General features: G+C 72.6%; 50 protein-coding genes, 4 tRNA genes and 1 riboswitch (2 of these 55 only partly in view). Of the genes, 24 read left to right on the top strand and 30 right to left on the bottom strand.

The window, feature by feature from the left end; translation table 11 throughout:
• On the top strand, positions 1-1673 hold the 3' portion of the coding sequence (locus ACBR40_RS18785; protein WP_371249547.1) for an acyl-CoA dehydrogenase family protein. 25 nt of this gene lie to the left of the window's left edge; the window shows 1673 of its 1698 coding nt (coding positions 26-1698); its start codon lies off the left edge, out of view; its stop codon occupies positions 1671-1673.
• A 92-nt stretch (positions 1674-1765) separates the two neighbouring features.
• Here the strand turns inward: ACBR40_RS18785 and ACBR40_RS18790 are convergent, their stop codons facing one another.
• Complete coding sequence (locus ACBR40_RS18790; protein WP_371249548.1) at positions 1766-2650, bottom strand: hypothetical protein; 885 nt, start codon at positions 2648-2650, stop codon at positions 1766-1768.
• Between the two features lie 93 nt (positions 2651-2743).
• On the opposite strand from ACBR40_RS18790, the gene ACBR40_RS18795 reads away from it, so the two are divergent.
• Positions 2744-3484, top strand: a complete 741-nt coding sequence (locus tag ACBR40_RS18795; RefSeq protein WP_371249549.1) for a crotonase/enoyl-CoA hydratase family protein — start codon at positions 2744-2746, stop codon at positions 3482-3484.
• Between the two features lie 107 nt (positions 3485-3591).
• Positions 3592-4791 (top strand): non-homologous end-joining DNA ligase, encoded by a 1200-nt coding sequence (ligD, locus tag ACBR40_RS18800; RefSeq protein ID WP_344211789.1) that lies wholly within the window; start codon positions 3592-3594, stop codon positions 4789-4791.
• A gap of 176 nt (positions 4792-4967) precedes the next feature.
• On the opposite strand, the gene ACBR40_RS18805 is transcribed toward ligD, so the two are convergent.
• From ACBR40_RS18805 to ACBR40_RS18815, 3 genes are all read right to left on the bottom strand, one after another.
• On the bottom strand, positions 4968-6416 hold the full coding sequence (locus ACBR40_RS18805) for a cellulase family glycosylhydrolase (protein WP_371249550.1): 1449 nt from the start codon (positions 6414-6416) through the stop codon (positions 4968-4970).
• 104 nt (positions 6417-6520) lie between these two features.
• On the bottom strand, positions 6521-7450 hold the full coding sequence (locus ACBR40_RS18810) for an NAD(P)H-binding protein (protein WP_344211785.1): 930 nt from the start codon (positions 7448-7450) through the stop codon (positions 6521-6523).
• Between the two features lie 76 nt (positions 7451-7526).
• Positions 7527-8306 carry an IclR family transcriptional regulator gene (locus tag ACBR40_RS18815; RefSeq protein WP_371249551.1) on the bottom strand — a complete coding sequence of 260 codons (780 nt, stop codon included), beginning with the start codon at positions 8304-8306 and terminating at the stop codon, positions 7527-7529.
• An 80-nt stretch (positions 8307-8386) separates the two neighbouring features.
• Between ACBR40_RS18815 and pobA the strand changes: the two genes are divergently transcribed.
• Both pobA and ACBR40_RS18825 read left to right on the top strand, forming a co-directional pair.
• Positions 8387-9574 (top strand): 4-hydroxybenzoate 3-monooxygenase, encoded by a 1188-nt coding sequence (gene pobA, locus ACBR40_RS18820; protein ID WP_371249552.1) that lies wholly within the window; start codon positions 8387-8389, stop codon positions 9572-9574.
• A 54-nt stretch (positions 9575-9628) separates the two neighbouring features.
• A complete protein-coding gene (locus tag ACBR40_RS18825; protein ID WP_344211779.1) occupies positions 9629-9895 on the top strand; it encodes a DUF6401 family natural product biosynthesis protein in 267 nt (88 codons plus the stop codon).
• A gap of 124 nt (positions 9896-10019) precedes the next feature.
• Here ACBR40_RS18825 and ACBR40_RS18830 read toward each other — a convergent pair whose 3' ends face one another.
• From ACBR40_RS18830 to ACBR40_RS18855, 6 genes are all read right to left on the bottom strand, one after another.
• On the bottom strand, positions 10020-10967 hold the full coding sequence (locus ACBR40_RS18830) for a hypothetical protein (protein WP_371249553.1): 948 nt from the start codon (positions 10965-10967) through the stop codon (positions 10020-10022).
• A 173-nt stretch (positions 10968-11140) separates the two neighbouring features.
• A tRNA-Val gene (locus tag ACBR40_RS18835) sits at positions 11141-11212 on the bottom strand.
• Between the two features lie 19 nt (positions 11213-11231).
• Positions 11232-11303 (bottom strand) — tRNA-Gly (locus ACBR40_RS18840).
• 49 nt (positions 11304-11352) lie between these two features.
• Positions 11353-11423: transfer RNA gene (locus ACBR40_RS18845), tRNA-Cys, on the bottom strand.
• 15 nt (positions 11424-11438) lie between these two features.
• Positions 11439-11510 (bottom strand) — tRNA-Gly (locus ACBR40_RS18850).
• A 92-nt stretch (positions 11511-11602) separates the two neighbouring features.
• Positions 11603-13597, bottom strand: coding sequence for an N-acetylmuramoyl-L-alanine amidase (locus ACBR40_RS18855; RefSeq protein WP_371249554.1), 1995 nt, complete (start codon positions 13595-13597; stop codon positions 11603-11605).
• 172 nt (positions 13598-13769) lie between these two features.
• Here ACBR40_RS18855 and ACBR40_RS18860 point away from each other — a divergent pair, with 172 nt between their 5' ends.
• From ACBR40_RS18860 to ACBR40_RS18890, 7 genes are all read left to right on the top strand, one after another.
• Positions 13770-14045 (top strand): hypothetical protein, encoded by a 276-nt coding sequence (locus ACBR40_RS18860; protein WP_091082922.1) that lies wholly within the window; start codon positions 13770-13772, stop codon positions 14043-14045.
• Between the two features lie 23 nt (positions 14046-14068).
• Positions 14069-15889, top strand: coding sequence for a glutamine--fructose-6-phosphate transaminase (isomerizing) (gene glmS, locus ACBR40_RS18865; RefSeq protein ID WP_344211774.1), 1821 nt, complete (start codon positions 14069-14071; stop codon positions 15887-15889).
• Positions 15890-15958: 69 nt separating this feature from the next.
• Entirely contained in the window at positions 15959-16744 is a 786-nt protein-coding gene (locus ACBR40_RS18870) for an SAM-dependent methyltransferase (protein WP_371249555.1), read from the top strand.
• A gap of 117 nt (positions 16745-16861) precedes the next feature.
• The gene (locus ACBR40_RS18875; protein ID WP_371249556.1) at positions 16862-17821 is read left to right on the top strand and encodes a Bug family tripartite tricarboxylate transporter substrate binding protein; all 960 of its coding nucleotides are present in this window, start codon (positions 16862-16864) and stop codon (positions 17819-17821) included.
• 4 nt (positions 17822-17825) lie between these two features.
• Positions 17826-18021, top strand: a riboswitch (cobalamin riboswitch).
• A gap of 89 nt (positions 18022-18110) precedes the next feature.
• A complete protein-coding gene (locus tag ACBR40_RS18880; RefSeq protein WP_344211768.1) occupies positions 18111-20294 on the top strand; it encodes a ribonucleoside-diphosphate reductase subunit alpha in 2184 nt (727 codons plus the stop codon).
• A gap of 34 nt (positions 20295-20328) precedes the next feature.
• On the top strand, positions 20329-21324 hold the full coding sequence (locus ACBR40_RS18885) for a ribonucleotide-diphosphate reductase subunit beta (RefSeq protein WP_364444774.1): 996 nt from the start codon (positions 20329-20331) through the stop codon (positions 21322-21324).
• Positions 21325-21344: 20 nt separating this feature from the next.
• The gene (locus ACBR40_RS18890; protein WP_344211764.1) at positions 21345-22394 is read left to right on the top strand and encodes a mechanosensitive ion channel domain-containing protein; all 1050 of its coding nucleotides are present in this window, start codon (positions 21345-21347) and stop codon (positions 22392-22394) included.
• Positions 22395-22600: 206 nt separating this feature from the next.
• Here ACBR40_RS18890 and ACBR40_RS18895 read toward each other — a convergent pair whose 3' ends face one another.
• From ACBR40_RS18895 to ACBR40_RS18960, 14 genes are all read right to left on the bottom strand, one after another.
• Positions 22601-24106, bottom strand: coding sequence for a CoA-acylating methylmalonate-semialdehyde dehydrogenase (locus tag ACBR40_RS18895; RefSeq protein WP_371249557.1), 1506 nt, complete (start codon positions 24104-24106; stop codon positions 22601-22603).
• Positions 24103-24906 (bottom strand): HAD-IIB family hydrolase, encoded by an 804-nt coding sequence (locus tag ACBR40_RS18900; protein WP_364444779.1) that lies wholly within the window; start codon positions 24904-24906, stop codon positions 24103-24105. Before ACBR40_RS18900 ends, ACBR40_RS18895 begins: the two co-directional genes overlap by 4 nt.
• Complete coding sequence (locus ACBR40_RS18905) at positions 24903-25754, bottom strand: inositol monophosphatase (RefSeq protein WP_371249558.1); 852 nt, start codon at positions 25752-25754, stop codon at positions 24903-24905. Before ACBR40_RS18905 ends, ACBR40_RS18900 begins: the two co-directional genes overlap by 4 nt.
• Complete coding sequence (locus ACBR40_RS18910) at positions 25745-26509, bottom strand: HAD family hydrolase (protein ID WP_371249559.1); 765 nt, start codon at positions 26507-26509, stop codon at positions 25745-25747. Before ACBR40_RS18910 ends, ACBR40_RS18905 begins: the two co-directional genes overlap by 10 nt.
• Positions 26506-27603: an ABC transporter ATP-binding protein gene (locus ACBR40_RS18915; RefSeq protein WP_344211754.1), complete on the bottom strand. Its 1098-nt coding sequence runs from the start codon at positions 27601-27603 to the stop codon at positions 26506-26508. Before ACBR40_RS18915 ends, ACBR40_RS18910 begins: the two co-directional genes overlap by 4 nt.
• Positions 27604-29430, bottom strand: coding sequence for an ABC transporter permease (locus ACBR40_RS18920; protein WP_371249560.1), 1827 nt, complete (start codon positions 29428-29430; stop codon positions 27604-27606). It lies immediately after the preceding gene.
• A 44-nt stretch (positions 29431-29474) separates the two neighbouring features.
• Positions 29475-30134: a DUF47 family protein gene (locus ACBR40_RS18925; RefSeq protein WP_364444785.1), complete on the bottom strand. Its 660-nt coding sequence runs from the start codon at positions 30132-30134 to the stop codon at positions 29475-29477.
• On the bottom strand, positions 30131-31111 hold the full coding sequence (locus ACBR40_RS18930; RefSeq protein ID WP_344211748.1) for an inorganic phosphate transporter: 981 nt from the start codon (positions 31109-31111) through the stop codon (positions 30131-30133). The genes ACBR40_RS18925 and ACBR40_RS18930 overlap by 4 nt, the downstream gene beginning before the upstream one ends.
• On the bottom strand, positions 31111-32949 hold the full coding sequence (gene iolD / locus ACBR40_RS18935) for a 3D-(3,5/4)-trihydroxycyclohexane-1,2-dione acylhydrolase (decyclizing) (RefSeq protein ID WP_371249561.1): 1839 nt from the start codon (positions 32947-32949) through the stop codon (positions 31111-31113). Before iolD ends, ACBR40_RS18930 begins: the two co-directional genes overlap by 1 nt.
• Positions 32946-33860 carry a deoxyribose-phosphate aldolase gene (locus ACBR40_RS18940; protein ID WP_344211744.1) on the bottom strand — a complete coding sequence of 305 codons (915 nt, stop codon included), beginning with the start codon at positions 33858-33860 and terminating at the stop codon, positions 32946-32948. Before ACBR40_RS18940 ends, iolD begins: the two co-directional genes overlap by 4 nt.
• A complete protein-coding gene (gene iolC / locus ACBR40_RS18945; protein ID WP_371249625.1) occupies positions 33853-34791 on the bottom strand; it encodes a 5-dehydro-2-deoxygluconokinase in 939 nt (312 codons plus the stop codon). Before iolC ends, ACBR40_RS18940 begins: the two co-directional genes overlap by 8 nt.
• A 20-nt stretch (positions 34792-34811) precedes the next feature.
• Complete coding sequence (locus ACBR40_RS18950) at positions 34812-35654, bottom strand: TIM barrel protein (protein ID WP_371249562.1); 843 nt, start codon at positions 35652-35654, stop codon at positions 34812-34814.
• Positions 35651-36622 carry a Gfo/Idh/MocA family oxidoreductase gene (locus tag ACBR40_RS18955; protein WP_371249563.1) on the bottom strand — a complete coding sequence of 324 codons (972 nt, stop codon included), beginning with the start codon at positions 36620-36622 and terminating at the stop codon, positions 35651-35653. Before ACBR40_RS18955 ends, ACBR40_RS18950 begins: the two co-directional genes overlap by 4 nt.
• A gap of 86 nt (positions 36623-36708) precedes the next feature.
• Positions 36709-37461, bottom strand: a complete 753-nt coding sequence (locus tag ACBR40_RS18960; protein ID WP_371249564.1) for a GntR family transcriptional regulator — start codon at positions 37459-37461, stop codon at positions 36709-36711.
• A gap of 196 nt (positions 37462-37657) precedes the next feature.
• Here ACBR40_RS18960 and ACBR40_RS18965 point away from each other — a divergent pair, with 196 nt between their 5' ends.
• Complete coding sequence (locus ACBR40_RS18965) at positions 37658-38824, top strand: ABC transporter substrate-binding protein (protein WP_344211736.1); 1167 nt, start codon at positions 37658-37660, stop codon at positions 38822-38824.
• Between the two features lie 167 nt (positions 38825-38991).
• Entirely contained in the window at positions 38992-40266 is a 1275-nt protein-coding gene (locus ACBR40_RS18970; RefSeq protein ID WP_371249565.1) for a phytase, read from the top strand.
• A 79-nt stretch (positions 40267-40345) separates the two neighbouring features.
• Here the strand turns inward: ACBR40_RS18970 and ACBR40_RS18975 are convergent, their stop codons facing one another.
• Complete coding sequence (locus ACBR40_RS18975) at positions 40346-40906, bottom strand: dihydrofolate reductase family protein (protein ID WP_371249566.1); 561 nt, start codon at positions 40904-40906, stop codon at positions 40346-40348.
• Between the two features lie 196 nt (positions 40907-41102).
• On the opposite strand from ACBR40_RS18975, the gene ACBR40_RS18980 reads away from it, so the two are divergent.
• Together ACBR40_RS18980 and ACBR40_RS18985 are read left to right on the top strand one after the other, a co-directional pair.
• Entirely contained in the window at positions 41103-42077 is a 975-nt protein-coding gene (locus ACBR40_RS18980) for an alpha/beta hydrolase (protein ID WP_371249567.1), read from the top strand.
• A 46-nt stretch (positions 42078-42123) separates the two neighbouring features.
• The gene (locus ACBR40_RS18985) at positions 42124-43131 is read left to right on the top strand and encodes a helix-turn-helix domain-containing protein (protein ID WP_371249568.1); all 1008 of its coding nucleotides are present in this window, start codon (positions 42124-42126) and stop codon (positions 43129-43131) included.
• 9 nt (positions 43132-43140) lie between these two features.
• Here the strand turns inward: ACBR40_RS18985 and ACBR40_RS18990 are convergent, their stop codons facing one another.
• Entirely contained in the window at positions 43141-43641 is a 501-nt protein-coding gene (locus ACBR40_RS18990; RefSeq protein ID WP_344211726.1) for a GNAT family N-acetyltransferase, read from the bottom strand.
• Positions 43642-43758: 117 nt separating this feature from the next.
• Between ACBR40_RS18990 and ACBR40_RS18995 the strand changes: the two genes are divergently transcribed.
• The 5 genes from ACBR40_RS18995 (at position 43759) to ACBR40_RS19015 (ending at position 48939) form a co-directional block, all read left to right on the top strand.
• Complete coding sequence (locus ACBR40_RS18995; RefSeq protein ID WP_344211724.1) at positions 43759-44169, top strand: hypothetical protein; 411 nt, start codon at positions 43759-43761, stop codon at positions 44167-44169.
• A gap of 2 nt (positions 44170-44171) precedes the next feature.
• Positions 44172-45677, top strand: coding sequence for an FAD-dependent oxidoreductase (locus ACBR40_RS19000; protein ID WP_371249626.1), 1506 nt, complete (start codon positions 44172-44174; stop codon positions 45675-45677).
• Positions 45678-45772: 95 nt separating this feature from the next.
• The gene (locus ACBR40_RS19005; protein ID WP_371249569.1) at positions 45773-46465 is read left to right on the top strand and encodes a TetR/AcrR family transcriptional regulator; all 693 of its coding nucleotides are present in this window, start codon (positions 45773-45775) and stop codon (positions 46463-46465) included.
• The gene (locus ACBR40_RS19010) at positions 46462-47664 is read left to right on the top strand and encodes a cytochrome P450 (RefSeq protein ID WP_344211718.1); all 1203 of its coding nucleotides are present in this window, start codon (positions 46462-46464) and stop codon (positions 47662-47664) included. Before ACBR40_RS19005 ends, ACBR40_RS19010 begins: the two co-directional genes overlap by 4 nt.
• Positions 47665-47742: 78 nt before the next feature.
• On the top strand, positions 47743-48939 hold the full coding sequence (locus ACBR40_RS19015) for a cytochrome P450 (protein WP_344211716.1): 1197 nt from the start codon (positions 47743-47745) through the stop codon (positions 48937-48939).
• Between the two features lies 1 nt (position 48940).
• On the opposite strand, the gene ACBR40_RS19020 is transcribed toward ACBR40_RS19015, so the two are convergent.
• Positions 48941-50416, bottom strand: coding sequence for an FAD-dependent oxidoreductase (locus ACBR40_RS19020; RefSeq protein WP_371249570.1), 1476 nt, complete (start codon positions 50414-50416; stop codon positions 48941-48943).
• Between the two features lie 171 nt (positions 50417-50587).
• On the opposite strand from ACBR40_RS19020, the gene ACBR40_RS19025 reads away from it, so the two are divergent.
• The gene (locus ACBR40_RS19025; protein WP_344211712.1) at positions 50588-51070 is read left to right on the top strand and encodes a MarR family transcriptional regulator; all 483 of its coding nucleotides are present in this window, start codon (positions 50588-50590) and stop codon (positions 51068-51070) included.
• A gap of 21 nt (positions 51071-51091) precedes the next feature.
• Positions 51092-52057, top strand: a complete 966-nt coding sequence (locus ACBR40_RS19030) for an ornithine cyclodeaminase family protein (protein ID WP_371249571.1) — start codon at positions 51092-51094, stop codon at positions 52055-52057.
• A 10-nt stretch (positions 52058-52067) separates the two neighbouring features.
• Here the strand turns inward: ACBR40_RS19030 and ACBR40_RS19035 are convergent, their stop codons facing one another.
• Complete coding sequence (locus ACBR40_RS19035; protein WP_371249572.1) at positions 52068-53024, bottom strand: AraC family transcriptional regulator; 957 nt, start codon at positions 53022-53024, stop codon at positions 52068-52070.
• Between the two features lie 83 nt (positions 53025-53107).
• Here ACBR40_RS19035 and ACBR40_RS19040 point away from each other — a divergent pair, with 83 nt between their 5' ends.
• Positions 53108-54844, top strand: a complete 1737-nt coding sequence (locus ACBR40_RS19040) for an NAD(P)H-binding protein (protein ID WP_371249573.1) — start codon at positions 53108-53110, stop codon at positions 54842-54844.
• A 13-nt stretch (positions 54845-54857) separates the two neighbouring features.
• On the opposite strand, the gene ACBR40_RS19045 is transcribed toward ACBR40_RS19040, so the two are convergent.
• Both ACBR40_RS19045 and ACBR40_RS19050 read right to left on the bottom strand, forming a co-directional pair.
• A complete protein-coding gene (locus ACBR40_RS19045; protein ID WP_371249574.1) occupies positions 54858-55697 on the bottom strand; it encodes a carbohydrate deacetylase in 840 nt (279 codons plus the stop codon).
• A protein-coding gene (locus ACBR40_RS19050; protein ID WP_371249575.1) for an MFS transporter crosses the window boundary here: on the bottom strand, positions 55694-56637 show its 3' portion. The gene runs 448 nt beyond the window's last position; only the last 944 of its 1392 coding nucleotides appear in the window; its start codon lies off the right edge, out of view; it ends in the stop codon at positions 55694-55696. The genes ACBR40_RS19045 and ACBR40_RS19050 overlap by 4 nt, the downstream gene beginning before the upstream one ends.

Genomic DNA, 56637 nt, shown 5'->3' on the forward strand with positions numbered 1-56637 from the left:
TCGACCGCAGCGACCGTTACGCGACCGAGCGCTACCAGGGCGCGGCCGGGCGCAACTGGTGGGCCTGCGATCCCACGCTGCACCTGCTCATGCGACGCCACCTGGGCGACGGCTACGCCTGGGCCGAGCCGCACCTCGACCGGCTCGGCGCGCTCATGGGCGGCCCTGTCGCCGCCTGGGCGGAGGAGACCGACCGCAACCCGCCGCGCCTGGAGAAGTACGACAAGTGGGGCAGGGACGTCAGCGAGGTCGTCATGCCGCCGTCGTTCCACGCCGCCCGGCAGGCGCTCATGGCCGACAACTTCACCTCCCCCGCCTTCGCCCAGCAGGCCAGGGCCAACGGGGCGAACCCGTCCGCGCTCGCCGCCGCGTGGACGTACCTGCTCGACCAGGCCGACATCGGGATGGGCTGCGCGCTCGGCACGGGCGGCGACATGGTGGTGCAACTCGCCGAGAAGCACGCCCCCGAGGACGTCCGCGACCGCGTACGGGAGATCTTCGCCAACGGCTACTACTCCGGCGAGGCCGCCCAGATGCTCACCGAGCGGACCGGCGGCTCCGACCTCGCCGCCCTGGAGGCCGCGGCCGTCCCCGCCGGCGACGCCTGGCTGCTGACCGGCTTCAAGTGGTTCGCCTCCAACGCCAACGGCTCGGCGTTCGTGGTGCTCGCCCGGCTGCCCGAAGGAACGGTGGCGCCGTTCCTCGTGCTGTGGGAGCGGCGGGACGGGAGCCGCAACGGCGTACGCATCCGGCGGCTCAAGGACAAGCTCGGCACCCGGTCGGTGGCGTCGGGCGAGGTCGAGTTCGCGGACGCGGAGGCGTTCCTGCTCATGGACCGCCCGGACGGCGACGGCCGCGCACAGGACGCGGCCACGTCGGGCGGCTCGGGCTCCGGGCTCGGCACCATGATGAAGCTCACCAACGGCTCACGGCTCGGCGTCGCCATGATGGGCCTCGGCGTGGCCCGCCGGGCGCTGGTCGAGTCGATCTGCTACGCCCGCGCCCGCGAGGCGTTCGGCCGCCCGCTCGCCGAGCAGCCGCTGATGCGCCGCAAGCTGGCCGAACTCGTCGTCGAGGTGGAAGCCGCGCAGGCACTCGTCTTCGACGGCCACCTCGGACCCCGCCTGCGGCTCGCCCCGGCACTGGTCAAGCTGCGCGCCTCCCGCCTGGGCCTCACCGCCGCGAGCGACGCCGTCGAGGTGCACGGCGGCAACGGCTACATCGAGCAGTGGCCGGTCGCCCGCCTGCTGCGCGACGCCCAGGTCAACCCGATCTGGGAAGGCGGCGACCACATCCTCTGCCTGGACGTACGCCGCGCCATGGCCAAGGAACAGGCCCACCTGCCCTTCCTCGACCGCCTGCGAGCCGCCGCCACCTCCGACCTGGTGCACACCCGCATCGACGACCTCACCAAGGCGATCACCGCCTGGGCCGCCCTGGAGCCCGCCGTGGCCGAGGCCCGGCTGTACCCGCTGGCGCAGTTCATGGCCGACGTCTACGCCGCCGCCCTGCTGGAGGAACAGGCCGGCTGGGGCCTGGACGACGGCCGCAAGTCGCTGGTCGCCCGCCTGTACGCCGACGCCCACCTGGCCGACCACGGCCCCCTGCGCGGCCTCGACGCCCCCGCCGAGGACCCCTATGACGCACTGGTCGCGGGAGCCTTCACTTGCTGACGGGCGAATGTGCCGGTCCCGGCCGAAACACTCCGGGACCGCACCGCCTCTGGGCCGGCCCGAGGACGAGCCGACCCTTCTGACGGAGGAAGCTACTGGCCGGACTCGTCGAACAACTCGTCGGCCGTCTGCACGGTCGCCGCACGCGCGGCCCAGGCTTCGAGCGTCTCGACGTCCGTGCAGTCGGTGATGCGGGCCCGGACGTCCTCGGTGATGTCGAGCCCCCGCGCGGAGAGGAACAACAGCACCAGCTTCGCCGCCTCCCGAGCCTTGCCCTCGGCCTGGCCTTCCGCCCGGCCTTCCGCCTTGCCCTCTGCCTTGCCTTCTTCGAGGCCGCGGCCGTAGTGCTCGCGGGCGAAGGGGCTGTACACCGGCCAGGACGTGGACGCCATGAGTTCCTCCAGCAGGCATCGGATCTCGAACGAGGACATGCTGTACGCGTATTCAGTGTACTTCGAAGCGTAATCAGTGGCCGTGTCGTTCAGCGCGGTCGTGAACGCCTCCACCACCTTCCGCTGCTTGCCGTGCACCATCACCGACATGACCGCCAGTGCCATGTTGGCGGCGGCCTGCGTGGCGTCGGTGATGACCGGAATGTCGTCAGGTCCCAGAACCTGGGCCTGGAGTCGGTAGCCGGTCAGCCCGCTGTCGATCGGCTGCGCGTAATACTTGGCAGCGGCGCGGTCGGGGCAGACGATCAGGACCGTCACGTCGCACTTCATGAGCAACCACAGTGCGGCGGCGTACCGGGAGAGCTGTTTCGGTTCCTTGGATTTGTCCTGCTGGACTTCGATGATGACGGCGTGCAGGGGAGAGGTGTGCGGCCCCAGACTGAGGACCACATCGGCGTCGAAGTCGTCCGAGGACCGGGTGTTGAAGGTGCGCTCCTCCTGGCGGACCAAGGGCGTGTCGGGGAGGGGAACGCCCATGTGGTCGCGCAGGATCCGCACCGCCAACTCTGGCTGTTCGGTGAACATCTGGGTGAGTGCGTCGTGTGGGGGGGATGGCATGGACTCATTGTGACATGACCAACACGGTGGGTGACCACAACCAATCTTGAGGAGGGCCTGATGACCGTACGTGTGGAGCGCCAGGGGTCGGTCACCACGGTGGTGATCAGTCGGCCGGAGGCGCGTAACGCCGTCGATCGCGAGACCGCCGGCGCGCTCGCGGACGCCTTTCGCGGGTTCGAGGAGTCCGATGCCGACGTGGCGGTGTTGTGGGGCGAGGGAGGGACGTTCTGCGCGGGTGCGGACCTCAAGGCGCTGGACAACCGCGTCGGTGAGGAGGGCGACGGGCCCATGGGGCCGACCAGGATGCGGCTGGGCAAGCCGGTCATCGCCGCTGTCGCCGGTCACGCGGTGGCGGGCGGGCTTGAGCTGGCCCTGTGGTGCGATCTGCGGGTGGCCGAGGAGGACGCGGTGTTCGGGGTGTTCTGCCGCAGGTGGGGTGTGCCGCTCGTCGACGGTGGCACGGTGCGGCTGCCGAGGCTCGTCGGTACGTCCCGCGCCATGGACATGATCCTCACCGGGCGGCCGGTGGGGGCGCGGGAGGCGTACGAGATGGGGCTGGCCAATCGGGTCGTCCCGCGTGGTGAGAGCCGGTCGTGTGCCGAGGAGCTGGCTCGTGAGATCGCCCGTTTTCCGCAGGCGTGCCTGCGCGGTGACCGACTTTCGGTGCTGGAGCAGGAGGGGCTCGGTGAGGCGGAGGCCATGCGTAACGAGTTGCGGCATGGGCTGAGATCGCTGCCCGGTGCCAGGGACGGTGCGGCGCGCTTCGCCGGGGGCGCGGGCCGTCACGGCCGCTTCTGAGAACGGCGCTTCTAGGAACGGCTATGAGAACGGCGCTTCTGAGACGGGCGCTGCTGACACGGCAGGCGGGGCCGCTGATTGTCGGAGGCGGAACGTATCGTGAGGTCATGCCTGAGATCGAGGTTGCCGGCCGCGAAGTGCGCATCACCAGCCCCGACAAGGTGGTCTTCCCGCGGAGCGGGCACACCAAGCTCGACCTGATCCGCTACTACCAGGCCGTCGGCGAGGCGGCGCTGCGGGGCGTGCACGGGCGGCCGATGGTGCTCAAGCGGTTCGTGCACGGCATCGAGGAGGAGGCGTTCTTCCAGAAACGGGCGCCGGCCAAGCGGCCCGACTGGATCGAGGTGGCCGCGCTGAAGTACCGCTCGGGGCTGAGCGCGGAGGAGGTCGTCTGCACCGACCTGGCGCAGGTGCTGTGGGTGGTCAACCTCGGCTGTGTCGATCTCAACCCCCATCCCGTACGCGCCGACGACCTGTCCCGCCCCGACGAGCTGCGCATCGACCTCGACCCCGTGCCCGGCGTGCCGTGGTCGGACGTGTTGCGGACCGCCGAGGTGGCGCGTGAGGTGCTGGCCGACCACGGGCTCGTGGCCTGGCCGAAGACGTCCGGATCGCGTGGCTTCCACGTCTACGCCAGGATCGAGCGGCGCTGGCCGTTCGCGAAGGTCCGCAAGGCGGCCGAGACGGTGGCCCGGGAGGTCGAGCGGCGCGCCCCCGACCTGGCCACGAGCCGCTGGTGGAAGGAGGAGCGGCACGGCGTGTTCGTCGACTTCAACCAGAACGCCTACGACCGCACCGTGGCCTCCGCCTACTCGGTGCGTGCCGTGGCCGACGCACGCGTGTCCACGCCCCTGACCTGGGACGAGGTGCCGGACTGCCGGCCGGAGCTGTTCACGATCGAGACCGTGCCCAGGCGGCTGGTCGAGCGCGGCGACCCCTGGGAGGACCTCGACCTGCACCCGGGCACCCTCGACGGGCTGCTGGAGCTGGCCGAGGAGCTGGGGCCCGCGCCCAAGCCGCCCAAGGGCGAGGGGCGCAGGCAGCAGACGAAGCCGGTCATCGAGATCGCGCGGGCCGAGCACAAGGACGAGGCCCTGGCCGGTCTCGAACGCTGGAAGGCCAGGCATCCGGAGGCGGCGGCCCGGCTGGAGCCCGCCGATGTGCTGGTCGACGGCATGCGCGGGCGCAGCAGCGTCTGGTATCGGATCCGGGTCAACCTGCACAACGTGCCCGAGGGGGAGCGGCCGGAGCAGGAGCCCCTGGAGGTCGACTACGACCCTTGGGGCCGCACGAGCGGGGGCGGTTGAGGCCGTCGCCCGTGCGGTTGAGGGCGTCCCGAGTACGGTCGGGGGCGTCCCTCGCGTGGCTGAAGGCGTCCCGAGTACGGTCGCGGGCGTCCCGGGTGTGGCTGCGGGCGTCCCTCGCGTGGCTGAGGGCGTCCCGCGTGCGGGTGCGGGACGCCCTCGCCGCGCACTCCTGGGCGTCAGAAGTCGTCGGCGGTGCGGATCCGGTCGCGGATCCAGACGCCGGCCTCCTTCAGCCGGCCCGTGCCGGCGAACGAGCCGTTCGGGCAGGTCCCGGGGGTGAAGACGGCGCCCGTGCGGAAGTCGTCGGAGAAGTTCCAGTTCACCCAGCTGATCTTCTTCTGGGCCAGCAGGTCGAGATACTGCTGCGACCTGGTGAAGTTGTTGGCCCCGTCGCCGGACGCGCTCTGGGTGCCGAACTCGGTCACGAAGATCGGCAGCCGGTCGGCGGCCCTCGACAGGGTGTTCAGGTAGGCGGTGCCGTGCGAGGCCGCGTAGAAGTGGAACGTGTACATGATGTTCGCGGCGTTGACCGGGTTGTTCACGATCTCGGTCTCGTCGGCGCCGGCGGAGACGCCGAGCGACGACCACGCGCGGGTGCCGACCAGGATCGGGGCGTCGGGGTCGTGCTGCCGGATCACCGGGATGAGCTGGTGCGCGTAGTCGCGGATGACGGACCAGGTGACGGCGTCGCCGTTGGGCTCGTTGGCGATCTCGTACAGGATGTTCTTCTTGTTGTCGTGCCGCTGGGCGATCTCGGTGAAGAACGTCTTGGCCCGGCCGAGGTTGTACATCGGGTCACCGGGGTCGAGCATGTGCCAGTCGACGATGGCGTACATGCCGCGGGCGGTGGCCATCTCGATCAGGGAGTGGACGCGGTCGGTGAACAGCCGGGGGTTGGTCTCGTAGCCGTCCTCCTGGATGTACATCGAGATGCGCAGGACGTCGGCCTTCCAGTCGGTGGCCAGCGCGTCGAGTGAGGCGGTGTTGAGGCACTGGCTGTACCACTGGATGCCGTGGCTGCTCATGCCGCGGAGCTGGATCTGCTTGCCGTTCTGGTTGCAGAGCTTGACGCCGCACACGCGTAGCTGGCCGTTGGCCTGTACGGGGGTGCCGCCGCCGCTGCTCGCAGGGGTTCCGTAGACCTCCAGCTCCCACAGGGAGTAGCCGTAGGGGGTGCCGCGCTGGGTGCCGTACACCCGGACGTAGCGGCCGGCGCCGCTGACCGTGAGGTCGTCGACCGCGCCGTCGCCGCTGGTGGTGGAGTAGACGTCGCTCCAGGTGGAGCCGTCGGGGGAGGTCTGCACCCGGTACGCGGTGGCGTGGGCGGCCTCCCAGGTCAGCCGGACCCGGGAGAGGTTGTGCGCGGAGCCGAGGTCCACCCGGATCCACTGCGGGTCCACCCCTTCGGCGCTGGCCCAGCGAGTGGCCGGGTTGCCGTCGACCGCCTTGCCCGGCTCCAGGCCGGCGGCCTCGGTCGAGGAGGCCGTCACGGCCTTACCCTGCGACACCAGGGGGTCGGCCGCCGCCTGCCGCGCCGTGGCCGCGCCCGCGCCGGACGGTGCAACCAGCGGTAACGCCATCGCGGCCACGACGGTCAGGATGCTCGCCCATGCACTTCGCCTCACGTACGACTCCTAATCTTCGAGGTTAGGAAAGTTTCCTAATTTGCGGCGCAGCATAAGTTGACGCCGCCCCTGACGCAAGGCCCAAAGTGTCAGAAAAGATCGCGTCAGCCGCGAGTGGGACGTTCGTAGCCGTCGTCGCCGCCGTACACGTGCACGTCCGGGTCCTGCTCCGGCTGCGTGGCCGGGCTGGTGGGGGAGGCGGTGTGCTCGGAGGCGAAGTCGTCGGAGTCGGGGAAGGCGGCCGAGCCGCCCCAGCGGGCGGCGCGGGCCGTCGCGGGCGGCGACAGGTAGTCGTCCCAGGTGATCGTGCCGCTGGGCGTCGCGTCCGTGGTCAGCTCGCCGGCGCGCTGGGCCGCGTACAGCCGGCCGGGGAAGCGCATCGGCAGGCAGAGCCGGCGCAGCCCGCGCAGACGGCACCAGGTACGGGCCAGCAGGGCATGGTCGAGCACTTCCGGCCCGCCGAACTCGACCGCCGTCCCGAGCGGTTCGCCGCCGATGAGCTCGGCCGCCCGTGCCGCGACCTCGCCCGTGTGCACCGGCTGCATGAGCACGGTCGGATCCACGGGCAGCACCGGCAGCGCGGCGTAGTCGCGCAACCGCCGGTGCAGCCACTGCTGGAACGGGGTGCTGCGGAGCACGGTCCAGCCGAGGCCGCCGGCGGCGACCAGGCGTTCGGCCTCCAGTTTGTACCCGAGATAGCCGACCGGAGCCCGATCGGCGCCGACCATCGAGGTGAGCAGCAGATGCCCGACCCCGGCCTCGCGGGCGGCTGCGACGAGCCGGCGGGTGCCCGGGATGTCGGCAGCGCCGCGTCCCCTGCGGCCGCTGGTGGCCAGGTGCGCGACCGCGTCCACGCCGGCCAGGGCCTCCGGGACGCCGTGCCCGGAGAACAGGTCGCCCCACACCCACTCGACGTTGCCGCGGCTCTCCCTCCTGGTACGGCTCAGCGCCCGCACCTGGTGACCCGCCTTCACCAGCGCGGGCACCAGGGCCCTGCCCAGCATGCCCGTCGCTCCCGTGACCAGAATCCGCATGCGGCCCCCACTACCCCCGATTGCCCTGGTCTGACATGTCTTCGCATGTCAGGGGTAGAAAACACCGCCACCACGCTCAGGGGCCCGGCCGTTCGCCGGCGGCCGGAGGGTCGGCGAAGGCGCGGCCGATCCGTCCCGCGACGCGCAGCAGCGGCTCGACCAGCCGGGGCAGCTCGCGGGCGCGGCGCGAGGACAGCACGATGCCGAGCGCGGCCATGGCCCGCCCGTCCACCAGGACGGGCGCGGCGGCCGAGCAGGAGCCGAGCGTCATCTCCTCGTAGGTGAGCGCGTACCCCTGTGCCCGCACCGCGGCGAGCTCCCTGGCCAGCCGGCCCGGCTCGGTGATCGTGTGCGGGGTCGGCCGTTCGAGCGTGCGGGCCAGGTACGACGTGACGAACCAGTCGGGCTCGTGGGCCAGCAGCGCCCGGCCGACGCCGGTCGGGTGCATGGGCAGCCGGCCGCCGGTCCTGGAGACGATGGGGACGGCGCGGCGGCCGTACACCTTGTCCACGTACAGCACCTCCATGCCGTCGCGGACGGCGAGGTGCACGTTCTCGCCGGTGGTGCCGAACAGCTCCTGCAACCACGGATGCGCGAGCGCCACCAGCCGGCCGGGGGCGAGCTGGCCGAGCTCCCACAGCCGCAGTCCCACGCGCAGCCGTCCGTCGGGGTCGCGGGCCAGCGCCTGCCACTCCTCCAGCTCGGCGACCAGCCGGTGCGCGGTGCTCAGCGGGACGCCGGCGCGCCGGGCCAGCTCCGTGAGTGTGAGCTGGGGGTGCGCGGCGTCGAACGCCCCGAGCAGGGCCAGCACCTTGGACGTCACGGTCCGGCCCGGCTCCTTGGATCCTCCTGCCATGGGGTAAAGCCTGCATCAGGATTCCACTGGACGGAAGCCGACCCTCCCGCCGAAGGGGGACGAGGCAGCATGCTTCGGTCATGCGAACTCAGGTCGGGATCATCGGCGCGGGCCCGGCGGGCCTGCTGCTGTCTCATCTGCTCCACCTGCGGGGCATCTCCTCCGTGGTGCTGGAGCGGCGCAGCCGCGACTACGTCGAGCGGCGGGTACGGGCCGGCGTCCTGGAGCAGGGCACCGTGGACACCCTCATCGAGGCCGGCGTCGGGGAGCGGATGCAGCGCGAGGGCCTGCCGCACCACGGCATCGAGCTGCGGTACGGCGGCGCCGGCCACCGCATCGCCTTCGAGAAGCTGGTGCCCGGCCGCGCGATCACCGTCTACGGGCAGCAGGAGGTCGTCAAGGACCTCATCGCGGCGCGGCTGGCGGCCGGGGGAGACGTGCGCTTCGAGGTCGACAACGTGGTGCCGCACTCGCTGGAGTCGGAGCCGTACATCACCTTCGGCGACGGGGAGCGGCTGGACTGCGACGTCATCGCGGGCTGCGACGGCTTCCACGGCGTGTCCCGGCAGTCGGTCCCCGAGGGCGTCCTGACCGTCTTCGAGCGGGAGTATCCGTTCGCCTGGCTGGGCATCCTGGCCGACGTCGCGCCCTCGTCCGAGGAGCTGATCTACGCCAGGACCGACCGCGGCTTCGCGCTGCACAGCATGCGCTCGCCTGCCGTCAGCCGCTTCTACCTCCAGGTCCCCGCCGACACGCGGGTGGAGGACTGGCCGGACGAGCGGATCTGGGACGAACTGCGGGTCCGGCTGGAGAGCGTGCCGGGCTTCACGCTCACCACCGGCCGCATCACGGAGAAGGGCGTCACGCCGATGCGCTCGTTCGTGACCGAGCCCATGCAGTACGGCCGGCTCTACCTGGCCGGGGACGCCGCCCACATTGTGCCGCCGACCGGGGCCAAGGGGCTCAACCTGGCGGTGGCCGACGTGCGGGTGCTGACCGAGGCGCTGGCCGCGTACTTCGCCGACGGCTCGACCGCCCTGCTGGACGGCTACTCGGAGGCGTGCCTGAAGCGGGTGTGGCGGGCGCAGCACTTCTCGTGGTGGATGACGACGCTGCTGCACACGTTCGAGGACGAGGACGCCTACGGGCGGCGGCTCCAGCTCTCCTACCTGGACTACGTCACCTCGTCCGAGGCGGCGGCGACGACGCTCGCGGAGAACTACGTCGGGCTGCCGTTCCCCGATGACTCACGCCTAAACGTGCTTTAAGGTGTTTTGGTGGTCTTTGGGGATAATTGGGCGTCTTCGCCCCTTCGTTGGCTGATGAACGCGCTGGGCGACTCCCAGCTCGCCCGCCTGGGCACCGAGCCCGGACTGGTCGCCGCCGTGGACCAGCACGCAGCCGAGCTGCGGGAGGCGATCCCCATCGACCGTGAGACGCTGGGCGACTACCTGCTCGGCTTCGTCGACGAGCTGCGCCATCGCGGCTGGGTGTTCACCGGAGAGCTGGACGAGCCGTCGCTCCGGCTGACGGCGGTCTGCTGGCTCGCCCGCGAGCACGGCTTCCTGGGCGACGAGCTCCCCGCCTGAACGTCCTGCCCGGGGTTCCCGCCGGCCGGCCGCGTGCTGGTCCACAGCGGCGGCCGGCCGGCGGGATGCGCCCGTCGCTCCGGGCGGGTGGGCGGTGCCGGGCGGCGGGCCGTTCTCGGAGAGGTCAGTCCGGAGGCATGTCGGAGCGGTGCGGCCCCGGAGGCCGGGACCTGCCGCCAGGAGGCGGGGACATCCCGCCCGGAGGCGGAGACATCCCGCTCGGAGGCGCGGACGTCCCGCCCGGAGGCTGAGACATCCCGCCCTGAGACGCGGACGTCCCGCCCTGGGGCGTGCCCGGCCGGCCGGCGGCCGTCGCGCCCGGTGCCGCGCCGATGGGCGCGGTCTCCTCGCCGCTCATGGCGGCGGCGTCCCGCCGCCCGCGCTGGTAGGCCTCGGCGTGCGCCCTGGCCTGCGGAGCCTCGGACTCCATCCGGCTCAGCCAGCGCTCCCAGCGCTGCTGCATCGGCCGGATCAGGCCGCCGCCGATGCCGATGGCGAGAATGGCGCCGATCGTCCCGAGCACGGTGATCAGCACCGGGGTGGTGACCGTGGTGGCCACGCCGATCTGGTTGAGCGCGGCGATGATGCCGAGCGCCCAGATGAACACGGCGGCCGCGGTGGCGATCCAGCCGCCGTACGACAGCCCGCCGAGCGCCCCGTTGAGTATGTCCCGTACGGCCTTGGCGATCGCGCCCGCCACCACGATGATCACGATGGCGACCAGTGCCCTGGGCAGCCACGCGACCACGCCGGTGAGCAGCGCCGAGATCGGGTTCGGCCCGAAGACGCTGAAGGCTATCTGCAGGGTGACCAGCACGATAGCGTAGAAGACGATCCTGCCCAGCAGGCTGCTGGCGTCGTACTTGCTGCGTTCCAGCCAGCGGCGCACGCCGCTGCGCTCCACCGCGCGGTCGAAGCCGACCCGTTGCAGGATCTTGTCGACCACCTTCTCCAAGGCCTTGGCGATGAGGTATCCGATGATGAGGATCACCACGAACGCGACCAGCCTCGGCACGAACGTCGCAATTGATCGCCAGGCGTCGGTGAGGCCCTGGCCTATGTTGATGTCCACGTTTTCCTCCTCCGGGGAGTGCCACGGCGCTACCCGGAGAGCGACGGCGCATGCGCAAAGAGACATCAAAACTTCTCATGACCCGACAAATCGCCCAGATGGTACGGCGAAAATCGGCACTGAGGCGCGGAACGCCGAAAGGCCCCGCGGTCGGCGGGGCCTTTCGATGAGGGTGGACGATACTGGGATTGAACCAGTGACCTCTTCCGTGTCAGGGAAGCGCTCTCCCGCTGAGCTAATCGTCCGTATTGAGTTGGAACTCAGAGCGGAAGACGGGATTCGAACCCGCGACCCTCACCTTGGCAAGGTGATGCTCTACCACTGAGCCACTTCCGCATGGCGTTGCCTTTACTTTAGCGGATCCTGGCGGGTCCGCCGTTCAGCGAGGTGGAGACGGGATTTGAACCCGTGTAGACGGCTTTGCAGGCCGCTGCCTCGCCTCTCGGCCACTCCACCAGGAGTCACACTCCGAGCGGAAGACGGGATTCGAACCCGCGACCCTCACCTTGGCAAGGTGATGCTCTACCACTGAGCCACTTCCGCGTGAACCCCAGGCTACGTGCTCCGGGCCACGGGAAAACCATATCGTCTCCGCGGAGTGCCCGTGCGCACTCGGCGGCCCGTGCGGCGAAAATTCACGGGATCAACCGCACGTCCTTCGCCATGACGAACGCGATCCGGTGCCCGAGCTGGATCTGGTGGTAGCGGATGGTGCCGGTCGTCGTGACGTGCCGCGACGGGCTGAAGGCCCCGGCCGAGTAGTGGGAGCCGGTGATCGTGTCGCCCACCGTGTACGTCTGCCCCGGCGCGATCCGGTACTGCAGCGGCGTCAGCGGCTGCGCGGCCGCCCTCGTGTACGCCGACCGCTCCGGATAGGCCCGCCCGTACACCCTGGTGCCCGCCCGCAGCGGCGTGACCAGCGGTCCCTTGGCGGGCACGGCGACCGGCCGCGCGGCCGGGTTGTGGAACCACGCCTTCTGCCCGAGGTACCAGATCGCCGTCCAGTCCCCCTGCCGCTCCGCGACCGCGTAGCGCTGGCCGGTCGAGGCGCGGGCGGCGTGGTCGTACACGCTGTACGTGCTGGCCTTGCCGCCGTGCTTGCCGACGTCGGTGACCAGGGAGGCGTTCTCACGCGGCGCCGTGCGCAGCCAGACCGTGGACGCGCCGTGCGGCGGGCAGTCCTTGCCCGCCTTCGTGGTGACGCAGCCGGTGAAGCGCGGGCGGTTGTCGTCGTACGACGGCCGGATCAGCACCGAGTCGCCGTTCTTGGCGGCCCGCAGCGGTCGGCCCATCAGCTCGAAGTAGTGGGCCCAGTCCCAGTAGGGTCCCGGGTCGTCGTGCATGCCGGCGACGGTCTGGGGAGTGGTGCCGGGAACGTTGTCGTGGCCCAGGATGTGCGCCCGGTCGAGCGGCACGCCGTACTTGTTCGCGAGATAGCGCACCAGCCTGGCCGAGGACCGGTACATCGCCTCGGTGTACCACGCCCCGCCCTTGGCCAGGTAGCCCTCGTGCTCGATGCCGATCGAGCGGGTGTTGACGTCCCAGTTGCCGGCGTGCCAGGCCAGGTCGTTGGTCCTGACGTGCTGGGCCACGTGGCCGTCGCGGGAGCGGATCGTGTAGTGCCAGCTCACGTACTTGGGGTCGCGGACCATGGTCGGGATGCCCCCGTAGCCGCCCTCGGTGTCGTGGATGACGATGTAGTCGACGTGCCGGGTCTTGAACAGGCGGTCGTGGTTGCCGTAGTCCTTGCCGCCCTTCTTGCCGAAGCGCTTGTGCGCGGCCGGCATCCACTCGCAGGCCAGGCTGGCGGGGCACTCCACCGAGGAGGAGCGGCCCGAGGCGGCGGTCACCTTGTCCGGGTCGTACGGCTCGGCGACGTCGTCATCCTGAGAGGGCTCGGCGGCGTCGTCGTACTGGTCAGGGAAGAGCTCGGCGTAGGCCTCGTCGTACGGAGGGTCGGACCGCCGCACGCGCAGGCCGGGCACCGGGTCGAGACGCACCACGTGCCCGTCGTCGGTGCTCCGCACCATGCCCTCCCTCATCACCGCGAACACCTCGTCGGCGAACTGCCGCGCCGCGGCCGGGTCGTCGGCGCCGGAGAAGCGGGCGACGGCGTCGTACCAGCCGGCGAGCCCGGCGTCCACATCGGTGCTCGGGTTGTCGTGGTAGGAGGCGAGCAGGGCCGCGCCGGCGCGGATGTTGTCGGCCGGGTCGTCGCGCAGCCGGGCGGGCGTGACGCCGATGAGCCGCCCGGCCTCGGGCAGCGTCGTGCGCGCCGGCCTCGCGGCGGCGCTCAGCGGGGACAGCATGTGCACCGGCCGGGGCGGCATCGGCCGGGTCTCGTCGCCGCGGGCGTCCCCGAGCGCGTCGCCGACGGCGAGGGCGCCGGCGGGGAGGGCGTCCACGAGGTGCATCGGCCCGTAGCCGCCGGCGGTGCTGGGCCGCCCCTCGTGCGCGTCCCACCGCGAGCCCAGGTACGCCACCCCCAGCAGCACGCTCTGCGGCACCCCGAACTCGCGTGCCGCCGCGGCGAACTCGCCCTGCCGCCCGGCCGGCGCCTCCCGTGGGGGCCCGGCCGCGGGCGTGAGGGCGGCGAGCAGCGAGAGCGGCCAGGCCAGCCAGAAGTGCATGTCCATCCCCCTGAAGCGCGTCACGACGTGACTACGCTCCGTAGCTTTCCCCAGAAAGCGCTGGGTCAGACGGGGCCAGTGTTACTGATGGGACGTGAGAAGGAGTTAGTTCCTGCCCGATTTCGGGCAGGATGTTGGCGTGCCTCGTTCCAGATGCGTAGTGTCCTCCTCTGTGTCCACGGCACGGCATCCCTACGAGGACCTCATCGCCCACCTCATCCGGACGAGCGCGCTCGGCCCGGGAGAGGCGGCGCGCGTCGTCGCCGACGTGCTGGCCTACTTCTCCGAGACGGCCGAGGAGTACGTCCGGCGCCGCCACGGCGAGCTCAAGGCGCGCGGACACACCAACGACGAGATCTTCCCCAGGATCGCCGCCGAATTACGCGGCCGCCGGGTGGCCGCGCCCGAGCTGTCACTGCGGCAGCTCCGCAGGATCGTCTACGGATAACCAGAAACGCAGAGGAGACCTCGATGTGCGGAATCGTGGCCTATGTCGGCCCCAAGGACGCGGCGCCCATCCTGCTGGAGGGGCTGCAGCGGCTCGAGTACCGAGGCTATGACTCCGCCGGGCTCGTGGTGTCCAACAAGGGGCTGAAGCTCCGCAAGGTCAAGGGCCGGGTGGCCGACCTGGCCAAGGTCGTGCCGGCCAGGTTCAAGGGCGGGCTCGGCATCGGGCACACGCGCTGGGCCACGCACGGCGTCCCGAGCGACGAGAACGCCCACCCGCACCTGTCGGCCGACCAGCGCATCGCGGTCGTGCACAACGGCATCATCGAGAACGCCGCCGAGCTGCGCGCCAAGCTGGTCGCCGACGGCGTCGAGTTCGCCTCCGAGACCGACACCGAGGTGCTGGCCCACCTGATCGCCGCCGCCGTGGACGAGAACGAGACCCTGGAGGAGGCGGTCAGGAAGACGCTGAAGAGCATCGTCGGCACGTACGGCATCGCGGTCATCGACGCCGAGCGCCCCGGCGAGGTGGTCGTGGCCCGCAACGGCAGCCCGATCGTGCTCGGCATCGGCGAGAAGGAGATGTTCGCCGCCTCCGACGTCGCCGCCCTGATCCGCTATACCCGCCAGGTCGTGCACCTGGAGGACGGCGAGCTGGCGGTGATCAAGGCCGACGGCTTCCACACCTTCTCCAGCGACGCCCGCGAGACGGCCAAGGAGCCGCTGACCGTCGACTGGGACGCCGGCCACTACGACACCGGCGGCTACGAGCACTACCTGCTCAAGGAGATCTCCGAGCAGCCCGAGACGATCACCAGGACGATGTCCGGCCGGCTCGACGAGCGCTTCCATGTCGCGCACCTCGGCGGGCTCAACATGGACGCCCGCGAGACCCGCTCGTTCCGCCGGGTGAAGATCATCGGCTGCGGGTCGGCGTACTACTCGGGCCAGATCGGCGCGCAGCTCATCGAGGAGCTGGCGCGCATCCCCGCCGACGCCGAGCCGGCCAGCGAGTTCCGCTACCGCAACCCGGTCGTGGACCCCGACACGCTCTACGTCGCGATCAGCCAGTCCGGCGAGACCTACGACACGCTCGCCGCCGTCCAGGAGCTCAAGCGCAAGGGCGGCCGGGTCATCGGCATCGTCAACGCCGTGGGCAGCGCCATCGCCCGCGAGGTGGACGGCGGCATCTACCTGCACGCCGGGCCCGAGGTCTCGGTCGCCTCGACCAAGGCGTTCACCTCCACGGCGGTCGCCTTCGCCCTGCTCGCGCTGCACCTCGGCCGGGTGCGCGACCTGTCGCCGGCCGACGGGCGGCGCATCGTGGAGGGCCTGCGCCGGCTGCCCGGCCAGATCGCCGAGATCCTCACCCAGGGCGACAAGATCGCCGAGCTGGCCCGCAAGTACGCCGGCCACCCGAGCATGATGTTCGTCGGGCGGGTGCGCGGCTACCCGGTGGCCAGGGAGGGCGCGCAGAAGCTCAAGGAGATCTCGTACGTGCACGCCGAGGCCTACCCGGCGAGCGAGCTCAAGCACGGCCCGCTCGCGCTGATCGGCCCCGAGATGCCGACGGTCGCGATCGTCCCCGACGACGAGCTGCTGGACAAGAACCTCACCACGCTCGGCGAGATCCGCACCCGCGGCGGCCAGGTGCTCATGGTCGGCCACCGGGAGCCGGACACCAAGCTGGCCGACGACGTCATCGTGATCCCGAAGAACGAGGTCGAGCTGGACCCGATCCTGCTCACCATCCCGCTCCAGCTCCTCGCCTACCACGCCGCGGTCGCGCTGGACCGGGACGTCGACAAGCCGCGCAATCTAGCCAAGAGCGTTACTGTTGAGTAATTGACTCCAATTAAGCCACATTTCGCTCTGGGTAGTGTTATCTGGGGCCGGACAGCATAAATTCGATACGTGCGGCAGTTCGACCAGCAACGGCCCAATCTCGCACGCATGTACGACTACATGCTCGGCGGGACGGACAACTTCGCGGTCGACCGCCTGGCCATCGAGCAGCTCGCCGAGCTGGTCCCGGAGGCGGTCCCGCTGGCCCGCGCGAACCGGGCCTTCCTGCAGCGTGCCGTGCGCTACGTCGCCGCCGCCGGGATCGACCAGTTCATCGACCTGGGCAGCGGGCTGCCGACCCAGGGCAGCGCGCACGAGGTGGCGCCCGGCGCCCGGGTCGTCTACGTCGACCACGACCCCGTCGTGGCCGCCCACGCCAAGGCCCTGCTCACGAACGTGGGCAGGGCCGTCTGCGTCGAGGCCGACCTGCTGGACGCCGACGACGTGCTGGCCAAGGCCGGTGACTTCCTCGACCTGGACCGGCCGGTCGCCGTCCTGCTGGTGTCGATCCTGCACTTCCTGCCCGACTCCGCCCAGCCGGGGCGGGCCGTGGCCCGGCTGCGCGAGCGGGTCGTCCCCGGCAGCTTCCTGGTGATCAGCCACGCCACCACGATGGGACGGCTGGGGGACGAGGAGGTCCCCCGCGGCTACCGGGGCTCGTCCGGGAGCGGGGGAGCGGACCGGCGGCCGTCCGAGATCCGGCGCTTCTTCGGCGAGTTCTCCCTTGATCCGCCCGGACTGGTTCAGGCCGTCGACTGGCGGCCGGACCGGCCGAAACTCGTGGGCGATTGGGCGCTGCCGTCGTCGCTCATGGCGGGCGTGGCCCGGAAAATCGATCATTCCACTTCCGCCTAAAAAGCGACATTTCACCAAATTTCGGCTGGTGGGATGTGTCGCCTATATGTGTATCTCTGCGTAATGTGTGAATAACTGTAGGTAAGGGGGATTCGCGGAGCTTCGGGGGAGAGACACATGCGCCGTCGACGTTTCCTGGCAAGCCTGCTGGCCGCGTCCGGCACGGCGGTGCTCGGCGGCTGCGGCGCCTGGCAGGCCGGCGGCGGCCCCGGCCGATCGGGGCTGCGGGCGCGGTTCGTCATCAACCCGGCCGCCCGCCGCTGGAGCGAGGTCGGGCGGGCGCTCGCCGGCGCGGCCCGCGCCGCCGGGTACGAGACCGGCACCGGCACCAAGGTCACCGTGAGCGGCCTGTCCGCGATGACCGCCGCCGAGCTCAACAACGGTCAGACCCTGCTCGACCTGGCCACCCCCCTCGCCCGGCTGGCCGGCGACGTCGAGGTCGTGGTCGTGCCCGGCGACTCCCGCTTCAAGGACTTCGAGGGCTTCGCCGCCCAGTTGCTGGCCAGGCCCGGCGCCACGCCGCTGGCCGGCGGCCCGCAGGGCGCGCCCGACCACCTGCTGTTCGGCCTGATCGCCAAGGGTATCGGCGCCGACGCCCGTCAGGTCGACTACACCGGCTATCCCGGCAGCCAGGAGGTCGTGACCGCCCTGCTGTCCGGCAAGGCCGCGGCGGCCACCGGGGCGCTCGCCGACTGGCGGGAGGGCCTCGCCCGCGGCCGGCTCCGGGCGCTCGCGGTCTCGTGCGCCCACCGGGTGCCCGAAGTGGACGCGCCGACGCTGCTGGAGTCCGGCGTACGGGTCGACTTCACCGACTGGACCGCCGCCTTCGGTCCCGAAGAGATGCCGGACGAGAGCCGCGACGCGGCCGTGCGCATGTGCGAGGAGGCGACCTCCTCCACCCGCTGGCTGGCCGCCTGCCGCGCCGCCGGCTGGGTCTCGATCCCGCTCGGCGGCGACGACTTCGTGCTGTGGCTGGCCTCCGAGGTCGAGCGCACCCGGGCCGTGCTCCATGACCTGGGGCTGATCAACTCGGCGCGAGCCACAACCTGTAGGGGCAGTTGCGGGAACGGCCACTAGATGTAGGATCCAGGTCGTCGCTGGTTCGCCCCTCGGGGCGGAGTGAAAGGGAACCCGGTGCGATTCCGGGGCTGCCCCGCAGCGGTGAGCGGGAACGACCGCCGTCATGAGCACTGGAGTGATCCGGGAAGCGACGGCCAGTAGGAGCCGATGAGGCGTGCCCGCGAGCCCGAAGACCTGCCCGCGACGTGACCGTCCATGGCCCCGAGGGAGGGCCGGCGGGGCGACGTGGCCTGCCCGCGTGGCTCTGGCGTGCCCTTCCCCGGGAATGAGCTCGCGAGGAGAGCACGTGACGCAGACCGTCGAGGCCGCCAGGCACCTGGACGCGGCCGGTCGCCGGCTGGCCATCGAGGAGGCCGCCGCCCGGGTGATCACGGACCCGGAGAACTCACGGGTCGCCGCCCGGCTGCTGGCCGAGGAGATCGCCGAGGAGGCGGCCGGGCAGGGAGTGCGCGCCTTCTCCGAGTCGGTGGCCGCCTGCCACGCGGCCGGGCTGCTCCAGGACCGGCTGGCCGCGTTCGTCGCCGAGCACGCCGCCGAGCTGGACGCCCTCGTCGACCCGGCGGCCGACGACCGTTTCGAGTATTTCGGCCTGCGCACCGTCCACGACCGTTACCTGCTGCGTCACCCCGAGACCCGGGCGGTGCTGGAGCGGCCGCAGCACTTCTTCCTGCGCGTCGCCTGCGGGCTCGCCGAGACCGTGGCGGAGGCGGCCGAGCTGTACCGGCTGATGTCGACGCTGTCGTACCTGCCCAGCTCGCCCACGCTGTTCAACTCCGGCAGCCGGCGTCCGCAGCTGTCGTCGTGCTTCCTGCTCGACTCGCCGCGCGACGAGCTGGAGGCCATCTACGAGCGCTACGGCCAGGTCGCCCGCCTGTCCAAGTACGCCGGCGGCATCGGCATCTCCTGGACCAGGGTCCGCTCGCGCGGCTCGCTGATCCGCGGCACCAACGGCCACTCCAACGGCATCGTCCCGTGGCTGCGCACCCTCGACTCCTCGGTGGCGGCGGTCAACCAGGGCGGCCGGCGCAAGGGCGCGGCCTGCGTCTACCTGGAGACCTGGCACGCCGACGTCGAGGAGTTCCTGGAGCTGCGCGACAACACCGGCGAGGACGCCCGCCGCACCCACAATCTCAACCTGGCCAACTGGGTGCCGGACGAGTTCATGCGCCGGGTCGAGGCCGACGAGGTCTGGTCGCTGTTCGACCCGAAGGAGACGCCCGACCTCACCGACCTGTACGGCGAGGAGTTCACCGCGGCCTACCGCGCGTACGAGGCGGCCGGCCGCTTCGTCCGGCAGATCCCCGCCCGCACCCTCTACGGCCGGATGATGCGCACCCTCGCCCAGACCGGCAACGGCTGGATGACCTTCAAGGACGCCGCCAACCGCACCTCCAACCAGACCGCCCGCCCCGGCAACGTCATCCACCTGTCGAACCTGTGCACCGAGATCCTGGAGGTCACCAGCGACGGCGAGACCGCCGTCTGCAACCTGGGCTCGGTCAACCTGGCCGCCCACCTGGCGGAGGGCGACCTGGACTGGGAACGGCTGCGCGGCACCGTACGCACCGCCGTGCGCTTCCTCGACCGGACCATCGACCTCGGCTTCTACCCGACGCCCGAGGCCGAGGCGGCCAACCGGCGCTGGCGGCCCATCGGGCTCGGCGTCATGGGGCTCGCCGACGTGTTCTTCGCGCTGCGGCTGCCCTTCGACTCGCCGCGGGCGCTGGAGCTGTCCACCAGGATCGCCGAGGAGATCGCGCTCACCGCGTACGACACCTCGGCCGACCTGGCCGCCGAGCGCGGCCGGCACCCCTCCTACGCCGACACCCGCGCGGCCGGCGGCGTGCTGCACCCCGACCACTACCTGCCGGCCACGCCCCGCTGGGACGCGGTGCGCGCCAAGATCGCGCGGACCGGGCTGCGCAACTCCCTCATGGTCGCCATCGCGCCGACCGCCACCATCGCCTCCATCGCCGGCTGCTACGAGTGCATCGAGCCGCAGGTGTCCAACGTGTTCAAGCGCGAGACCCTGTCCGGCGAGTTCCTGCAGGTCAACCGCTATCTGGTGGCCGACCTGCGGGAGCGCGGGCTGTGGACGCAGGAGATGCGCGACGCGATCAAGCGCGCCGACGGCTCGGTCCAGGACGTGCCCGGCATCCCCGACGACCTGAAGACGCTCTACCGCACCGCCTGGGAGCTGCCGCAGAAGGCGCTCATCGACCTCGCCGCGGCCCGCCAGCCGTACATCGACCAGTCGCAGTCGCTCAACCTCTTCATGGCCGCGCCGACCATCGGCAAGCTCTCCTCGATGTACGCCTACGCCTGGAAGAAGGGCCTCAAGACCACCTACTACCTGCGCTCGCGCCCCGCGACCCGCATCGCCCAGACCACCGTGGCCGCCGCCCCGGCCGCCCTGGACGCGATCGCGTGCTCGCTGGAGAACCCCGAGACCTGCGAAGCCTGCCAGTAGTAGCCCCCTCACCGACGTCAAGGAGTCCCACGTCATGCTGCTCGACCCCGGAATGGACCTCACCCTGCGCCCCATGCGCTATCCGGACTTCTACGAGCGCTACCGCGCCGCCATCCGCAACACCTGGACCGTCGAGGAGGTGGACCTGCACAGCGACGTCGCCGATCTGGCGCGGATGACGCCGCAGGAGCGGCACCTGATCAACCGGCTGGTCGCCTTCTTCGCGACCGGCGACTCGATCGTGGCCAACAACCTCGTGCTCAACCTCTACCAGCACGTCAACGCGCCCGAGGCGCGGCTCTACCTGAGCCGGCAGCTCTTCGAGGAGGCGGTGCACGTGCAGTTCTACCTGACGCTGCTGGACACGTACCTGCCGGATCCCGACGAGCGGGTCAAGGCGTTCGCCGCGGTCGAGCACATCCCGTCCATCAGGGACAAGGCCGAGTTCTGCTTCAAGTGGATCGACTCGATCGGCGGGCTCGACCGGCTGGAGGACGCCGGTCAGCGCCGGCAGTTCCTGCTCAACCTCATCTGCTTCGCCGCCTGCATCGAGGGCCTGTTCTTCTACGGCGCGTTCGCCTACGTCTACTGGTTCCGCTCCCGCGGCCTGCTCGGCGGCCTGGCCACCGGGACGAACTGGGTGTTCCGCGATGAGTCCATGCACATGGAGTTCGCCTTCAGCGTGGTCGACACCGTGCGCGCCGAGGAGCCGTCGCTCTTCGACGACGAGCTGGGCAAGCAGGTGACCGCCATGCTGGAGGAGGCGGTCGCCGCCGAGCTGGCCTTCGCCGAGGACCTGTGCGGCGAGGGCATGCCGGGCATGGGCGTTGACCAGATGCGCCAATACCTCGAATACGTCGCCGACCAGCGGCTGACCCGGCTCGGCCTGCCCCGCAGGTACGGCTCGGCCAACCCCTTCGCGTTCATGGAGCTCCAGGACGTGCAGGAGCTGGCGAACTTCTTCGAAAGGCGTGTCTCCGCTTACCAGGTGGCGGTTGAGGGCAATGTGAGCTTCGACGAGACGTTCTAGGATTTTTAGGGGGCAAGAGCGTGCAGCATCCGGCGGACTGGCCGATCCTCGTGTTCTCGGTGATCGGATCCATCCTCCTGGTCGAAGTGGTCCGGCGGGTGCTCGGCAGGATCGGGCGCAAATGGGCGCTCGCCCAGCACCTCGTGGAGCGCTGCACGTGGCCGGCGTTCGCGGTGGCCGCCGTGGTGGCCACCAACGTGGTGTTCGGGGTGGGCATCCTCGGCGAGTCGGGCCGGCAGCGGGCCCTCGCCGAGGGCGTGGACCGGGTGCTGGGGCTGCTCACCATCGCCGCGGTGACCTGGCTGATCGTGCAGGCCTCGTACGCGCTGACCGACGTCGTCCTCGACCGGCTGGTGCAGATCGAGGGCGAGCGCAACCGGCGGGCCCGGCGCATCATGACCCAGATCGCGCTGGTCCGCCGCATCGCCGCCGCGGTCATCATCGTGATCGCGGTCGGCGCGATGCTCTTCTCCTTCCCCGGCGTGCGCGCGCTCGGCGCCGGCCTGCTGGCCTCGGCCGGCATCGCCGGCGCCGTCGTCGGCATCGCCGCCCAGCCCACGATCGGCAACGTGCTCGCCGGGCTGCAGCTCGCCTTCAGCGACGCGCTCCGGCTGGACGACGTGGTCGTGGTCGAGGAGGAGTGGGGGCGGATCGAGGAGCTGACGCTCACGTACGTGGTGCTGCGGCTCTGGGACGAGCGGCGGCTCGTGCTGCCGGTCAGCTACTTCACCCAGAACCCGTTCGAGAACTGGACCCGGCACGGCAGCCGCGTCCTGGCCGCGGTCCAACTGCGGGTGGACTGGTCGGTGCCGGTCAAACGGCTGCGCGAGGCGCTGTACGAGTTCCTCCAGGGCAACCCGCTGTGGGACCAGAAGGACTGGACACTGCAGGTCACCGACGTGCTGCCCAACGGGCTGGTCGAGCTGCGCTGCCTGATGAGCGCCGCCGACTCGCCCTCGGCGTGGGACCTCAAGTGCGACGTGCGCGAGTTCCTGGTCGACTACGTGCGCGACAACCATCCGGAGGCGCTGCCCCGCTTCCGCGTCGAGAGCGCGGGGCTGCCCGGATAAATGGATGGCTCTCTGCCGATCATCCGCTTAACGTGGTGAATGTCCGGCAGCGAACCGCTTGATCTTCCTTCGCGGCGGCCCTGAAAGAAGAGGGCCGCGGGCCGCGGCCTGGCCGACGGGATTGGCGCCCCCCGGCCGGACCCCGCCCACACCCCGGGCCGGCTCACGCCGGCCGAGCCCGGGGTCCACACGTCGCGGCTGGCGGGCTACGCGTTCGTGGGGAAGCCCAGGTTCACGCCGCCGTGCGAGGGGTCGGGCCAGCGGGATGTGACGACCTTGCCCCTGGTGTAGAAGTGCACGCCCTCGGTGCCGTGCACGTGCGTGTCGCCGAACAGCGACGCCTTCCAGCCGCCGAAGCTGTAGAACGCCATCGGCACCGGGATCGGCACGTTGACGCCGACCATGCCGACCTCCACCTCGCTCTGGAAACGCCGGGCCGCGCCGCCGTCGTTGGTGAAGATCGTCGTGCCGTTGCCGTACTCGCAGTCGTTGATGACCTTCAGCCCCTCGTCGTACGACGACACCCGCACGACGGACAGCACCGGGCCGAAGATCTCGTCCACGTGCGTCCGCGAGCTGACGGGCACGTGGTCGAGCAGGGTCGGGCCCAGCCAGAAGCCCGGCGTCTCCGCGGCCCTGCCGCCGCCGAGCACGGGGGCGTCGCGGCCGTCGACCACGAGCGTGGCGCCCTCCTGAACCCCCAGGTCCAGGTAGGAGGCGACTTTGTCCCGGTGCGCCCGGGTGACCAGCGGCCCCATCTCCGACTTCGGGTCGTCGCCCGGCCCGACCACCAGCCGCTCGACCCGCTCGACGATCTTCCGTACGAGCTCGTCGCCGATCGGCTCCACCGCGAGCACCACCGAGATCGCCATGCACCGCTCGCCCGCCGAGCCGAAGCCCGCGGACACGGCGGCGTCGGCGACCAGGTCGAGATCGGCGTCGGGCAGCACCAGCATGTGGTTCTTGGCCCCGCCGAGCGCCTGCACCCGCTTGCCGTGCGCGGTGCCGCGCTCGTAGACGTGCCTGGCGATCGGGGTGGAGCCGACGAACGACGCCGCCCGGACGCCGGGGTGTTCGAGCAGCCGGTCCACGGCGACCTTGTCGCCCTGCACGACGTTGAACACCCCGTCGGGCAGCCCCGCCTCCTTCCACAGCCGCGCCATGAGCAGCGACGCCGACGGATCGCGTTCCGACGGCTTCAGCACGAACGTGTTCCCGCACGCGACCGCGATCGGGAACATCCACATCGGCACCATGACCGGGAAGTTGAACGGCGTGATCCCCGCCACCACGCCCAGCGGCTGACGCATCGAATAGGAGTCGACCCGGGTCGAGACGCCCTCGGAGAAAGCGCCCTTGAGCAGGTGCGGGATCCCGCACGCGAAATCCAGCACCTCCAGCCCGCGCGCCACCTCGCCCAGCGCGTCCGAGTGCACCTTGCCGTGCTCCGCCGAGACCAGCGCGGCCAGCTCGTCGCGGTGGGCCTCCATCAGCTCGCGGTAGCGGAACAGCACCCGGGCCCGCTTGACCAGCGAGGTGTCACGCCAGGCGGGGAAGGCGGCCGCGGCGGCCGCCACGGCCGCGTCCACGTCGGCGGGCGAGGCCAGCGCGACATGCCCGCCGACCTCCCCGGTCGCCGGGTCGAACAGCTCGGCGGAACGGGCGTCGCCGTCCGCGCGGGCGCCGTTGATCCAATGCCTGACCGACCTCACAGCTCTCCCTTCCCCCCGGCCCAACCGTTGGACCGGAACGCCAGCTCCACGACGTCCACGAGCGCGCCGTCGGCGCAGGCCCTCGCCACGACGTCGGCCGCGGCGACGACGTCCGGGTGGCCGTCGCCGACGGCGAACCCCACTCCGGCCGCCGCGATCATGTCGTGGTCGTTCGGGTTGTCGCCGATGGCGGCGACCTGCTCCATCGGCACGCCCATGGCCGCGGCCAGCGCACGCAGGGCGGTGCCCTTGGTCGCCTGCTCCGACAGCACCTCCAGGTAGGTCGCCTCGGAGCGGACCGTGACCGTACCCGGGATGTCCAGCTCGGGGAACGGGCCGCCGATGAGCATGCACTTGACGATCTCGTCGGGCGGCAGCGCCGCCCAGTCGCCAGGGTCGCGCAGCGTGATCCCGTCGCGCCTGGCGTACTCGCGTAGCTCGGGCACGTCGTGCACGGCCAGCGCCTCCCCGCCGGAGAACGCGACCGGGTAGACCCCCTCGGGGAGCTCGCCGAACAGGCCGAGCAGCGTCTTCCACGCGCTCGCCGGCAGGTTGCGCGAGCGCAGCACGGCGCCCGCCGCCGGGTTCACGGTCGCGGCGCCGTTGTAGAGGATGGCGGGCCCGTCCAGGCCCAGCTCGTCGTAGTAGGGGCGGGCGGAGCACTCCATGCGGCCGGTGGCGAGGATCACCTCGCCGCCCGCGGCGCGGAAGCGGCGCAGGGCCTCCCGGCTGGCAGGGACCATGGCCAGGTCGCGGCCGACGAGGGTGCCGTCAAGGTCCGTCACGATCCAGCGGATCATCGGGAGCTCCCCGCCCCCGCGACATCGGCCCGCGCGGACTCCGCCCTGCCGGCCCGCGCCGACTCCGCGACGTCGGCAAGCACGGAGCCCGCGAGGTCGAAGCCGCCCACGGTGGCGAGGTAGCCGCCCGGCTCGAAGACGCTGCCCGACAGCGGGATGTAGACGCCGCCGGCCTGCTTGATCAGGAGGGAGCCCGCGGCCACGTCCCAGGCGTTGACGCGCGTGCCGTAGGCCACGTCGGACCAGCCGGCGGCGACGTGCGCGAGCTTGAGCGCCGCGCTGCCGGGACGCCGGATGGCGGCGAACGCCTGGGTCATCCGCGAGAAGCGGCGCAGCGCGCCCTCCTCGTCCTCGGCCAGGTCGCGGGGGGTGGGGTAGCTCGACAGCAGCATCGCCTCGCGCTCGGTGGCGGCGCCGGCGCTGCGGATCGGCTCGCCGTTGCAGACGGCGCCGCCGAGCCAGGCGGTGAACTCGTCGTCGCGTACGGGGTCGTAGACCACCCCGGCCACCACCTCGCCGTCGAGCGCCGCCGCGATCGAGGTGCAGAAGAACGGCAGGCCGGCGGCGAAGTTCGCGGTGCCGTCGATCGGGTCGACGTACCAGCGGACGGCGCCTTCGCCGCGCGTGCCGCCTTCCTCGCCGACCACCACGCTGTGGGGGCAGCGCCGTTCCAGAACGGCGCGGATGTCCTCCTCGGCCGCCTTGTCGTGCACGGTGACCGGGTCGTGGAAGTCACGCTTGGTCTGGATCTCGGGGCGGGAGCGGAAGGCGCCGCGCAGGCGGTCGCCGACCGCCCTCGCCGCCTCGACGGCGATGTCGGCCAGCTCGCGAGAGGTGTTCACATCCATGTCTGCTCCAGGAGTCTCAGCAGGGCGCGGGGGTCCTCGACGGTGGCCTGAGGGCTCTGCCGCACCGCGTACGGGATCTTGTCGGTGCTCGCGGAGACCATCAGGACGGTCGCGCCCACCCCGGCCCGCGCGCCGCAGATGACGTCACGGTCGTAGTTGTCCCCGACGTACCAGACGTCGGCCGGGTCCACGCCCAGGGACCGGCAGGCGAGCCGGATCATCTCGGGGTTCGGCTTGCGGACGCCGACCTCGTCGCTGTACACCTGCACCGCCACCTGGTCGTCCAGCCCGGCGGCGGTCATGTAGTCGCGGTGCACGGCCCCGGACAGGGAGTTGCTGACCACCCCGGGGACGACGCCGTGCTCCCAGCAGGCGGCCAGCAGCTCCGTCATGCCGGTGCGGAGCTTGCGGTCGCTGCGCAGCTCGCCCATGCGCTTGCACAGGGGCGTCGCCTCGACGGTCACCAGCGTGCGGGCCCGCTCGGGCCAGTCCGTGGCCACGAACTCGGCCCAGAACCTGCGGTGCGTCATCTCCTCCGGGGCGAACTGCCGGGAGGTGGAGTCCTTCCAGTACTTGTCGGCCCGCGCGGCGGCCCGGATGTCGCTCTCGACCTCCTCGGCCGTGAGCCCGTCGAACCCGGTCCGCACGAGGAGCGCGTGCACCTCGGCGGCCAGCTCGGCGGCCCAGGACGGGCGTTTGACGGTCTCGACGATCACGCCGCCGAAGTCGAGGAGCAGCGCCTCGGGACGGTTCACGCGCTGACCTCCGCCCGGTCCCAGGAGGTGATCCGCGCGCCGTCGGCGCCGAACAGGTGCAGCTGCTCGGTCCAGCAGGTCAGCACGTCGCCCGGGCCGGCCTGGACCGGCTGGTAGGACACGGCGTACAGCTCGGTGTCGAGCACGCGCAGCCGTACCGTCCAGGAGGAGCCCGCCGGCAGCACGGCCTCCACCACCGCCTCCTCGCTCCAGGCGGCGGCGGGCGGGGTGCCGAAGCGCAGCGCCTCCGGCCGGATGCCGACGGCGGCCGGGGTGCTCTGCGCGCCGCGCGACTCGACGAAGCGCAGCAGGGACGCGGCCAGCCCGCCGGGGGAGGCGCCCGCGTCCACGATCGCCATCGGCGGACTGCCGACGAACTCGGCGACGAACCGGTTGGCGGGCCTGGCGTACATCTCCATCGGGGCGGCGAGCTGCTGCAGCTCGCCCTCGTTCATGACGGCCACGTCGGTGGCCATGGTGAGCGCTTCGAGCTGGTCGTGGGTGACGAAGACGATCGTCGCGCCGCTCTCCTCGTGGATGCGCTTGAGCTCGGCGCGCATCTCCAGGCGCAGCCGGGCGTCGAGGTTCGACAGCGGCTCGTCGAGCAGGAGCACCGTGGGGTTGACCGCGAGCATCCTGGCCAGGGCGACGCGCTGCTGCTGGCCGCCGGACAGCTGGGAGGGGTAGCGGTCCATGGCGGCGTCGACGTGGACCATCTTCAGCGCCGCCTCGGCCCGCGCCCGCCGTTCCGGGCCGGGCACCTTGCGCATGCGCAGGCCGAACTCCACGTTCTCGCGCAGCGACAGGTGCGGCCAGAGGGCGTAGTTCTGGAAGACCAGCCCCATGGCGCGTTTCTCGGGAGGGACGTAGATCCCCTGCTCGACGGAGTCGAGGACCCGGTCGCCGACGGCGATGCTGCCCGCCGTGGGCTGTTCGAGACCGGCGATCATGCGCAGGGTGGTGGTCTTGCCGCAGCCGGAAGGGCCGAGCAGGCACATGAAAGCGCCGTCGGGGACCACGAGGTCGAGGTTCTTCACAGCGAACTCTCCGCCGCCGTAGCTCTTGGAGATCGCGCTGAGGGTGATGTCCGGCATCTATCCTCCTAGTCCGGAAGCCAGGCTGCTCTTGGTGAGGCGCTGGGTCAGGTAGGTCATGGTGAAGGAGAGCAAGGCGATCATGAGGACGACGCCGTTGGCGAGCTGGGTGTAGCCGTAGTCGACCAGGCCGATCGACAGTGTCGTGAGCAGCTGGGTCCCGGTGGTGGTCAGCATGATGACGATGCTGAGCTCCTTGAGCCCTGAGATGAAGGGCAGCACGATCCCGGTGACGAGCGCGCCCTTCTGGATGGGGAAGATGATCCTGCGCATCCGCTGCCACCACGACGCCCCGGCGATCTGCGCGGCCTCCTCCGGCTCCCTGCCGAGCTGCATCATGGCCGCGATGCCCGAGCGTGAGCTGTAGGGCAGGTGCGTGACGGCCATGACCAGGATGAGCAGGAACGTCGTCCCGTACAGCGCGGGGACGGGCCCGCGGGCGACGGCGAACAGCGACAGCGAGGCGGCGGCGAAGGCGATGCCGGGGATGAGGTAGGGCAGGAAGGAGACCTGCCGCAGGAAGGCCGCGATGCGCGGGGCCGTCCCGCGCATCACCACATACCCGACGAGCAGGCCGGCGACGGCGCAGATCAGCGAGGCCAGTCCGACGATGCGCACCGAGTTCCACGCGGCCTCCCACAGCTCCGAGCCGCGCAGCACGCCGTGCGGGAAGCCGACCGCGCCGGGGAGTTTCTCGGCGATCCAGAAGTCGAGGGTGAAGGTCGACAGGTCCAGCGGGGTCCTGGTCACCGTGGACAGCAGCAGGGTGAGCACGGGGACGAGCACGCTCACCGCGAAGACCGCCATGCCGAGCGCGTAGGCGGGCCAGCGCCAGTGGCGCAGGTCGCTCAGCCGGTCCATCGCGCCCTTGCCGCCTACAGTGACGAATCTGCGCTGCTCGCGCATCAGCCGCATGTCGGTGAAGACGATCACGATGCCGATGATCACGATGACGGTGGCGAGCACGGAGGCCACGCCGGTGCTGCGGTCGCGGATCGACTGGAACAGCCCGGTGGACAGCACCCGGTAGTCGGTGGGCAGCCCCAGCACGTACGGCGTGCCGAACGTGCCGAGCACCCGCCCGACCACGAGCAGCACGGCCGACGACAACGCGGGCAGCATGAGCGGGATCACGATCCGCCGGACCACGACGCGCCGCGGCGCGCCCAGGATCCGCGCCGAGTCCTCCAGTTGCACGTCGATGCGGCGCAACGCGTTGCCCACCAGGAGCAGCACGAACGGGTAGTAGTGCAGCCCGAGCGTGACGATGATCGGCAGCGGGCCGTAGGCGAGCCAGTCCGGCGTGCGGATGCCCTGGGCCTGGAGGAAGCCCACCTGCCCCGCGGCCCGCTCGTTCTTGAACAGCGTCAGCCAGGCCAGCGAGAACGTCCACGACGGCAGCATGTACGGCACCACCAGCGCCCCCGCCAGCCACTTGCGTCCCGGCACGTTCGTCCGGGTCACCAGCCACGCCATGCCGCCGCCGAGCACCAGCGCGAACAGGGTGGTGCCCACGGCGACGACGAGCGTGTTGACCAGCGGCTCCCAGAACAGCAGCTCGCTGATCTGGGAGCGGAAGACCCGCCACAGGTAGTAGCCGGTCCACTCGCCGGGCTGCTGGCCGGCGTGCACCTCGTCGCCGTACTGCAGGCGGAAGGCGTCGGACAGCACCGCGAACAGCGGGGCCACGACGAGGTAGGCCAGCAGGACGACGAGGATCAGGCCGAGCGCGGCCGTCGGGTCGTGCCGCATGACCTGCAGGCGGTAGAGCAGTCTGCGCCGTCTCGGCGGGCGAGGTGGCGGCTCCGTCTTCGTCACAACAGCCATGGCGTTTCCTTCGGGGGGTAGGGCATCAGTGACTTCTCTTGGGCTCAGTGACTTCTCTTGAGCATCGCGTCGGCGAGGGCGTCGGCCGACTCTCCGAGCCGCCGGCCCACCGCGTCCAGGCGGGACAGCAGCTCGCGTTCGCGCAGGGTGTCCATCTCCAGACGCCCCGCGAACAGCGCGGTGAGCCTCGCCTGGTAGAGCTGGCGCACCCGGCTCTGGGACTTCCTGGTGGCCAGCAGGGCGGCCATGACGGAGCCCGGATCGCCGAGGATCTTCACGAGGGCCTGTTCCAGCTCGTCCAGCCCGTCGATCACGGCCTGCAGCGGCTCGACGGCGAAGCTCAGGTCGGACAGCCCGAACAGGTCGGCCTCGCGGACGAAGTCCCGGAGCTGGTCGAGCACGTCGTCGATGGAGCGGGAGAGCCGGAACAGATCCTCCCTGTCGAGGGGGGTGGCCAGCGTCCGCGACAGCGCCCGGACGAGCTCGGCCCGCGCCTCGTCGCCCTCGTGCTCGACCACGGACATGCGGGCGCGGGCCCGCGTGCTCTCGACCGTGCCCGACGCGGCCGTGCACGCCAGTTCGGCGCCTTCCCGCGCGCTGGCGACCTGGCGGCGGAGCAGGTCGATCACCCGCCGGCCGGTACGGCCCCGCAGGTCGTCCAGGACCCTGCCGAGCCGGCCGGCGCGGCCCTTCGCGCCGCTCACAGCAGCCTCAGCCCGAGTCCGGCCAGGCAGCCCAGCACCAGGGACGACGGGAGGGTGACCAGCCACGCCGTGCCCATGTTCACCACGCCCTGCCATCGCACCCTCCTGCTTCCCTCACTGGCGGCCACGCCGACGACGCCAGCCGTCACCGACTGGGTCATGCTCACCGGGCTCCCCAGGGCCGAGCTGCCGAGCACGGCGCCGGTGGCCGCCGTCTCGGCCGACAGCACGTGCAGCGGCCGGGCGATGACCAGGCCGCGGCCGATCCGCTCGCCCACCCGGTCGAGGCTGGTCAGGGACCCGGCCAGGAACAGCGCCACGAGGACGGCCATCCACGCGGGGGAGACGGCGACGGGCCCGACCCCGCCGAGTCCGTTGCGGCCCACGTCGAGCGCCACGCTCACGACCGCGATCATCTTCTGGCCGTCGTTGACGGCGTACGCGGTGCACTGGGCCGCGTACGCCACCAGGTGGGCGGCCAGCACGAGCCTGGGCATCCGCCGGTAGGACGGCACCCGGCGGGAGGCGGTCCCCAGCAGGTAGCCGAGGACCAGGCCGACCACGGGAGCGCAGAGCCCGATCGCGAGCACGCCGGCCAGGCTGCCCCACGACACCGGCACGCCGGCGCCGAGGCCAGCGCCGGAGATGCCGCCGATCACGGCCAGCGTGAGGCTGGTCGGCAGTCCTCTGCCGGTCAGCACCGCCACCACCACGATCGCGACCACCACGCCGACCAGGAACACCGCCGCGCCGATGCTGGTGCCGAGGCCCGCCAGCCCCTCGGTGAAGGTCCGCGCCACCGCCACGCCCAGCACGTACGGCACCGCGAACAGGATCGTCACGAGCAGCGTGACGGCCACCCAGCCGGGCATGTGCGGGAACCGCAGCCCGAGCCCGATCAGCGTGGCCGCGTCGTTGGCCCCGCTGATCAGCACGAACAGGACGGCCACCAGGGCGAAGGCCAGCGTCCAGCCCATCAGAGGTAGGACCGTTGGTCGCGTTTGGCCTCGTCGTAGCGTTCGCGCGCGGCCCGGGCCTCGGGCAGCGCGGACACCTCGGCGACCGGCACGTCCCACCAGGCCTCGGCGTCAGGGCCGTCGCCGGGGACGGGCTCCACGTGGACGACGGTGGTCCTGGTGGACTCCTTGGCCTTGACCAGGGCCGCCCGCAGGGACTCGGGAGTGTCGGCGCGCAGCACGTCGGCACCCAGGCTGGCGGCGTTGACGGCCAGGTCCAGGGGCAGGGGCGCGCCGTCGAGCTCGCCGCCCGCGCCGCGCGCCCGGTAGGCGGTGCCGAGCCTGCGCGCGCCCACGGACTCGCTGAGCCTGCCGATCGAGGCGAAGCCCTGGTTGTCCACCAGGACGATGACGAGCTTGACGCCTTCCTGCACGGCCGTGGCGATCTCCTGGGCCATCATCAGGTAGGAGCCGTCGCCGACCAGCACGATCACCTCGCGCTCCGGCGCGCCGAGCTTCACCCCGAGCCCGCCGGCGATCTCGTAGCCCATGCACGAGTAGCCGTACTCCACGTGGTACTGCTCGGGGTCGCTCGCGCGCCAGAGCCGGTGCAGGTCGCCGGGCATCGAGCCGGCGGCGTTGACCACCACGCCGCCCGCGGCGATCTCGTTGACGATGCCGAGCGCGACGGGCTGCGTGAGCTGCGTCCCCGCGTAGGCGCGGCCGACCTCGGCCTGCCAGGCGGTGGCCAGGGTCGTGGCCCGGCGGGTCCAGTCCGCGTCGGCCCGCCAGTCCACCTCGTCGAGCGCGCGCAGGGCCGCGCGGGCGTCGGCGACGAGCATCAGGCCGGAGTTCTTGGCCGCGTCGAAGGCGGTGACGTTCACGTTGAGGAACCTGGCCTGCCCGAACAGCGTGCGCGAGGCGGTGGTGAAGTCGGTGTAGCGGGTGCCGACGCCGATGACCAGGTCCGCCTCGCGGGCCAGGGTGTCGGCGGCCCGCGTGCCCGTGTGGCCGATCGCGCCGACCGCGCAGGGGTGGTCGTACGGCAGCGCGCCCTTGCCCGCCTGCGTCTCGCCGACCGGGACGCCGTGGTTCTCGGCGAACCTGGCCAGCTCCGTCCACGCCTCGCTGTACCTGACCCCGCCCCCGGCGACGATCAGCGGCCGCCGCGACTCCCGCAGCAGCTCGACGGCCCTGGCCAGCGCGGCGGGCTCGGGCACCGGTCGAGGCACGTGCCACACCCGCCTGGCGAACAGCTCCTCCGGCCAGTCGTGCGCTTCGGCCTGCACGTCCTGCGGGAGCGCCAGCGTGACGGCGCCCGTCTCGGCCGGGTCGGTCAGCACCCGCATCGCCGCCAGCATGGCTGAGGGCAGCTGCTCGGGCCGGTTGATCCGGTCGAAGAAGCGCGACAGCGGGCGCAGCGAGTCGTTGACCGACACGTCGTAGGAGCGCGGGTCCTCCAGCTCCTGCAAGACCGGTCCCGCGGCCCGCGTGGCGAAGATGTCGCCGGGCAGCAGCAGCACGGGAAGGCGGTTGATCGTGGCCAGCGCCGCCCCGGTGACCAGGTTGGTGGCGCCGGGGCCGATGGAGGCCGTGCAGGCGAACGTCGACAACCGGCGCCGGGTGCGCGCGTAGCCGACGGCGGTGTGCACCATGGCCTGCTCGTTGCGCGCCAGGTAATAAGGCAGCGGATCGCCCGTGCCCGCGCCCTCCTCCGCCAGGGCCTGGCCGATCCCCGCCACGTTGCCGTGGCCGAAGATGCCGAGGACGCCGGCGATCAGCCGGTGTTCGACGCCGTCGCGCTCCGACCACTGGTTGGCGAGGAAGCGCACCAGCGCCTGCGCCGTGGTCAGCCTCATGACGCACCTCCCGCGGGCACCGGCCGGGGGCCGGTCGCCTCCAGCAGGCTCAGCGCGGTGTCGACCGCGCCCTCGACGTCGCCGCCCGGCGGATAGAGCAGCGTCCTGCCGACGACCAGGCCGCGCACGCCGGGCAGGCGCAGCGCCCTGCTCCACGAGCCGAACATCTCGTCGGAGTCCTGGCCGGAGTCGCCGCCCAGCAGCAGGACGGGCAGGGTCGTCGCCTCCATGACGCGCTCCATGTCCGCCACGACCGGGAGCTTGAGCCAGGTGCGCGCGGAGGTCGCGCCGAGCGCCTGGCCGACGCTGACGCTGCGGATCACCGCCTCGGGCGACAGGTCGTGCCTGACCACGCCCTCGTGGCGGCTGGACCAGAACGGCTCGACCATCGCCATCAGGCCGTGGCCGGCCAGTTGGGTCACGGCCTCGCCGCAGTGGGCCAGGGTGGCGGCGGTGGCGGCGTCCTCGGGGGCGATCCTGCACAACATCTTGCCGCCGTCGAGCCCCATCGCCGCGATCGAGTCGGCGTCGTAAGCCGTGAACCTGTCGTCGAACTCGAACACCGCTCCCTGCACGCCGCCGCGGTTCATCGACCCGATGACGAGCTTGTCGTCGAGCGCGCCGAGCAGCAGCAGGTCCTCGACGATGTCGGGGGTGGCCAGCAGGCCGTCCACGCCCGGCCTGGCCAGGGCGGTCATCAACCGGTCCAGCAGGTCCACGCGGTTGCGCATGGCCATGGGGTGACCGGCGACCCCGAGCGAGCCGCGCGCGGGGTGGTCGGCGGCGATGATGAGCAGGTGTTCCCTGCCGTTCCTGAGCGGTCTGCGCCTGCGCGCGGCGGCCGCCTCGGCGACCAGTTCCGGCTGCCAGGCCCGCTCGTCGAGCAGTCTGCGGTAGTCCTGCTCACGCATGGGTGAGACCTCCTTCCGAGTGGGTGGACAGGGCGGCCTCGATCTCGTCCACCGTGGGCATCGCGGGCGCGCAGGCCAGGCGTCCCGCGACGATGGCGCCCGCCGCGTTGGCGAAGCGCAGCGTGCGCTCCAGCGGCCAGCCGGCGAGCAGGCCGTGGCAGAGCGCGCCGCCGAAGGCGTCGCCCGCGCCGAGGCCGTTGACGACCTCGACGGGGACGGGCGGGACCCGTACCGTCTCCGTCGCGGTCATGCCCAGCACGCCGGCCGAGCCCTGCTTGACGATCGCCAGCTCGACGCCGGCCGCGAGCAGGGCCGCGCCGGCCGCGACCGGGTCGCGGGTCCCGGTGGCGACCTCGACCTCGTCGAGGTTGCCGACCGCGACGGTGACGTGCCGGAGCGCGGCGCGCACCCGCTCGCGGGCGAGCGCCGCGCCGGGCCAGAACATGGGCCGGTAGTCCAGGTCGAGCACCGTGTACGGCCGGCGCCCCCGGGCCCGCCACGCGGCCAGATGCGCGCCGAGCGACGGCTCGGCCGACAGCCCCGTCACGGTGGCCCAGAACAGCCCGGCCCGCGTGACGGCGGTCAGGTCCAGCTCGCCGGGCGAGATCTCCAGGTCGGGGGCCCGGTCGCGGTAGAAGTAGAGCGGGAAGTCCTCGGGGGGCCTGATCTCGCAGAACGTCACCGGGGTCGGCCGCCCCGGCACCGCGGTGACGAGGCTGTCGTCCACGCCGTACGCGCGCAGCGCGTCGTGGACGAACGCGCCGAACGGGTCGTCCCCGGTCCTGGTGATCACCGCGCTGCGCCGGCCCAGGCGGGCGGCGGCCACGGCCACGTTCGTCGCGCTGCCGCCCAGGTACTTGCCGAACGTCTCCACCTGCCGCAGCGGCACGCCGACCTGCAGCGGGTAGACGTCCACGCCGACCCGGCCCATCGTCAGCACCTCCGGCGGCCTCACGCGAGGCCCCGCAGGAACGCCACGCTCGCGCGGACGTCGTCGGCCGGGCCCGCCCCCGCCGGGGGCTCGGCGTCGAGGATCACGTCCTGCTCCATGACGTACCAGCCGGTGTAACCGGCGGCCGTCAGGCCCGCGACGATGCTCTTGACGTCCACGTCGCCCAGCCCGAGCCGGCGGTAGATCCCGGCGCGCACGGCCTGGGTGTAGGACAGCTCGCCGGAGCGCACGCGCGCCGCGAGTGCCGCGTCCACGTCCTTGAGGTGGACGTGGGCGATGCGGCCGGGGGCGCGGCCGACGACGTCCAGCGGGTCGGTGCCGCCGATGAGCAGGTGGCCGGTGTCCAGGCAGAGCGCGACGGAGCTGCCTTCGAGCACCCGGTCCACCTCCCGGCGGCTCTCGACCATGGTGCCGACGTGCGGGTGGAGGGTGACGACGCGGCCCGCCCGCGCCGCCTCCGCGGCGATCCGGTCCAGGTTGCCGAGAAGGGTGCGCCAGCCGGTCTCGTCCAGCTCGGGGCGGGTGTCGTAGCCGTCCTGGCCGGTGGCGGCGGCCAGCACCACGACCGTGCCCGCCTCGAACCCGGACCACGTGGCCCGCAGTCCCGGCAGCGGGTCGTGGCCGGGGTCGTGCAGGACCACGGGGACGAATCCGCCCACCGGCCGCAGCCCGTGGTGGCCGAGCAGGTCCTGGTCGGCGGGCAGGAAGCCCTCGGGGCCCAGCTCGGTGGCGGTCAGACCGAGCTCGGCCATCTCGGCGAGCACGCGTCCGGCGGGGAGCTGGTGGCCCCAGCCGGGGACCTCGCAGACCCCCCAGGAGATGGGGGCGGCGGCGATCCTCACTTGGTCACCTCCGTGACGCGCACGCTGCGGCCCTCGCGGCGCGACAGGTCGGCCGCCTCGGCGAGGTGGAGCGCGGCCAGGGCGTCCCGGACGGTGCAGGGGCTCTCGATCTCGCCCCGCGCCATCGCGAGGAACGCGTTCATCTCCTCGACGTACGCGGCCTCGAACCTGCTCTGGAAGTCCGGCCACGGCGGCCCGGCGGGATCGAGACCTTCGGCGGAACGCAGCGGGGTCCGGTCGCCCAGCCCGGCCGTCCAGGTGCCGCGGGTGCCCGCGAGCTCCATGCGCACGTCGTAACCCGCGCCGTTGTAGCGCGAGCCCTGCAGCGTGACCAGGGTGCCGTCGTCCATGGTGATGAGCGCGGCGCTGTTGTCGACGTCGTCGGACTCGGCGAAGAACTCGGCGCCGCGGTTGGCGCCGATCGCGTACACGCTGTCGGCCTCGTGGCCGGTGACCCAGCGCAGGATGTCGAAGTCGTGGATGTGGCAGTCGCGGAAGATGCCGCCCGACTGGGCGACGTACGCGGCGGGAGGGGGCGCGGGGTCGCCGGTCAGCAGGTGGACCCGGTGCAGCTCGCCGAGCTCCCCGGCGCGCAGCGCGGTGCGCGCGGCCGTGTAGCCGGCGTCGAAGCGGCGCTGGAAGCCGATGTGCACGGGGGTGCCGCTGCGCTCGGCCGCCGCGGCGACCCGCAGGGTCTCGGCCACGGTCGGGGCGGCGGGCTTCTCGCAGAACGCCGGCACCTTCAGCTCGCAGGCCCGCAGCAGCGCCTCGGCGTGGGCGGACGTCGGGGTCGTGATCACCACCGCGTCGGCGTCGAAGGGGTCGCCGACCCGGGCTCCCAGCCGTCGCGCCGCCTCCTCGGCTCTGCTCGCGTCCACGTCGGTGACGACGAGCTCGTCGACGAGAGCGGACAGGGTCGCGGCATGGAACATGCCGATCCGCCCGAGGCCCAGTAGACCCACACGCATGATCGCTCCTCATCCAGGGGTCTCCAGTTGTAGATGAACGGGAGATGAACAGTCAACAGTTTGTCCTGACATAAGGAGAAAGTTGCTCATCGCTCCACGAGGGTGACCTCCAGTGAGTAGTGGGAGGCGCGGTAGAGGTGCGAGCCGTGCTCCACGCACCCGCCCTGGTCGTCGTAGGCGGTGCGGACCAGGGTGAGCAGGGGGCAGGACGGCCGCTCGCCGAGCAGCGTGGCCTCCTCCTGGCTGGCGGCGCGGGCGCTGATCCGCTGGTTGGCCACCCGCAGCCGCACGCCGCCTGAGCGCAGCAGCTCGTAGAGCCCGTGTTCCTCAAGAGCCTCGGCCGACACGCGGGCCGGCGGGGACTGGGGCCTGAGCGGCAGCCAGTTGCGTAACAGGGCCAGCGGCTCGCCGCGGGCGTACCTGACCCGCTCCAGCCGGACCACGTCGGCGCCCGGCGCGATCCCCAGCGCGACCGCCACGTCGTCATCGGCCGCGACGGTCCCGATGGACAGCACCCTGGTGCTCGGCTCCTGCCCTGACCTGCGCAGGTCGTCGTACAGGCTGGTGAGCTCGACCGCCCGCTCGACCTGGCTGTGCGCGACCTGGGTGCCCACGCCGCGTTTGCGGACGACCAGGCCCCTGTCCACCAGGTACTGGATGGCCCTGCCCACGGTCGGGCGCGAGAGTCCCAGCTGTCCTGCCAGCTCGACCTCGTTGAGCAGCCAGGAGCCGGGAGCCAGCTCGCCGGTCCGGATGGCGTGGGCGAGGCGCTCGGCCACCTGGAAGTAGAGGGGGATGGGACTCGTCCTGTCGAGGTCGATGTCCAGTTTCGGAGTCACGAGGCCGAACGTAAGTGATGTCTGTATGTCCTGACTATGTGAGGACAGGGCCTAATTTCTGCCTATAAGAGAGTGGCAATATGACGTAAGAATGTCTTGACAAACTGTTCACGCGACGTTCATCGTGAGCTCACCATGGCGTCGTCGGGGCTGGTGCGACGCTTCACCCTTGCTAGGTAAGAGGAGTGACGCCATCATGAGGCGTACCGCGAAGATCATCTCCGTGGCGGTGCTGGCGGCGGCCGCTGCGGCGTGCGCGCCTTCCACGGCCGGCAACGCCCCGTCGACGGCGACCGCCAAGGCGCTGCCCGGCCCCTCGCTCGACGCGAACTTCGATCTGGAGGCGCTGGTCGCCGCCGCGAAGAAGGAAGGCAGCCTGCTGGTCTACGACTCCAGCGGCGACATCGAGGAGGTGGCGAAGGCCTTCACCGCCAAGTACGGCATCGCCATGGAGGGCGTGAAGTCCGACACCCCGCAGACCGCCGAGAAGATGCTCAGGGAGCACGCCGCCGACAACGTCACCATCGACGCGGCCATGTACGAGGACGGCGGCGTGCTGGTCGGCCAGCTCGCGCCGCAGGGCGTGACGCAGACCTGGATCCCCTCGGACCTGAAGGACCAGATCCCCGCCGAGAACCAGAACCCGCTGCTCGCCCTGTCCAAGGCCACCGTCTTCGCCTACAACACCAAGCTGTCGCCCGGCGGCTGCCCGGTCAAGAACATCTGGGACCTGACCGAGCCGGAATGGGCCGGCAAGCTGGTGATGCAGGACCCGCTGGGCAAGCCGACCGTGCTGTCGTTCTTCACCCAGCTGGACGCGCACGGCAACCAGGCGCTGGAGCAGGCGTTCCAGGCCAAGTACGGCAAGCCGCTGAAGACGGAGGAGAAGAGCGCCGCCTACGAGTGGGTCAAGCGGCTGGCCGGCAACCGGCCGGTGCTGACCGGCTCCGACGAGGACATCTCCGGCGCGGTCGGCGCGCCGAACGCGACCGACAAGAAGATCGGCTTCATGTCGATCTCGAAGTTCCGCAACAACGAGGACAAGGGCTACCACCAGTCCACGTGCGAGGGCATGGCGCCCTTCACCGGCTTCAGCTACCCGAAGTACGTGGCGATCGCCAGCAAGAGCAAGCACCCCAACGCGGCGAAGCTGTACGTGCACTTCATCATGACCGAAGAGGGCGTCAAGCACGAGATCGGCGAGGGCGGCATCTCGGGCAACAGCACGGTCAAGCCGCTGGTCACCCCGGCCGGACTGTCCGACTGGCAGGGCCAGCTCTTCCACACCGACCCCAAGGGCCTGCTCGGGGACCTGCAGAACCGCCAGAACATCTCCGACTTCTGGCGCGTCAACAAGAGCTAGCCGGCGCACCGGAACGGCCGCCCGGCCGGAGACCTCGGCCGGGCGGCCGGCCTCGCATGCCCTGGTTCTCCTATAAGTCCTTATGTCCTGACATAAGGATGACCGGTTGAAATTGCGGCACCTAGTGGTTACCTTCGCACCATCACTCCCCAGAACGAGGAGGCGCAATGCGTCCCCTGCCCAGGCTCACCCTGGCAGCCCTGATGTTCACCCTCGCGGCGGGCACGGCGGTCCCCGCGTCCGGCTCCACCGTCCCGACGGTGCACCCTGACGTCGAGACCCCCGCCTTATACGACGACGAAGCGGGCGGCAACGCCAACGGCGACGACCCGGCGATCTGGGTGCACCCGTCCGACTCCGGCAGGAGCGTGGTGGTCACCACGGCCAAGGAGGGCGGGCTCAACGTCTACGACCTCGACGGACGCCCGCTCCAGCACTTCGCGGCGCCCGCCGCCCCCGGGCCCGACGACGAGCCCGGCCGGTTCAACAACGTCGACGTCACCTACGGCTTCGCCGGACGCGACCTCGCGATCGTCTCCGACCGCGGCCGGGACACCCTGCGCATCTACTCCATCTCCAACGGCCGCCTCACGGACGTGACCGACCCGGCCGCGCCGTTCGTCTTCAACACCAGCCAGGGGCAGGTCAACGACGGCGAGACGGCGTACGGCCTGGGCGCGTGGAAGGACTCCACCGGCACGTACGCGCTGGTCAGCCGCCGACACAAGACCTCGATCGGCCTGGTCAAGCTGCTGGCCAAGCCCGGCGGCAAGGTCGGCTACCAGCTCGTCAGGACGCTGGACCTGCCCGCCTCGTTCACCCTCCCCAACGGTCAGTCGTGGACCCCGTGCCTGGAGCCTGACGAGCAGGCGCAGGTCGAGGGCATGGTCGTGGACCAGGACCGGGACGTCCTCTACGCCGCGCAGGAGGACGTCGGCATCTGGCGGATGCGGGCCGACCTCACCGGCACGCCGGTGCTGGTGGACAAGGTCAAGGAGTACGGCGTCCCCGGCACCTACGACCCCGCCACCGAGGAGTGCACGTCCGGCGCCGACCCGGGCTTCGGCGGCCACCACCTGACCGCGGACGCCGAGGGCCTCACGATCTACTACCGCGAGGACGGCAAGGGCTACCTGCTGGCCTCCAGCCAGGGCGACAACACCTTCGCCGTCTACCGCAGGGAGGGCGCCAACTCCTACCTCGGCCAGTTCAGGGTGGGCGCGGGCAACGGCATCGACGGCGTCGAGGTCAGCGACGGCTCGACCGTCCTCAACGTGCCGCTGGGCGACTTCGACGAGGGCGTCTTCATCGCCCACGACGGCGTCAACACGCCGGCCGAAGGAGACCGGGAGATCACCAACTTCAAGTTCACCAAGTGGGACGACATCGCCGACGAGCTCGACCTGGACGTCGACACCGACGGCTGGGACCCGCGCGACTGAGCCGCCTAACCTGCTCTGAAGCGCCCCCTGCCCCGGAGTTCGCTCCGGGACAGGGGGAGAGGGGTTGACCAGGCGTTCTCTACGGCTCGTTGCGCGCGGCGGGACGGTAGACGAGGTTCAGCACGCCCGTCGGGAAGGTCTCGGAGCGGATCAGCTCCAGCGGGATCGGGTTGCCCTCGTCGAACAGCCGCTCGCCCTTGCGGACCGCGATCGGGTGCACCAGCAGGTGCAGCTCGTCCAGCAGGCCCGCCTCCAGGAGCTGGCGGATCACCGAGATCGAGCCGCTGATCGCGATGCGGCCGCCCTCCTCCTGCTTCAGCGCGGTCACGGCCTCGACCAGGTCGCCCTGGATGGCCTCGGAGTTGCGCCAGGTTGACTCCAGGGGCCGGTGCGTGACGACGATCTTGCGGGCGTCGCCGAGCGTCTTGGCGAAGCCGGCGTCCTCGCCGCCCTCCGCCTCCCGCTCCGGCCACGCCTCGGCGAAACCGTCGTACGTCACCCGCCCGAACAGCATCGTGTCGGCCATCTGGGCCTCCACGGCGGCGCCCATCGCCTCGTCGAAGTACGGGAAGTGCCAGTCGGCCGGGTCCTGCACGACACCGTCGAGGGAGATGAACAAGCCGGCGGCGATGGTCCTCATGATGGTCCTCCAGGGGGAAGGGGGCCGGGTGTGCGGCCCTCCGTCGTTGTCTGGTCACAGCCTCGCGGAGCCCGCTTACGCATTTCTTAAGGTCTCCCTGCGCCGCCGGATCGGCGGGCGACATCCGCCATCCGCGCGCGGACCGCGCACCGCGCGGCGGTCAGAATGGTGGGATCCCGACTCCCGAGGAGTGCGCATGAGCGTGAAGCCCGGCCCGCCCGTGCCGTTCGACCCCGACGTGGCGGCGGCGCTCGCGACCGTGCGCGACTTCATGCCCCGGGTCACCCTGGACAACCTGGACGCGGTGCGCGCGCCGCTGCCCGGCATGGACGTGACCCTGGAGGACCTGCGGCGCGACGGGGCGTACGAGGTCGAGGAGCGTCAGGTGCCCGGCCCGGACGGCGCGCCGGACCTCACGCTGCTGATCTGCCGGCCCAGCGGCGCGGCCACCCCGGTGCCGGTGGTCTACCACATCCACGGCGGGGGCATGATCTCCGGCAACCGCCGGCTCGGCGTGGCCGACGTGCAGGACTGGCTGGACGGCACCCCGGCGGCCGTCGTCTCCGTGGAGTACCGGCTCGCGCCCGAGCACCCCCATCCCGCACCGGTCGAGGACTGCTACGCCGGCCTGGTGTGGACCGCCCGGCACGCCGCCGAGCTCGGCGCCGACCCCGGCAGGATCGTCGTCGCCGGCGGCAGCGCGGGCGGCGGCCTCGCCGCGGCCACCGCGCTGCTGGCCCGCGACCGCGGCGGCCCCGCGCTCATCGGGCAGATGCTGCTGTGCCCGATGCTGGACGACCGCAACGACACGCCGTCGGCCGTCCAGATGGCCGGGCTCGGCGTCTGGGACCGGGCCGCCAACGAGACCGGCTGGACGGCGCTGCTCGGCGAGGACCGCGGCGGGCCCGGCGTGTCCTGCTACGGCGCCCCCGCCCGCGCCGCCGACCTGTCCGGGCTGCCGCCCGCCTACATCGACGCCGGCTCCGCCGAGACCTTCCGCGACGAGGACATCGCCTACGCCTCCCGCATCTGGCAGGCGGGCGGCGACGCCGAGCTGCACGTCTGGCCCGGCGGCTGCCACGCCTTCGAGGGGATCGCGCCGCACGCGGCCATCTCGCTCGGCTCGCAGCAGGCGCGCGCGAATTGGCTGCGGCGCATCCTGGCCTCCTGACCGGGGCCCGGCCGACGCTCCCGCCGCCCGAGTGCATGATGTGACGATGAGAGAGCTGGCTGGGCGGGTCGCCGCGCTGGATCCCGAGGCGGGGGCCGCCCTCCGGGTGGTCGCCTACTTCGACGAGCTGGCCGGGCACCCCGCCGGTCTCGGCTCGGTCGTCCGCGGCGCGGCGTTCCTGGCCGGCTGCCCGGCCCGCCTGGTCGACGACGCGCGCCACCTGCGCATCCGCATCGGCCCCGACGGGGCGCCGCTCGACGCCCGGGAGCCGGTGCTGGCGTGCTGGCCGGCGCAGGACCTCACCCCCGGCGGCGGGGCCCGCCTGCTGCTCGAACGCGAGCGGCCCGCCTCCGTCCTCGACGTCGTGATACTCGAACGGGCGGCGGGCGTGGCCCGTACGGTGCTGGAGCGCACCCGCGGCCGGGCCGCGCCGGACGACCCCGCCTGGGTCGAGGTCCTGGTCGACGGGCACGCCGCCGAGCGCGAGCGCCGGGCCGCCGCCGCCCGGCTCGGCCTGACCGGGCCGGCCCGCGCGATCGCGGTCCACGGCGAGGCGGCCCGCGTCCAGCCGATGCCGCCCGGCGGCGGGCCCGCCGACCCCGGGGTGCCGGCGGGACGGCGGGCGGGGATCGGCGTCACGGTGCCCGTCCTGGACCTGCCCGCCTCCTGGGAGAGCGCCCGTACGGCCCTGCGCTTCACCGCCGCCGGCGGGGAGCACGACCCGGGGCCGCGCCTGGTCCACGCCGGCGACCTCGGCACCCTGACGACGCTGGCCGCCGCCATCCACCCGGGGACGCCGCCGCCCCCCGACGTGGACGCGCTGCGCCGCGCCGCCGTCGCCGCGCCCTGGATGCTCGCCACGCTGGACGCCGTCGTCACCGCCCCGAGCCTGCGGGCCGCCGCCGGGGTCCTGCACGTCCACCACTCCACGCTGCAGGCCCGCCTCGGCCAGGCGTCCGGCCTGCTGGGCTGGGACGTGACGGAGCCGCCCGGACGCCTGCGCCTCCACCTGGCCCTCGTCGCCCGCCGGCTGCACAGGAACGAGCTGACCTGAGCGTCGCCGTCAGGCGGTGGTGAAGGAGATCCACACGTCCGGGGGGACGTCGGGACGGCCGGGGACGGGGAGGCGTTCCTCGGCCCACGCCGTGCCGGCGATCTCGGTGGCGACGCGCCGCCAGAACGCGACGGCCGCCGTGTTCGCGTCCTGGAAGGCGATCCGCCACGGGCCGGGGTGCCGGTCGATCACGTCGCGGACGACCGCCGACCCGACGCCGGACCGGCGCGCGCCGCGGACCACGAAGAAGCTGTTCAGCACGTGCGCGGGGCCGGACAGGGCGCGCACGAACGAGAACCCGACCGGCCGGTCGCCGCTGGTGAACAGGTAGGCGACCCAGTCGTCGTCCTCGAACGCCTGACGCAGCCGGTCGCTGTGGTAGGTGCCGTCGGGGCTCGGCAGGCCGCCCTGGTAGTCGGCCATGTCGTGGCGGAACATCAGCCAGAGCCGTTCGACGGCGGGACGGTCGGCGGCGGTCACGGGCCGCACGAGAACCGGAGAAATAGTCATGAAAACACTTTCGGCCGGAAGTGAATCCGGCCGGAAAGGTAAAACTAGCAGAGTCCGTACGCCGACCCGCGCGCGTCCCGGGCGCATCCTTCGTGCTCCGGAGGGTAACGCGGGTCCATGGCATACACACCCGATCAGGACCACCGCCGCCCCGACGGCGCCGACGACCAGGCGGTCAAGGCCGCCGGCATGCTGTCGGAGGCGCTGGAGACGGTCGAGCGCGCCCGCGGCCACCTCTACTCCTTCCACCAGCTCACCGGCTCCGCCCACGCCACCGTGGCCGAGGCCGTGGACCTGCTGAAAGGGGGCGCCCACGACGACCTGGCCCGCCGGCTGGCCGCCGAGCTGGTCGGCCGCGACGTCCTGCCCGGCCGGTGGACGTTCCAGATCGTCGAGGAGTACGACGACGACTACTACGCGGCCTTCCGCGAGCTGGAACGCGAGGTCCGCGACCGGCTCATGGCCGGCCGCCGGCACGTGTACGAGGCGGAGATGAAGCAGCGTTCGCAGGCGGCGGGGGAGGCGTGAGCATGCTGTCGTACTGGATGGACTCCGCGCCCGCGCGCGAGCACCCGCCGCTCGCCGAGGACGTCACCGTGGACGTGGCCGTCATCGGCGGCGGCATCGCGGGACTATCGGCCGCCTGGGAGCTGACCCGCGCCGGCCGCTCCGTCGCCGTGCTGGAGGCGGACCGCCTGGCCGCCGGCGTCACGGGTTACACCTCGGCCAAGCTGTCGGCGCAGCACACGCTGATCTACGCCGAGCTGGCCGGCCGCGACCCCGAGACGGCCCGCCGCTACGCCCGCTCCCAGCAGGAGGCCGTCGAGCACGTGGCGCGCACGGCGGCCGAGCTCGGCGTGGACTGCGAGCTGGAGCGCCGTCCCGCCTACACCTACGCCCGCTCGGCCGACCAGGTGGAGCAGCTGCGCGCCGAGGCGCGGGCGGCCGCCGAGGCGGGGCTCGCGGCCTCCTTCGTCACCGGCACGGCGCTGCCGTTCCCGGTGGCCGGGGCCGTCAAGGTGGACGGCCAGGCGCAGTTCCACCCGCGCAAGTACCTGCTCGGCCTGGCCGACGCCATGACGGCGCGCGGCTGCCGGATCTTCGAACGCACCCGCGTCACCGGCCTGAGCGAGGGCAGGCCGTGCCGGGTGACGACCGAGAGCGGGGCCGTGGTGAGCGCCGCCGACGTCGTGGTGGCCACCCACTACCCGATCTTCGACCGCGCGCTGCTGTTCGCCCGGATGGAGGTGACGCGGGAGCTGGTCGTCGCGGGCACGCTGCCGCCGGAGGACGACCCGGAGGGGATGTACATCACCTCGGAGGAGAACACCCGCTCGGTCAGGACCGCGCCCCTGCCCGGGGGCCGCCGGCTGCTCATCGTGACCGGCGAGTCGTACCGGCCCGGGGCCGGGCGGGTGGGCGACCGCTTCGAGCGGCTGGCCGCCTGGACGGGCGAGCACTTCCCGCGGGCGCGGATCACGCACCGCTGGGCGGCGCAGGACAACCACACCACCGACCGGCTGCCGTTCGTCGGCCCGCTGCACCCGGGTGCCGGGCACGCCTACGTCGCGACCGGGTTCGGCGGGTGGGGCATGAGCAACGGCGTGCTGGCGGGGCTGCTGCTGTCCGCCCTGGTCACCGGCGAGGACGAGCCGTGGGGCGGCCTGTACGACCCGCGCCGGCTGCACCCGCGGCAGGAGGCGGTCCCGATGGCGAAGATGCAGGCCACGGTCGCCCGCCACTTCGTGGCCGACCGGCTCGCCGCCGGCGATGCCGCCGACGTCGCGGAGCTGCGGCCCGGCCAGGGCGCGGTGGTCAAGGTGGGCGGCCATCGGTGCGCGGTCTACCGCGACGAGGAGGGCCGCGCGCACGCCGTCTCGGCGGTCTGCACGCATCTGGGGTGCGTGGTCGGGTTCAACGAGGCCGAGCGGACCTGGGAGTGCCCCTGTCACGGCTCGCGCTTCGGCCTCGACGGGCGCGTCCTGCAGGGCCCGGCCGTCAGCCCGCTGGAGCCGGTGGAGCTGAAGGAGGAGTGACCGGCAGGACGTAAAGCAGCCGCTTGACTTGCGTGGGCCTGTGAGGTTGAGTGAAACCGACAAAGGGGGCACACCATGCGTCAAGCCGGCTGTCAGTGAGCGCCGTCCGCGCCGAGCGCGTCAACGCCACCCGCGCGCAGATCCTCGCCGCCGCCGAGCGGCTGTTCGCCGAGCGCGGCGTCTACGCCGTCTCCAACCGGCAGGTCAGCCAGGTGGCCGGCCAGGGCAACAACGCCGCCGTCGGCTACCACTTCGGCACCAAGGCCGACCTCGTGCGGGCCATCGTGCGCGCCCACACCGAGCGGGTCGAGCTGCTGCGCCGGCGGCTGCTGGCCGAGGTCGAGGGCTCGGACGACGTACGCGACTGGGTGGGCTGCCTGGTCCGCTCGTTCACCGGGCACCTGGACGACCTCGGCCCGCCCACCTGGTACGCCCGCTTCGCCGCCCAGGTCATGACCGACCCCGCGCTCCGCCTGATCATGGCCGAGGAGGCGCTGAACTCGCCGACCCTGCGCCGCGTGGTGGACGGCCTGCGGCGCTGCCTGCCCGAGCTGCCCCCCGAGGTGCACGCCGAGCGCGCCGACATGGCGGGCCAGCTCGTCGTCCATATGTGCGCCGAGCGCGAGCGCGCGCTCGCCGAAGGCCGCCCGACCCTCCGGCCGAGCTGGCACGACGCCGCGACCGGGCTGATCGACGCGGTGGTCGGGATCTGGACGGCCCCCGTCACGGCCCCTGTCACGGCCCCTGTCACGGCCCCCGTCACGGCAGCAGGAAGGAACACCGCATGACCGAGACACTTCCCGAGTTCCCGGGCGTCAGGGCGGCCTCGTGCCCGTTCGACCCGCCGCCCGCGCTGCGCGCCCTGCAGAAGGACGCCCCGCTCACCCGGGTGCGGCTGTGGGACGGCAGCACGGCCTGGCTGGTCACCGCGTACGCCGAGCAGAAGGCGCTGCTCAGCCACCCGCAGGTCAGCTCGGACATCACCCGGCCCGGCTACCCGCTGCCCAGCCAGGCGCTGAGGCGCCCGGACAGCCCCGTGAGCTTCATCCTCATGGACGACCCCGAGCACCACCGGCTGCGCCGCATGGTGCAGGGCTCGTTCACGGTCCGCAAGGTGGAGGGCATGCGCCCGGCCGTGCAGCGCATCGTGGACGACCTCGTCGACGACCTGCTCGCCGGGCCGAAGCCGGTGGACCTGGTGGAGGCGTTCGCGCTGCCGGTGCCGTCGCTGGTGATCTGTGAGCTGCTCGGCGTCCCGTACGCCGACCACGGCTTCTTCCAGGAGAACAGCCAGGTCATCGTCAAGCGGAACGTGACGCCCGAGGAGCGGGCCGCCGCCGGCGGCCGGCTCACCGACTACCTGGACGGGCTCGTCGCCGACAAGCTCGCGCACCCTTGCGACGACCTGCTGTCCAAGGTGGCCGCCCAGGTCACGGCGGGCGAGCTGAGCAGGCAGGAGGCGGCCAGGATGGGCGTGCTCCTGCTCGTCGCCGGGCACGAGACCACCGCCAACATGATCGCCCTCGGCACCCTCGCCCTGCTCCAGCATCCCGACCAGCTCGCCCTGCTGCGTGAGAGCGACGATCCCGCGCTGGTCGCGGGCGCGGTGGAGGAGCTGCTGCGCTACCTCAACATCACCCACCGGGGACGCCACCGGGTCGCGCTGGCCGACATCGAGATCGCCGGCCAGGTCATCCGCGCCGGCGAAGGGCTCATCATGGCCAACGACCTCGGCAACCGCGACCCCGAGGTCTTCCCCGACCCCGACACGCTCGACCTGCGCCGCGACGCCCGCCGCCACGTGGCCTTCGGCTTCGGCGTGCACCAGTGCCTCGGCCAGCCGCTGGCCCGCATGGAGCTGCAGGTCGCCTACGCCACCCTCTACCGGCGCGTCCCCACCCTCGCCCTGGCGACGGACCTGGAGCGGATCCCGTTCAAGCACGACGGCCAGGTGTACGGGGTCTACGAACTTCCCGTCACGTGGTGACCCGCGGGTCCGCGCGGCGGGCGGGCGCAGGCATTACCGTCGGGATGTGAGCGTTGTCAGGAACTCCGTGGAGATGACATGAGCGATCCTGCGGTGGTGCCGCTTCACATGCGGCGTGACGGCTTCGACCCCGTCCCCGAGCTGTCGGCCATGCGCGACGGGGAAGGCGTCCGGCGGGTGCCGACCCCGTTCGGCGTCGACGCGTGGGTGGTGAGCCGCTACGCCGACGTGCGCGAGGTGCTCGGCGACTCCACGCGCTTCAGCAACGACGTGGGCACGGCTTTCCGTCCCACGGGAGGGACACGGCTCAGCGAGGAGGAGCTGCGGCAGGTGCGGGCGGGCAACCTGCTCGCCTTCGACCCGCCCGAGCACACCCGGCTGCGCCGCATCCTGACGCCGGAGTTCACCATGCGCAGGATCCGCCGCCTGGAGCCGCGCATCCACGAGATCGTCCGGGATCACCTGGACGCGATGGAGCGCACCGGGCCGCCGGTCGACCTGGTCACCGCCTTCGCCCTGCCGATCCCGTCCCTCGTGATCTGCGAGCTGCTGGGCGTCCCGTACGACGACCGCGACGACTTCCAGCGGCGCACCGGCGCGTTGCTCGACATCTCGCTCCCGGTGGCCGAACGGCAGGCCGCGAGCCTCGAACAGCGCGCCTACATGGCCGAGCTCGTCGCCCGCGCCCAGGCCGAGCCGGGCGAGGACATGCTCGGCATGCTGGTGCGCGAGCACGGCGACGACCTGTCCACCGACGAGCTGGTGGGCGTCGCCGGGCTGCTGCTGCTGGCCGGGCACGAGACGACGTCCAACATGCTCGGGCTCGGCACCCTGGCGCTGCTGCGCCACCCCGACCAGCTCGACCTGCTGAAGAAGGAGCCCGAGCGGATCGGCGCCACCGTGGAGGAGCTGCTGCGCTGGCTCAGCATCGTGCACTCCGGCACCGGCAAGCTCACCAAGGTCGAGACCGAGCTGTCCGGCGTCCGCATCCCGGCCGGCGCGCTGGTGATGGTCGCGCTGCCCGCGGCCAACCGCGATCCGGCGTTCATCGCCGACCCCGACCGCTTCGACATCGCCCGCGGCGACCTCGGCCACGTCGCCTTCGGCCACGGCGTGCACCACTGCCTCGGCGCGCCGCTCGCCAGGATGGAGATGCGCATCGCCTTCCCCGCGCTGTTCGAGCGTTTCCCCGGGCTGCGCGAGAGCGGCGTCCCGCCGCGCTTCCGCTCCTTCAACGTCGTCTACGGGCTGACCTCGTTCGAGGTCGCCTGGTAGCTCACCGGACGCCGACGCCGTCGAGGTAGGCCGCGAGGGCGCCGAGCTCGTCCTGGCCGCCCACCGCCGCCACGTATCCGTCCGGGCGGACCAGCGCCCACTCGCCCCGCGACAACCCGTAGGCGTCGCGGACGTGGCCGCCCGTGTCGAGCACGTCCCAGCCGACGACGTGGACCCGCAGGCCACGGCGCGGCCCGGTGAAGGCGTCCGGGTCGCTCCCGTGGCCGAGCAGGGTCCAGTGCGGCCCCTGGAACAGCCTGAACAGCCGGGTCGCGACCCCGGCCGCCCCCGTCACGGGCGCGTCGGGGGCGCGGTCGCCCGGCCGCACGCCCTTGTCGCGGTCCGGCCCGGCGACCGTCAGCGGCGAGTCCGGGTAGCCGAGGTCGAGCTGGGTCACCTCCCGGCCGCGCCGGGTGTCGCGGTTCATGGCCGCGTGCAGCAGCCGCTCCGACAGGCCCAGCACCGCCTCGGCGATCGGCCGGCGCTCCAGCTCGTACGACGCCAGCACCGACTCCGGAGCGCCGCCGAGCACGGCCGCCAGCTTCCAGCCGAGGTTGTAGGCGTCCTGGACGCTGGTGTTCAGCCCCTGTCCGCCGGTCGGCGGATGGCAGTGGGCGGCGTCCCCGGCCAGCAGCACCCGCCCGTCCAGGTAGGCGTCGGCGAGGCGGGCGTTCATCTCGTAGGCCGACGCCCACGTCACGGCGCGGACCGTGAGGTCGTCGCGGGCGGTGCGGGCGCGGACCAGCGCGGTGAGCCCTTCGGCCGACAGGTCGACGTCCACGCCGAAGGGGACGGGGGCCTGGAGCTGGAACAGGTCCGTGCCGTAGAGGGGGCACAGCGACACGTCCTCCGGCGTCCCCTGGTTCCAGCGGTGCCAGAAGCCGGACGAGAGCCCGTCCAGCCGCACGTCGGCCACGAGCGCCCGCACGCCGAGCGTCTTGCCGGGGAAGCCGATGCCGAGGGCCTTGCGCACGGAGCCGGCGCCGCCGTCCGCGCCGACCAGGTAGCCCGCCCGTACGGTCTCGCGGCCTCCGGGCGTCTCGATCGTGGCGGTGACGCCGTCCGGGTCCTGCTCGAAGCCGGTGAGGCGGTGGCCGTACTCGGGGGCGTGGCCGAGCTCGGCCAGCCGCTCGCGCAGTCTGCTCTCGGTGCGGAACTGGGGGACGAGCAGCGCCAGGTGGTACGGCTCGGCCGGCGTCGGGTCGGGCAGCTGCCCGGCGGGCCGGTCGACGGGCCCGGCATCGGTGTAGAGGCGCTGGTACGGGTACTCGCCGCCGGAGGCGACGACGCGGTCCAGCACGCCGAGGTCCTCGAACACCTCCTGCGTACGGGGCTGAATGCCCTTGCCGCGCGAGCCGGGGAACGGGCTCGTCGCCGCGTCGATCAGGCGGAAGGGGACGTTCCTGCGGGCGAGGTCGATGGCCAGGGTCAGGCCGGTCGGACCGGCGCCGCAGATGATCACGCCGGGTGCGGTCATGGGTGTGTGCCTCCTTGGATAAGTGCGTGTATTTTGCACATAATTTGGAGGATTGGTCAAGATAGGGACTGTGGGACAGCATGAATATCCGTGTAAGGAGAACATATTTGTCGTAGCGGTATCCTCGCGTCAGCACCGCCCCGCCCGTCTACGTAAGGCAGCACGACGAGCATGACCTCCAAGCACCGCCGGCAGGCCGCGTTCAGGCGCCTGCATGAGTCCATGGTCGACCTCACCGTGCTCATGAACCTGCCGCAGCGCGACGAGGCGCTTCTCGCCGAGGCCGGCCTCCAGCTCGACCGCGCCCTGTTCCCCCTGCTCATCGGCATCCAGCGGTTCGGCCCGATCAGCGTCGGCGAGCTCGCCGAGCGGACGGGCCGCGACCACACCACCGTGAGCAGGCAGGTGGCCAAGCTCGCCGAGCTCGGCCTGGCCGAGCGGCGGCCGGGCGCGGTGGACAAGCGGGTGAAGGAGGCGCTGATCACCGACGCCGGCCGCCAGGTCACCGACGCGCTCGACGCCGCCCGCCAGCGGATCGCCACGCCGGTGCTGGAGCACTGGAGCGACCGCGACCTGCTGGAGCTCGAACGCCTGATGCGCCGCTTCGTCGACGACCTGATCTCGCTGTCCGCGGTGGCCAAGGAGGACACCTGAGCGGCCTGCCATCATGATCGGATGACCACGATCCTCACCCGCGGCGACCTGCTCACCCTGCTCGATCCCGGCGCCTGCCTCGACGCCCTGCGCGAGGGCTTCGTCGGGGACGCCGGCGGGGCGGCGGTCGCGGGGCAGCGGATCCGTACGGACCTGCCGTTCCCCGGCACCGCCACCGCGTTGCTCCCCGGCCTGCTGCCCGGCGTCGAGGCGTACACGGTGAAGGTCAACGCCAAGTTCCCCGCGGCCTCACCGGCGCTGCGCGGCGTCATCTGCCTGCACGGCGGCGCGGACGGCGAGCTGCTGGCGCTGCTCGACTCGGCCACGATCACGGCCTGGCGCACCGGGCTCGCGGCGGCGCTCGGCACGCACGCCCTCGCCGGCGAGAGCGATGTCGTCGGCGTCGTCGGCGCGGGCGCTCAGGCCGACCTGGTGGTGACCGGCCTGCGCCTGCTGCGCCCGGTGAGCGACCTGGTCGTCCACGACCTGTCGCCGGAGCGGGCCGCCGCCTTCGCCGCCCGGCACGGCGGCCGCGTCGCGGGCTCAGCCGTGGGCTCGGTCGTGGATTCGGCCGCCGAGGTCGCCGCCCGCGCCGGGATCGTGGTGCTCGCCACCTGGTCCCGCACCCCGCTCCTGGACCTCGCCGACGTCCGCCCCGGACGGCACCTGACCACGCTGGGCGTGGACGAGCCGGGCAAGCAGGAGCTCTCGCCGGCCCTCGTACGGGCCGCCGGCGTGCTCGCGGTCGACGACCGCCCGCTCGCCGCCGCCATGGGCGTGCTCGCCGCGACCGGCCTGCCGGCCGGCGCCGCCCACGCCACCCTCGGCGAGATCCTGCGCGGCGACCACCCGGGCCGCACCGGCCCCGAGCAGATCACGGTGTACGGGCCGGTGGGCCTCCCGTGGCAGGACCTCGCCCTCAGCCTGCTCGCCTGGCGCGAGGCGAGGCGGCGGGGCGTCGGCACCGAGATCGACTTCCTGGCCTGAGCCCGGGGAGTCAGCCGCCCTGCGCGGCCCGGCGGTAGCGGCCGGGGGCGGTGCCGTACGCGCGCTTGAAGGCCGTGCCGAAGGCGAACTCCGAGCTGTAGCCGACCCCGGCGGCGATCTGCGCCAGCCCGAGGTCGCTCTCCCGCAGCTGCCGGGCCGCGGTCGTCATGCGCCACCAGGTCAGGTACGTCAGCGGCGGCCGTCCCACCAGCGCCGTGAACCGGGCCGAGAACGCCGCCCGCGACATCCCGGCCGCGCGCCCCAGCGACTCGACCGTCCACGGCCGCTCCGGCTCGCGGTGCATGGCGCGCAGCGCGGCGCTGACCGGCGGATCCGTCAGCGCCGCCGCCCAGCCGGTGGCGTCGTCCCCGGCGGGCCGCTCCTCCAGCCAGGCCCGCAGGATGAACAGCAGGAGCGTGTCGAGCAGCGCGGGGATGACGGTGTCCGTGCCGAGCCGCGGCTGGTCCATCTCCCGCCCCAGCACCTCGACGAGGGCGTGCAGCCCGGCCGCCGCCGGGGCGGCGTCGCCCCGCGGTCCGGGGATGTGGATCAGGCCGGGCAGGTCGTGCAGGAGCGGGTGCGCGTGCCGGGGATCGAGCCGGTAGCCGCCGCACAGCGTGACCACGCCCGTGGGGCCGCTGCCGACGGTGTCGGTGGCGAACAGGGCCGGCTGCTCGGCGAGGGGATCGCAGCCGGTGACGGCCAGCGGGGTGCCGGGGGAGTCGGCCAGCCCGTACGGCTCGCCGTGCGGGAAGAACACGACGTCACCGGCGGACAGCGGCAGCGGCGCGGCGCCGGGGTCGCTCTCCGGCGGGATGAGCCAGCATGCCCCCTTGAGAATCACCTGGAACCCGGCCGCCCCCGGCACCGACGGGAAACGCCGCCCCCAGGTGCCGTGCCAGGCGATGCGCGCGGTGTTCGGCCGGCCGGTGCGCATGAGGGCGATCACGTCGCTGAGCACGTCCATCCGGCCACCCTACCGACGAACGCGTATGTTTCCCGGATTCCAGGACATTGGTCGTCTCGCGCCGCCGCCCTAGCGTGGCAGTCATGTCAACCAAGATCCTCGTCACGGGGGCCACGGGCACGGTCGGCCGCGCCCTCGTGACCGAGCTGGCCGCCGACCCCGCGGGGCCGCGCGTCCTCGCCCTGGTCCGCGACCCCGCCGCCGTACTCCCGCCGCGCGTCGAACCGGTGCGCGGCGACCTCACCGACCCCGCCTCGTTCGCCGCCGCCGTCGAGGGCGTCACTGCGGCCTTCCTGCTGTGGCCGTTCGGCACGGCCGACGGGTTCGGCGCGGTGCTCGACGTGCTCGCCCGGCACGCCCGCCGCGTCGTGTACCTCTCCTCGGCCGCCCGCCGCCCGGCCGAGCGCGAGATCGAGCGGATGGTCCGGCGCTCCGGGCTGGAGTGGGTGATCCTGCGCCCGCACCAGTTCGCCGGCGCCGCCCTGCGCTGGGCGGCCGATCCGCGGTTCCTGGCCGAGGGCGTGGTCGCCGAGCCGTACGGGAAGTCGGCCGCGCCCCCCGTCCATGAGCGCGACCTCGCCGAGGTGGCCGCCGACGCGCTCACCGGGCGCGGGCCCGCAGGGGTCGTGCACGAGCTGACCGGGCCGGAGACGCTGACGCAGGCCGAGCAGGTGCGCATCGTCGGCGAGGCGGCCGGCCGCCCGGCCCGCTGGGAGGAACGGCCGCCGGAGGAGGGCCGCCGCCGCCTGGTCGCGGCCGGGTGGCCGGCCGAGGTGGCGGACGGCGTGCTGCGGGCGCGCGCCGAGCTGGTGGACTCCCCGTGGCCGGTGACCCCGCGCCCCGGCGCCCGCTCCTTCCGCGCCTGGGCGGACGAGCACGCCCACCGCTTCCGCGCCACCATGCGGGCCGCGCGCCTCCACGCCTACGGCGACCCCTCCGTCATCCGCCACGACGAGGTCCCGATCCCCGCGCCGGGGCCGGGCGAGGTGCTGATCAAGGTGGCGGGCACCTCGTTCAACCCGTCCGAGGCCGGGCTGCGCTCCGGGCTGCTCGCGGCGGCGGTGCCGGAGTTCGCCGGGCTGCCGCTGCCGTACGTGCTCGGCTGGGACGTCGCCGGGACCGTCGTCGAGACCGGCCCCGGGGTCGGCCGGCCGCGCGTGGGCGACGAGGTGGTCGGCCGGCGGGACGGGGGCGCGGCGGCCTCGTACGCGCTCGCCCCCGCCCGCGTGCTCGTCCGCGCGCCGCGCGGCGTGTCCCTCGCCGACGCCGCCGCGATCCCGGTGGCCGGGCTGACGGCGTGGCAGGCCGTCCACGAGCACGCCGGGATCGGGCCGGGGCAGCGGGTGCTGGTCAACGGGGCCGGCGGCGGGGTGGGCGGGTTCGCCGTGCAGCTCGCCAAGCTGGCCGGTGCCACCGTGATCGCCACGGCCGGGAGCGCGCGCAGCGCGGCGCGGGCGCGGGCGTACGGCGCGGACGAGGTCGTGGACCACCGGACGGACCCGCTGCCTGGCGGTCTCGACGCGCTGCTCAACCTGGTCCCGCTCGACCCCGCCGACGGGGCCGGTCTGGCCCGGCTGGTGCGGCCCGGGGGCGTGCTGGTCTCGGCCACCGTGCCGGTCGAGGCGCCGCCGGGCGTCACGGCGATCCGCTTCGTGGCCCGCAACGACGCCGCCCACCTGGCCGCTCTCGCCGCGCTGGCGGAGGAGGGCCGGCTCGCCGTGGACGTCGCCGAACGGCTCCCGCTGACGGAACTGGCCGCCGTCCACCGCCGCGCCGAGGCCGGCACCGCCACCGGCGGCAAGATCATCCTGCTGCCCTGATTCCCGCCGCCGGTCAGGGGCGGGGCGGCCACCAGCCGCCGACGACCTCGATGTCCTCGCTCTTCAGCGCGTCGTGCCAGACGGGGTCGCGCAGCAGCCGGGCCTCCCAGGACCGTACGACGCCGTCCGGGCCCGCGACAGCGTCCTCGCTGGACGGATGCAGGAACAGCTCGCTCGTGCCCTCGGGCAGCGCCGCGAGCCGGCGCAGGTAGTCCTCGCGCAGCCGCTCGTAGCCGCCCAGCTCGGCCGCCGTGCTGCGGTTCGTGGCGATCGTCTCGGGAAGGGCCACGCCCAGCGCGTCCGCGAGGGCGACGGCCTGCCCGTGCGCCGCCGCGAGCTCCGGCGGGAGCGGCCCGCCCATGTACGGCTCCGGGTGCCGTGGCAGCCGGAACGCGAGGCCGTGCCGGGCGCACCAGCGCAGGGTCTCGGCCAGCCACGACCTGCCGTGCAGGCCGTACAGGGTGCCGGCGTGGGAGTCGGCCGCCTCCGGCGCGAGACCGCGCTCGCGCAGCCAGCCGAGCTGCGCCTCCGCCTCCCGCTCGACGTCCCCTGCCTCGCCGCGGGCGCCGAGCGCGAACGGGTCGTCGAACAGCGTCCCGTCCGGGCCGGTGAGGCTCGCGCCGCCGGTGAGCGGCCGCCAGGGCGGGACCCCGCGCTCGCTCGTCAGCGTGACGTGCACGCGCGGCACGACGCCGAGCGCGCGGACCCGTTCGGCGGCGTGGGCCGCGGACGGCGACAGGCAGATGAGCGTCGTCGCGCTGACGTGGCCCTCGGCGAGCAGGCCCAGGATGACCTCGGTCGAGCCGGGCTCCCTGCCGAGGTCGTCGGCGGTGATCACCAGGCGGCGGCTCATCGGGGACGCTCCACGGCGGGCTCGCCGGCCGGGTCCGCGGGCGGCGGGTCCTCCGGTACGGCCGCCTCGGGGGGCGTCGCGACCGGCACCGAGACGAACCGCGCGGCCACCGCCCCGATCGCCGTCAACGCGAACGGGTACACGCACAGATAGACCCGGAACGCCAGCCCGGGATCGCCGCCGGGGTCGTCGCCGGAGTTGTAGCCGAAGAACACGCCGAGCGACGTGAGCGCGAGCCCGGTCACGACCCCGTTGAGCCGCCCGAAGAAGCCGAACGCGGACAGGAACAGCCCTTCGCGGTGCTCGCCGTTACGCGCCGCGTCGGCGTCCAGCACCCTCGCGACGATGAGGTCGTTCGTCGCGAGCATCCCCGACCAGCCCGCGCCGACGACCACGCCGGCCGCGATGGCGGTGACCAGGTCGCCGGCGAAGAACAGCGCCGCGAACCCGGCCGCGAGGACCACGAAGGCGACCCGCCAGGCCCACAGCGCGCCGTGCCGGGCCACGACCCGCGTCCAGGCCACCAGGCCGGCCGCCGTGACGAGGATGACGACGCCCTGGAGGTAGAGCGCGTTGCCGACCGGCAGGCCGAGCGAGTAGCGGACGTACAGCTGGATGCCCGCGAGGACGAGCGCCATGGCGATGCCGTAGCAGGCGCCGGTGAGCCCGACCGTCCAGAACAGCCGGTTGCGCACGATGGACCACACGCTGCGCAGCAGCATCGGCTGCTCGCGGGTGGAGTAGCGGGGGTTCTCTCGGGCGCCGAGCGCCATGAACACGATCACGGCGAGCGCCACCACGCCGTAGATGACCGCCGTGGTGCGGAAGCCCTCGGTGGAGTCCTCGGTGCCGAACACCTGGGTCGTGAGCACGGGGGTGACCGCGAGCGAGATCACCAGCGCCACGAGCTGGAAGCCCTGCCGCAGGCCGTTCGCCACGG

The organism is Nonomuraea sp. AD125B (genome assembly GCF_041402765.1).
Taxonomy (GTDB): domain Bacteria; phylum Actinomycetota; class Actinomycetes; order Streptosporangiales; family Streptosporangiaceae; genus Nonomuraea; species Nonomuraea bangladeshensis.

Coding starts and splice junctions, on each gene's coding strand:
- ACBR40_RS18790 (WP_371249548.1), bottom strand. CDS start 2,650: ATGTTCACCGAACAGCCAGAGTTGGCGGTGCGGATCCTGCGCGACCAC.
- ACBR40_RS18795 (WP_371249549.1), top strand. CDS start 2,744: ATGACCGTACGTGTGGAGCGCCAGGGGTCGGTCACCACGGTGGTGATC.
- ligD (WP_344211789.1), top strand. CDS start 3,592: ATGCCTGAGATCGAGGTTGCCGGCCGCGAAGTGCGCATCACCAGCCCC.
- ACBR40_RS18810 (WP_344211785.1), bottom strand. CDS start 7,450: ATGCGGATTCTGGTCACGGGAGCGACGGGCATGCTGGGCAGGGCCCTG.
- ACBR40_RS18815 (WP_371249551.1), bottom strand. CDS start 8,306: ATGGCAGGAGGATCCAAGGAGCCGGGCCGGACCGTGACGTCCAAGGTG.
- pobA (WP_371249552.1), top strand. CDS start 8,387: ATGCGAACTCAGGTCGGGATCATCGGCGCGGGCCCGGCGGGCCTGCTG.
- ACBR40_RS18825 (WP_344211779.1), top strand. CDS start 9,629: ATGAACGCGCTGGGCGACTCCCAGCTCGCCCGCCTGGGCACCGAGCCC.
- ACBR40_RS18855 (WP_371249554.1), bottom strand. CDS start 13,597: ATGCACTTCTGGCTGGCCTGGCCGCTCTCGCTGCTCGCCGCCCTCACG.
- glmS (WP_344211774.1), top strand. CDS start 14,069: ATGTGCGGAATCGTGGCCTATGTCGGCCCCAAGGACGCGGCGCCCATC.
- ACBR40_RS18875 (WP_371249556.1), top strand. CDS start 16,862: ATGCGCCGTCGACGTTTCCTGGCAAGCCTGCTGGCCGCGTCCGGCACG.
- ACBR40_RS18885 (WP_364444774.1), top strand. CDS start 20,329: ATGCTGCTCGACCCCGGAATGGACCTCACCCTGCGCCCCATGCGCTAT.
- ACBR40_RS18900 (WP_364444779.1), bottom strand. CDS start 24,906: ATGATCCGCTGGATCGTGACGGACCTTGACGGCACCCTCGTCGGCCGC.
- ACBR40_RS18905 (WP_371249558.1), bottom strand. CDS start 25,754: ATGGATGTGAACACCTCTCGCGAGCTGGCCGACATCGCCGTCGAGGCG.
- ACBR40_RS18915 (WP_344211754.1), bottom strand. CDS start 27,603: ATGCCGGACATCACCCTCAGCGCGATCTCCAAGAGCTACGGCGGCGGA.
- ACBR40_RS18920 (WP_371249560.1), bottom strand. CDS start 29,430: ATGGCTGTTGTGACGAAGACGGAGCCGCCACCTCGCCCGCCGAGACGG.
- ACBR40_RS18930 (WP_344211748.1), bottom strand. CDS start 31,111: ATGGGCTGGACGCTGGCCTTCGCCCTGGTGGCCGTCCTGTTCGTGCTG.
- iolD (WP_371249561.1), bottom strand. CDS start 32,949: ATGAGGCTGACCACGGCGCAGGCGCTGGTGCGCTTCCTCGCCAACCAG.
- ACBR40_RS18940 (WP_344211744.1), bottom strand. CDS start 33,860: ATGCGTGAGCAGGACTACCGCAGACTGCTCGACGAGCGGGCCTGGCAG.
- iolC (WP_371249625.1), bottom strand. CDS start 34,791: ATGGGCCGGGTCGGCGTGGACGTCTACCCGCTGCAGGTCGGCGTGCCG.
- ACBR40_RS18955 (WP_371249563.1), bottom strand. CDS start 36,622: ATGCGTGTGGGTCTACTGGGCCTCGGGCGGATCGGCATGTTCCATGCC.
- ACBR40_RS18965 (WP_344211736.1), top strand. CDS start 37,658: ATGAGGCGTACCGCGAAGATCATCTCCGTGGCGGTGCTGGCGGCGGCC.
- ACBR40_RS18970 (WP_371249565.1), top strand. CDS start 38,992: ATGCGTCCCCTGCCCAGGCTCACCCTGGCAGCCCTGATGTTCACCCTC.
- ACBR40_RS18975 (WP_371249566.1), bottom strand. CDS start 40,906: ATGAGGACCATCGCCGCCGGCTTGTTCATCTCCCTCGACGGTGTCGTG.
- ACBR40_RS18980 (WP_371249567.1), top strand. CDS start 41,103: ATGAGCGTGAAGCCCGGCCCGCCCGTGCCGTTCGACCCCGACGTGGCG.
- ACBR40_RS18985 (WP_371249568.1), top strand. CDS start 42,124: ATGAGAGAGCTGGCTGGGCGGGTCGCCGCGCTGGATCCCGAGGCGGGG.
- ACBR40_RS18990 (WP_344211726.1), bottom strand. CDS start 43,641: ATGACTATTTCTCCGGTTCTCGTGCGGCCCGTGACCGCCGCCGACCGT.
- ACBR40_RS18995 (WP_344211724.1), top strand. CDS start 43,759: ATGGCATACACACCCGATCAGGACCACCGCCGCCCCGACGGCGCCGAC.
- ACBR40_RS19000 (WP_371249626.1), top strand. CDS start 44,172: ATGCTGTCGTACTGGATGGACTCCGCGCCCGCGCGCGAGCACCCGCCG.
- ACBR40_RS19010 (WP_344211718.1), top strand. CDS start 46,462: ATGACCGAGACACTTCCCGAGTTCCCGGGCGTCAGGGCGGCCTCGTGC.
- ACBR40_RS19015 (WP_344211716.1), top strand. CDS start 47,743: ATGAGCGATCCTGCGGTGGTGCCGCTTCACATGCGGCGTGACGGCTTC.
- ACBR40_RS19020 (WP_371249570.1), bottom strand. CDS start 50,416: ATGACCGCACCCGGCGTGATCATCTGCGGCGCCGGTCCGACCGGCCTG.
- ACBR40_RS19025 (WP_344211712.1), top strand. CDS start 50,588: ATGACCTCCAAGCACCGCCGGCAGGCCGCGTTCAGGCGCCTGCATGAG.
- ACBR40_RS19030 (WP_371249571.1), top strand. CDS start 51,092: ATGACCACGATCCTCACCCGCGGCGACCTGCTCACCCTGCTCGATCCC.
- ACBR40_RS19035 (WP_371249572.1), bottom strand. CDS start 53,024: ATGGACGTGCTCAGCGACGTGATCGCCCTCATGCGCACCGGCCGGCCG.
- ACBR40_RS19040 (WP_371249573.1), top strand. CDS start 53,108: ATGTCAACCAAGATCCTCGTCACGGGGGCCACGGGCACGGTCGGCCGC.
- ACBR40_RS19045 (WP_371249574.1), bottom strand. CDS start 55,697: ATGAGCCGCCGCCTGGTGATCACCGCCGACGACCTCGGCAGGGAGCCC.